The organism is Hansschlegelia sp. (genome assembly GCF_035538955.1).
Classification (GTDB): domain Bacteria; phylum Pseudomonadota; class Alphaproteobacteria; order Rhizobiales; family Methylopilaceae; genus Methylopila.
Genome location: NZ_DATLJK010000002.1, coordinates 56,208 through 106,793 on the forward strand (window position 1 = coordinate 56,208; position 50,586 = coordinate 106,793).

The 50,586-nt window shown below is 68.2% G+C and carries 43 protein-coding genes and 1 tRNA gene (1 of these 44 cut by a window edge); 13 read left to right on the forward strand and 31 right to left on the reverse strand.

Features of this window, described 5'->3' with window-relative positions; genetic code table 11:
* Positions 1-1,037, reverse strand: the 5' portion of a protein-coding gene (locus VM780_RS00690; RefSeq protein ID WP_325444067.1) for a PAS domain-containing sensor histidine kinase. 40 nt of this gene lie to the left of the window's left edge; 1,037 of the gene's 1,077 nt are visible here — the first part of the coding sequence; the start codon lies at positions 1,035-1,037; its stop codon lies off the left edge, out of view.
* Between the two features lie 27 nt (positions 1,038-1,064).
* Positions 1,065-1,460: an oxalurate catabolism protein HpxZ gene (gene hpxZ, locus VM780_RS00695; RefSeq protein ID WP_325444069.1), complete on the reverse strand. Its 396-nt coding sequence runs from the start codon at positions 1,458-1,460 to the stop codon at positions 1,065-1,067.
* Between the two features lie 225 nt (positions 1,461-1,685).
* On the opposite strand from hpxZ, the gene VM780_RS00700 reads away from it, so the two are divergent.
* The gene (locus VM780_RS00700; RefSeq protein WP_325444071.1) at positions 1,686-3,137 is read left to right on the forward strand and encodes an amino acid permease; all 1,452 of its coding nucleotides are present in this window, start codon (positions 1,686-1,688) and stop codon (positions 3,135-3,137) included.
* Between the two features lie 88 nt (positions 3,138-3,225).
* Here the strand turns inward: VM780_RS00700 and VM780_RS00705 are convergent, their stop codons facing one another.
* From VM780_RS00705 to rpmB, 10 genes are all read right to left on the reverse strand, one after another.
* Complete coding sequence (locus VM780_RS00705; RefSeq protein WP_325444073.1) at positions 3,226-4,203, reverse strand: CoA ester lyase; 978 nt, start codon at positions 4,201-4,203, stop codon at positions 3,226-3,228.
* 162 nt (positions 4,204-4,365) lie between these two features.
* On the reverse strand, positions 4,366-7,128 hold the full coding sequence (locus VM780_RS00710) for a phosphoenolpyruvate carboxylase (RefSeq protein WP_325444075.1): 2,763 nt from the start codon (positions 7,126-7,128) through the stop codon (positions 4,366-4,368).
* A 93-nt stretch (positions 7,129-7,221) separates the two neighbouring features.
* Positions 7,222-8,121, reverse strand: coding sequence for a succinate--CoA ligase subunit alpha (gene sucD / locus VM780_RS00715; RefSeq protein WP_325444076.1), 900 nt, complete (start codon positions 8,119-8,121; stop codon positions 7,222-7,224).
* A gap of 17 nt (positions 8,122-8,138) precedes the next feature.
* The gene (locus VM780_RS00720; protein ID WP_325444078.1) at positions 8,139-9,317 is read right to left on the reverse strand and encodes a malate--CoA ligase subunit beta; all 1,179 of its coding nucleotides are present in this window, start codon (positions 9,315-9,317) and stop codon (positions 8,139-8,141) included.
* A gap of 44 nt (positions 9,318-9,361) precedes the next feature.
* Complete coding sequence (gene fchA, locus VM780_RS00725) at positions 9,362-9,988, reverse strand: methenyltetrahydrofolate cyclohydrolase (RefSeq protein ID WP_325444080.1); 627 nt, start codon at positions 9,986-9,988, stop codon at positions 9,362-9,364.
* Positions 9,988-10,854: an NADP-dependent methylenetetrahydromethanopterin/methylenetetrahydrofolate dehydrogenase gene (locus tag VM780_RS00730; protein WP_325444082.1), complete on the reverse strand. Its 867-nt coding sequence runs from the start codon at positions 10,852-10,854 to the stop codon at positions 9,988-9,990. Before VM780_RS00730 ends, fchA begins: the two co-directional genes overlap by 1 nt.
* Before the next feature lie 218 nt (positions 10,855-11,072).
* Positions 11,073-12,014: a D-2-hydroxyacid dehydrogenase gene (locus tag VM780_RS00735; protein ID WP_325444084.1), complete on the reverse strand. Its 942-nt coding sequence runs from the start codon at positions 12,012-12,014 to the stop codon at positions 11,073-11,075.
* A gap of 124 nt (positions 12,015-12,138) precedes the next feature.
* Positions 12,139-13,347 (reverse strand): aminotransferase class V-fold PLP-dependent enzyme, encoded by a 1,209-nt coding sequence (locus VM780_RS00740; RefSeq protein ID WP_325444086.1) that lies wholly within the window; start codon positions 13,345-13,347, stop codon positions 12,139-12,141.
* 395 nt (positions 13,348-13,742) lie between these two features.
* Positions 13,743-14,333, reverse strand: a complete 591-nt coding sequence (locus VM780_RS00745) for a queuosine precursor transporter (protein ID WP_325444088.1) — start codon at positions 14,331-14,333, stop codon at positions 13,743-13,745.
* A 41-nt stretch (positions 14,334-14,374) separates the two neighbouring features.
* Positions 14,375-14,680 carry a 50S ribosomal protein L28 gene (gene rpmB, locus VM780_RS00750; protein WP_325444090.1) on the reverse strand — a complete coding sequence of 102 codons (306 nt, stop codon included), beginning with the start codon at positions 14,678-14,680 and terminating at the stop codon, positions 14,375-14,377.
* Positions 14,681-14,971: 291 nt separating this feature from the next.
* Between rpmB and VM780_RS00755 the strand changes: the two genes are divergently transcribed.
* From VM780_RS00755 to VM780_RS00780, 6 genes are all read left to right on the forward strand, one after another.
* Complete coding sequence (locus VM780_RS00755; RefSeq protein WP_325444092.1) at positions 14,972-15,862, forward strand: DUF3108 domain-containing protein; 891 nt, start codon at positions 14,972-14,974, stop codon at positions 15,860-15,862.
* Between the two features lie 180 nt (positions 15,863-16,042).
* Positions 16,043-19,414: a helicase-related protein gene (locus VM780_RS00760; RefSeq protein WP_325444094.1), complete on the forward strand. Its 3,372-nt coding sequence runs from the start codon at positions 16,043-16,045 to the stop codon at positions 19,412-19,414.
* Between the two features lie 3 nt (positions 19,415-19,417).
* Complete coding sequence (locus tag VM780_RS00765) at positions 19,418-19,771, forward strand: RNA-binding S4 domain-containing protein (protein ID WP_325444096.1); 354 nt, start codon at positions 19,418-19,420, stop codon at positions 19,769-19,771.
* Between the two features lie 89 nt (positions 19,772-19,860).
* Positions 19,861-20,199: a ferredoxin FdxA gene (gene fdxA / locus VM780_RS00770; protein ID WP_325444098.1), complete on the forward strand. Its 339-nt coding sequence runs from the start codon at positions 19,861-19,863 to the stop codon at positions 20,197-20,199.
* A 326-nt stretch (positions 20,200-20,525) separates the two neighbouring features.
* On the forward strand, positions 20,526-21,095 hold the full coding sequence (locus VM780_RS00775) for a CarD family transcriptional regulator (protein WP_325444100.1): 570 nt from the start codon (positions 20,526-20,528) through the stop codon (positions 21,093-21,095).
* Between the two features lie 225 nt (positions 21,096-21,320).
* A complete protein-coding gene (locus VM780_RS00780; RefSeq protein WP_325444102.1) occupies positions 21,321-22,196 on the forward strand; it encodes an RNA polymerase factor sigma-32 in 876 nt (291 codons plus the stop codon).
* Positions 22,197-22,326: 130 nt separating this feature from the next.
* Here the strand turns inward: VM780_RS00780 and VM780_RS00785 are convergent, their stop codons facing one another.
* Together VM780_RS00785 and VM780_RS00790 are read right to left on the reverse strand one after the other, a co-directional pair.
* Entirely contained in the window at positions 22,327-23,754 is a 1,428-nt protein-coding gene (locus VM780_RS00785) for a hypothetical protein (RefSeq protein WP_325444104.1), read from the reverse strand.
* Between the two features lie 67 nt (positions 23,755-23,821).
* The gene (locus VM780_RS00790) at positions 23,822-25,114 is read right to left on the reverse strand and encodes an adenylosuccinate synthase (RefSeq protein WP_325444106.1); all 1,293 of its coding nucleotides are present in this window, start codon (positions 25,112-25,114) and stop codon (positions 23,822-23,824) included.
* 179 nt (positions 25,115-25,293) lie between these two features.
* On the opposite strand from VM780_RS00790, the gene VM780_RS00795 reads away from it, so the two are divergent.
* A complete protein-coding gene (locus VM780_RS00795) occupies positions 25,294-25,833 on the forward strand; it encodes a DUF305 domain-containing protein (protein ID WP_325444108.1) in 540 nt (179 codons plus the stop codon).
* Between the two features lie 61 nt (positions 25,834-25,894).
* Here the strand turns inward: VM780_RS00795 and rpoH are convergent, their stop codons facing one another.
* Together rpoH and VM780_RS00805 are read right to left on the reverse strand one after the other, a co-directional pair.
* A complete protein-coding gene (rpoH, locus tag VM780_RS00800) occupies positions 25,895-26,782 on the reverse strand; it encodes an RNA polymerase sigma factor RpoH (RefSeq protein ID WP_325444110.1) in 888 nt (295 codons plus the stop codon).
* 188 nt (positions 26,783-26,970) lie between these two features.
* On the reverse strand, positions 26,971-27,984 hold the full coding sequence (locus VM780_RS00805) for an RluA family pseudouridine synthase (RefSeq protein ID WP_325444112.1): 1,014 nt from the start codon (positions 27,982-27,984) through the stop codon (positions 26,971-26,973).
* Between VM780_RS00805 and VM780_RS00810 the strand changes: the two genes are divergently transcribed.
* Positions 27,983-28,369: a DUF6476 family protein gene (locus VM780_RS00810; RefSeq protein ID WP_325444114.1), complete on the forward strand. Its 387-nt coding sequence runs from the start codon at positions 27,983-27,985 to the stop codon at positions 28,367-28,369. The two genes, VM780_RS00805 and VM780_RS00810, sit on opposite strands and share 2 nt — an antisense overlap.
* A 70-nt stretch (positions 28,370-28,439) precedes the next feature.
* Positions 28,440-28,515 (forward strand) — tRNA-Glu (locus VM780_RS00815).
* A 46-nt stretch (positions 28,516-28,561) separates the two neighbouring features.
* On the opposite strand, the gene VM780_RS00820 is transcribed toward VM780_RS00815, so the two are convergent.
* The 4 genes from VM780_RS00820 to VM780_RS00835 all read right to left on the reverse strand — a co-directional run bounded on the left by VM780_RS00820 (position 28,562) and on the right by VM780_RS00835 (position 34,582).
* On the reverse strand, positions 28,562-29,536 hold the full coding sequence (locus VM780_RS00820) for a quinoprotein relay system zinc metallohydrolase 2 (protein WP_325444116.1): 975 nt from the start codon (positions 29,534-29,536) through the stop codon (positions 28,562-28,564).
* A 114-nt stretch (positions 29,537-29,650) separates the two neighbouring features.
* The gene (locus tag VM780_RS00825; protein WP_325444118.1) at positions 29,651-30,763 is read right to left on the reverse strand and encodes an ABC transporter permease; all 1,113 of its coding nucleotides are present in this window, start codon (positions 30,761-30,763) and stop codon (positions 29,651-29,653) included.
* Between the two features lie 4 nt (positions 30,764-30,767).
* Complete coding sequence (rbbA, locus tag VM780_RS00830; RefSeq protein WP_325444120.1) at positions 30,768-33,518, reverse strand: ribosome-associated ATPase/putative transporter RbbA; 2,751 nt, start codon at positions 33,516-33,518, stop codon at positions 30,768-30,770.
* A complete protein-coding gene (locus VM780_RS00835; RefSeq protein WP_325444122.1) occupies positions 33,515-34,582 on the reverse strand; it encodes an HlyD family secretion protein in 1,068 nt (355 codons plus the stop codon). The genes rbbA and VM780_RS00835 overlap by 4 nt, the downstream gene beginning before the upstream one ends.
* Positions 34,583-34,762: 180 nt before the next feature.
* Between VM780_RS00835 and VM780_RS00840 the strand changes: the two genes are divergently transcribed.
* Positions 34,763-36,100 carry an FAD-binding oxidoreductase gene (locus VM780_RS00840; protein ID WP_325444124.1) on the forward strand — a complete coding sequence of 446 codons (1,338 nt, stop codon included), beginning with the start codon at positions 34,763-34,765 and terminating at the stop codon, positions 36,098-36,100.
* Between the two features lie 122 nt (positions 36,101-36,222).
* Here the strand turns inward: VM780_RS00840 and VM780_RS00845 are convergent, their stop codons facing one another.
* The 10 genes from VM780_RS00845 to VM780_RS00890 form a co-directional block, all read right to left on the reverse strand.
* On the reverse strand, positions 36,223-37,059 hold the full coding sequence (locus VM780_RS00845) for a TorF family putative porin (protein WP_325444127.1): 837 nt from the start codon (positions 37,057-37,059) through the stop codon (positions 36,223-36,225).
* 597 nt (positions 37,060-37,656) lie between these two features.
* A complete protein-coding gene (gene glnT / locus VM780_RS00850; RefSeq protein WP_325444129.1) occupies positions 37,657-38,958 on the reverse strand; it encodes a type III glutamate--ammonia ligase in 1,302 nt (433 codons plus the stop codon).
* A 125-nt stretch (positions 38,959-39,083) separates the two neighbouring features.
* Positions 39,084-40,430 carry an FMN-binding glutamate synthase family protein gene (locus tag VM780_RS00855; RefSeq protein WP_325444131.1) on the reverse strand — a complete coding sequence of 449 codons (1,347 nt, stop codon included), beginning with the start codon at positions 40,428-40,430 and terminating at the stop codon, positions 39,084-39,086.
* A gap of 7 nt (positions 40,431-40,437) precedes the next feature.
* Positions 40,438-41,145: a protein glxC gene (locus tag VM780_RS00860; protein WP_325444134.1), complete on the reverse strand. Its 708-nt coding sequence runs from the start codon at positions 41,143-41,145 to the stop codon at positions 40,438-40,440.
* A 27-nt stretch (positions 41,146-41,172) separates the two neighbouring features.
* Positions 41,173-42,063: a glutamine amidotransferase family protein gene (locus tag VM780_RS00865; protein WP_325444136.1), complete on the reverse strand. Its 891-nt coding sequence runs from the start codon at positions 42,061-42,063 to the stop codon at positions 41,173-41,175.
* Positions 42,064-42,228: 165 nt separating this feature from the next.
* Positions 42,229-42,924, reverse strand: a complete 696-nt coding sequence (locus tag VM780_RS00870; protein WP_325444138.1) for a helix-turn-helix domain-containing protein — start codon at positions 42,922-42,924, stop codon at positions 42,229-42,231.
* Positions 42,925-43,012: 88 nt separating this feature from the next.
* The gene (locus VM780_RS00875) at positions 43,013-43,591 is read right to left on the reverse strand and encodes a sarcosine oxidase subunit gamma (RefSeq protein ID WP_325444140.1); all 579 of its coding nucleotides are present in this window, start codon (positions 43,589-43,591) and stop codon (positions 43,013-43,015) included.
* Positions 43,584-46,565: a sarcosine oxidase subunit alpha family protein gene (locus tag VM780_RS00880; protein WP_325444142.1), complete on the reverse strand. Its 2,982-nt coding sequence runs from the start codon at positions 46,563-46,565 to the stop codon at positions 43,584-43,586. The genes VM780_RS00875 and VM780_RS00880 overlap by 8 nt, the downstream gene beginning before the upstream one ends.
* The gene (locus VM780_RS00885; RefSeq protein WP_325444144.1) at positions 46,565-46,852 is read right to left on the reverse strand and encodes a sarcosine oxidase subunit delta; all 288 of its coding nucleotides are present in this window, start codon (positions 46,850-46,852) and stop codon (positions 46,565-46,567) included. Before VM780_RS00885 ends, VM780_RS00880 begins: the two co-directional genes overlap by 1 nt.
* Positions 46,853-46,864: 12 nt before the next feature.
* A complete protein-coding gene (locus VM780_RS00890) occupies positions 46,865-48,124 on the reverse strand; it encodes a sarcosine oxidase subunit beta family protein (protein WP_325444146.1) in 1,260 nt (419 codons plus the stop codon).
* A gap of 105 nt (positions 48,125-48,229) precedes the next feature.
* Between VM780_RS00890 and VM780_RS00895 the strand changes: the two genes are divergently transcribed.
* Together VM780_RS00895 and VM780_RS00900 are read left to right on the forward strand one after the other, a co-directional pair.
* Positions 48,230-49,201: a LysR family transcriptional regulator gene (locus VM780_RS00895; RefSeq protein WP_325444148.1), complete on the forward strand. Its 972-nt coding sequence runs from the start codon at positions 48,230-48,232 to the stop codon at positions 49,199-49,201.
* A gap of 58 nt (positions 49,202-49,259) precedes the next feature.
* Positions 49,260-49,442, forward strand: a complete 183-nt coding sequence (locus VM780_RS00900; RefSeq protein WP_325444149.1) for a hypothetical protein — start codon at positions 49,260-49,262, stop codon at positions 49,440-49,442.
* 71 nt (positions 49,443-49,513) lie between these two features.
* On the opposite strand, the gene VM780_RS00905 is transcribed toward VM780_RS00900, so the two are convergent.
* Positions 49,514-50,008, reverse strand: a complete 495-nt coding sequence (locus VM780_RS00905) for a ferritin-like domain-containing protein (RefSeq protein WP_325444151.1) — start codon at positions 50,006-50,008, stop codon at positions 49,514-49,516.
* Positions 50,009-50,586: the final 578 nt, after the last annotated feature.

Sequence of the window (50,586 nt, forward strand, 5' to 3'; positions counted from 1 at the left end):
AGCCGCAACGTCACTGTGGTGCCGCGGCCCGGAGCGCCCAGTATCTCGATCGTCCCTCCAACTGACCGCGCCCTTTCCCGCATGCCGGCGAGACCGAGCCTGCCGCTCGCTGTCGACGACGGGTCGATGCCGCGGCCGTCATCGATCACTTCGACCCAGAACGCGCCGTCGCGCCGGCGGCCGCGGACCTGAACGCGGTTCGCCGCGCCGTGCCGCACGGCGTTGGTCAGCGCCTCCTGCACGATCCGGAAGGCGGCGGTGCTGGCGTCCGGATCGAAAGCCGGCGCGGCGGCCTCGAATTCGAGGGAGATCGGCAGTTGCGCCGCTTCGCCCACTGTCTGTGTCAGCCACTCGAGCGCGGCCCGGAGACCAAGTTCGTCGAGGATGAGCGGCCGGAGCTCCGTTGCGATCCGCCTGAGATCGCTCACCGAGCGGTCGACGATGCCGATTAGCTTGTCGAGCCGCGCCGCCACGGCCTCCGCCGGCTCCGGCTCGCGCGTCTTCATCGAGACGAGCTGCATCTTGATCGCGGTCAGCGTCTGGCCGAGCTCGTCGTGCAGTTCCCGGGCGATCCTGGCGCGCTCGCTTTCGCGCGCCCGCTGCTCCGCTCCCGAGAGCCGCCGCAGCTCCGCGCGCGAGGCGATCAGCTCCGCCTCAGAGGCCTTCCGCCGGGTGATGTCGCGCGAGATGCCGACCGTGCCGATGATGCGTCCGGAGTCGTCTCGCATCGGCGATTTGATGGTCTCGTACCAGCGCAGCTCTCCCGAGGAATCCCGCCGGCTTTCCTCGTAGCGGCGGCGCTTGCCGCTCTTCAGCACGCCGCGATCCGTCCGGAGATAGACCTCCGCGACCTCGGGCGGCCACACCTCGTCGGGCCGCTTGCCGATGACCTCGGTTTCGGTCACGCCGAGCGCCTCCAGATAGGTCGCGCTGACGGCGAGATAGCGGGAGTCGCGATCCTTCAGCCACGCCATGTCCGGGATGTTCTCGAGCAGAGCGCGGCGGAGACGTCGGTCGGCGGCGTCGGTCACGGTCATTTGGCCAATCCGCGAAGCTCCCCGACCTTAGCCGGCCGAGCCTGGATCCTCGATCACGCTGACATGCGCGGCGACGATCTTCCAGCCGTCGTGAAATCGGACCCAGGTCTGGCTCTGGCGGCCGATCTTTCCCGGGGCTGTCTCCCGCCGGAACAAGGTGTTGGCGATGGCGAGGTCGCGCCCGAAAGTGGTGATCGCCGTGCGCTCCAGGCTGCGCGCAAGTCCGGCCGGAGAGCGCGCGCGGCGGAACGCGCGAATCTCGTTCATCCCGTAGAGGTTCTCGCCCGCGCCGTAGCGGATGGTTCGCGAATCGTCGCGAAACAGCGCTTCGAGCGTCGCCACGTCGTTCCCGACGAGGGCGGCCTCATAGGCCGCAAAGGCGGCGCGCACCTCCCCCAGGACGTCCGGCAGATCGACAGTCATGCGGCGCTCCCCCGATCAGCAGCCCCAAACTAACAGGCGGCCGCGGGGCCTGCGAGCGGCGCCGGCCCCGGTCGCGAGGATCTCCTCTTCGCCTGTTGGCGGAGTCGCCGCCGGAGTCCGGCGGCATATCTTGCACTCGCGCGGGCCGAGAGGCGCGCGACTTGCTTTACTGACGCCGGGGCTTCGCGCCCTCTTCCGCCGCGCGGCGGCTTTGGAGAACCGCCGATGGCGACGACGCTGATGCTCCGCAAGAGCCTCGAAAGCCTTGCGGCGACCGACGACGACGGGCCGCACGGGCTGAAAAGGTCGCTCAGCGCGCTCAGCATCATCGCGATGGGCGTCGGGGCGATCATCGGCGCGGGCATCTTCGTCCTGACCGGCACCGCCGCGGCGAGCTACGCCGGCCCTGGGATCGTGCTGTCCTTCGTGCTGGCTGGCGTCGCCTGCGCGTTCGTCGGGCTGTGCTACGCCGAACTCGCGGCGCTGATCCCTGTGTCAGGGTCGAGCTACACCTACACCTACGCCACGCTCGGCGAGTTCTGCGCCTGGGTGATCGGCTGGGACCTGGTGCTGGAATACGCGATGGGCGCCGCGACCGTCTCGGTCGGCTGGTCGGGCTACGCCGTGAGCCTGCTGCGCGACGTCGGAATCTACCTCCCGCCCCAGCTGACGAACGCCACCGGCACGGTCGTAAAGCTCGCCGACGGCGGTGAGGCGACAGGGATCTTCAACCTGCCGGCGGCGCTCATCGTGCTGGCGCTGACCTTCATGCTCGCGCGCGGCACCCGGGAGTCGGCGCGGGTCAACAACATCATGGTGGGCGTCAAGCTCATCGTGGTGATCAGCTTCGTGGCGATCGGCGCCTTCTACGTGGACACCTCGCACTGGCGGCCTTTCGTGCCCGAGAACCGCGGCGCGTTCGGCGAATTCGGCTGGAGCGGCGTGCTGCGCGGCGCGGCGGTGGTGTTCTACGCCTATATCGGGTTCGACGCGGTCTCCACAGCCGCGCAGGAGGCGATCAAGCCGCAGCGCGACATGCCGATCGGCATCCTCGGCTCGCTGGTCGTCTGCACGCTACTCTATGTGGCGGTCTCCGCCGTGCTGACTGGGATCGTTCCGTTCGCCGAACTGAACGTGCCGGACCCGATCGCGAAAGCCGTCGACATGATCGGGCTCGGCTGGTTCGCGAGCCTCATCAAGATCGGGGCGATCGCGGGCCTCACGACCGTGATGCTCGTGCTGCTCTACGGCCAGACCCGCATCTTCTACACCATGGCCAAGGACGGCCTGCTGCCGCCGGTCTTCTCCCGCATCCATCCGAGGTTCGGCACGCCTTTCATCAGCCAGATCCTGATCGGCTCGCTGGTCGCTCTGACGGCCGGCGTACTGCCCGTCAGCATCCTGGGAGAGATGGTCAGCATCGGGACGCTGTTCGCGTTCATCCTGGTGTGCGCGGCGGTGCTCTATCTGAGGCGCTCGGAGGCCAAGGCGCACCGCCCGTTCCGGACGCCGGGCGCGCCGCTCGTGCCCATCCTCGGCATTCTGTTCTGCCTGACCCTGATGGCTGGGCTGCCGCTCGATACCTGGCTCCGGCTGCTGGTCTGGATGGCGATCGGCTTTGCGATCTATTTTGCCTATGGGCGGCGGCACTCGACCGTGCAGCGCGAGGCCGCCTGAGGCGCCCCGAACGCAAGAAGGCGGCGACCCTGGAGCCGCCGCCTTCCGCTGGATCAGAGACAGATCGCGGGAGCGATCCGGAGCAGGCTCAGGCGGCCTGCTTCATCGCGTCGGCCTTGTTGATCAGCGCCTCGGCCATGCGGATGGAGGCGATGTCGATCAGGCGGCCGTCGAGCGAAACCGCCCCCTTGCCGGCCTTGGCGGCCTCTTCCATCGCCTCGAGGATGCGGCGGGCCTTCGTGACTTCCGCCTCGGACGGCGTGAACACGTCGTTCGCGAGGTCGATCTGCGAGGGATGGATCGCCCACTTGCCCTCATAGCCGGCGGCGGCGCAGCGGCGGGCGGCCGAGATGTAGCCGTCGGGATCGGAGAAGTCGCCGAACGGGCCGTCGATCGGACGCAGGCCGTAGGCGCGGCAGGCGACCAGCATGCGCTGCTGGGCGAACAGCCACGGATCCTGCCAGTGCGTCTCGCGGTTGCCGGCCTCGTCCTTGTCGGTCAGGACCGAGTAGTCGGGGTTCACGCCGCCGATGATGGTGGAGCGGGTCCGGCAGGAGGCGGCGTAGTCGGCGACGCCGAAGGACATCGCCTCGAGCCGCTTGGAGGAGGTCGCGATCGCCTCGACGTTGGCCATGCCGAGCGCGGTCTCGATCAGCACTTCGAAGCCGATCTTCTTCTCGCGCTTGATCGACTGCTCAACCTGCGTGGTCAGCATATCGACTGCGTAAACGTCCGCAGGCACACCGACCTTCGGAATCAGGATCATGTCGAGGCGCGGGCATTTCTCGACGATGTCGATGACGTCGCGATACATGTAGTGCGTGTCGAGACCATTGATGCGGATCATCATGGTCTTGGAGCCCCAATCGATGTCGTTCAGGGCTTCGATGATGTTCTTGCGGGCCTGCTCCTTGTCGTCGGGCGCGACGGCGTCCTCAAGGTCGAGGAAGATGACGTCCGCGTTCGACTTAGCCGACTTCTCCATGAAGGTCGGGTTCGAGCCCGGCACGGCGAGTTCGGAGCGGTGCAGCCGCGGGGTCGCCTGCTGGATCAGGGTGAAGCTCATTTGGTCCTCCTCAAGTCTTTGACCGTTCCGTCTCGCCTGCGTCCGGACTTTCTGCGGCGGTCCGGTTGATTTGCCTATTCGTCAACAGAACTAGCCCGGGCGGGAACAGCCCGGCATTTCGTCTACTGCGCGGCTCGGTCGCAGGGCGGACGGCGGCGGCGCTCAGCCCGTCGCGCCGAACCCGACCGCGATGCAGTTGATCGACAGCAGCAGCGCCGACTTGGTCTCGTCGCGCTTGAACTCGTCGGTCTCGGCGCGGAACCGGCGCAGCAGTTCGACCTGCTCGCGGCTGACCTGGTTGATGACCGGCAGACGCTCGTTCAGCCGCTCTCGGAAGGCCGGATAACGGAACGCGATCTCGCCGCCGCCGCTGACGCGCAGCACCATCTCGCAGGTGAGCGCATATTCGGCCTCGATCATCCGGAAGATCTCCTCCCGGATCGCCTCGTTCGGCACCAGCTTGGAGTATTCCCGGGCGATCGACAGGTCGACCATGCGGAGCGTCTTCTCGACCTCGTCGAGGATCAGACGGAACAGCTTGGACCGCTCGAACATGCGGTGCAGCAGCGCCTCGCCGGTCTCGCCGCGGACCTCGATGAAGCTCTTGAGCGCCGAGCCGATGCCGTACCAGCCGGTGATGATGTGCCGGTTCTGCGCCCAGGCGAACACCCAGGGGATCGCGCGGAGATCGGACAGCGTGCGCGCGCCGAACCGGCGGGCGGGACGCGATCCGATGTTGAGCAGCGCGAGCTCGTCGAGCGGGCTCGCATTCTGGAAATACTCCACCAGCCCGGGGTGGTTGATCAGCTGCGTATAGACCGCGCGCGAGGCGCCCGAGAGCGCCTCCATGGCGTCGTCGAACTCGTGCCGCCCGGCGTCGACCTCCTTGGCCGAGTTCAGCACATGGTCCATCACCGACGCGGCGGTGAGCTCCATCTGGAACGCCGCGGTGCCGCGGTTCGAGTATTTGAACGAGACCACCTCGCCCTGGTCCGTGACCCGGTACTGCCGGCGGATGGAGCCGGGCGGCTGCGCCGCGATCGCGCGCGCCGTCGGCGCGCCGCCGCGGGAGACCGAGCCGCCGCGGCCGTGGAAGAAGGCGATCGGCACGCCGGCCTGCTCGCCGACCTCGGTCAGCTTGGCCTGCGCCTTGTAGAGCTCCCAGTTGGAGGCGAAGTAGCCGCCGTCCTTGTTGGAGTCAGAGTAGCCGATCATCACCTCGTGGAAGCCGCCCTGCCAGCGCACCGACCGGCGTACGAGCGGGATCGCGAGCAGTTCCTTCATGATCGCGGGCGCCGCGCGCAGATCCTCGATGGTCTCGAACAGCGGCACGATCGGCAGCTGGCAGATCTCGACCCCTGGGCTGTCGAGATAGATCCGGGCCTCCTTGGCCAGCAGATAGGCGCCGAGGACGTCGTTGACCGACCGCGTCATGGACAGGATGAAGGCGCCGACCGCCTCGCGGTCGAGCTCCGCGCGCATCTCGCCTACGAGCGCGAAGGTCGCGAGCGTCTCGCGCGCCTCCTCCGAGAGCTTGAGCGGGCGCGGCGTGGTGCGCGGCTTCGAAAGCTCAGCGGTCAGCCAGGCCCGCCACTCGCTGGAGTCGACGTCCGGCGCTTCCTCGACGGGCGCGCCCTCGACCGACGACCAGATCTCCTGCAGCGTTTTGGTGGTGCGCGTCGAGTTCTCGCGCAAGTCGAGATGGACGGTCGAGAACCGGAAGATCTCGACCATGCGCCGCACCGGCCGCACCTGGTGGATCGCGAGCGAACGGCAGTCGGCGTCGATCAGCCCCTGCTCGAGGGCCTTGAGGTCGTTGATGAGTTCGTCGGCGTCCTTGTAGGACGGCGCCGGCGCGGCGGTCGGCTCTTCCTTGTTGCGCTCGATTGTGGCGTCGAGCTTGCGCAGCACGCAGCTCAGGAACTGCCGGAAGTGCTCGCCGGGATTGCGCGCCGCGATCGCTTCGCCGTCGCCGCTGGCGTCGAGGCGCTCCTTCAGCTCCTTGCGGAAGGAGATCGGCGTCAGCAGCGCCCGCTCGGTGATCGACAGCCATTTGGCGAGATCGTTCAGCCGCGCGCGGTAGCGCCTCATGCTGGCGCGGGCGTTGCGCTTCAGCGTGGTGCGGGTCTCGGCCGAGGTGACGAACGGGTTGCCGTCGCGGTCGCCGCCGACCCAGGAGCCGAACTGGAAGAAGGGCGGCATCTCGAACTGCTCGTCCGGATAGTACTCGGCGAGCGAGGATTCCAGCGAGTCCAGCAGCTCCGGCAGCGTCTCGAACAGCGACTCGTCGAAGAAGTGGAGGACCCATGAGACCTCACGGACGACGGTCGCCTTCTCGAGCTGGAGTTCGCCGGTCAGCCAGATCAGCTCGATCTGGTCCCGGAGATCCGCCATCAGGGCGTTGCGCTCGCGCTCTGTCCAGCGCGGCAGCTCGAGCTCGCGCAGCAGCAGATAGACCTTGCGCAGCTTCTCCAGCACCGTGACGCGCTTGCTCTCCGTCGGATGCGCCGTGAGCGTCGGCCGGATGCGGAGGTTCTTGAGCATCTCGTGGATCTCGGCCGGCTTCACGCCGGCCGCCGCCGCATGCGCCAGCACGTTCGAGAACGTGCCCTTGATCTCGGCGCGGCCCTGATTGCGCTCGACATGACGGCGCCGGCGCATCGCGGTGTTCTCTTCCACGATCGACAGCAGGCGGAACCATATGCCCTGAAGCTGCAGCGCCCGGCCCATCCGCTCCGGCGTGAGCCGGGAGATGTCCGCCTCTCCTTTCAGCACGGGCTCCAGCTCCGGCTGATGGCGGCGGCAGATCTCGAGAAGCGCGTGGAACAGGATTTCGGTCGCCGCGTCCGGCGAGGTGCCGGTGATCGCAGGCGGGGCGAAGGGCGCGTCGGGCGGGAACGCCGCAAGCTGGGAGATGGGTGCCATCACGATGTCCATTTCGTCATGCGCCTGCGCGCTTCCCTGCCGGAGGCGGATGACCGCCGGACGGCTTAAGCCGTCCGGAAGAATGAGCGAAACTCAGGCGGCCTTCCTGGTCTTCGCCAGGACTTCTGCAACGGTCGTGCCGAACGAGCCGGGATCGGGCGCGACCGTCAGTCCATAGGACTTCATGATCTCCGCCTTCTCGGCCGCGCTGTCCCCGGTCGCCGAGATGATCGCGCCCGCATGGCCCATGCGGCGGCCCTTCGGGGCCGTCAGGCCGGCGACGAAGCCGATCACCGGCTTGGAGAAGTTCTCCTTGATCCAGGCCGAGGCCTCGGCCTCCTGCGGACCGCCGATCTCGCCGATCATCAGCACCGCCTCGGTCTCCGGGTCCTGTTCGAACAGCGCGAGATGATCGAGGAAGGAGGAGCCGTTGATCGGGTCGCCGCCAATGCCGACCGAGGTCGAGATGCCGATGCCGAGCGCCTTCATCTGGCTCGCGGCCTCGTAGCCGAGCGTGCCGGAGCGGGAGATCACCCCGACCTTGCCCTGCAGGTAGATGTGGCCGGGCATGATGCCGAGCATGGCCTTGCCGGGCGAGATGATGCCGGCGCAGTTCGGCCCCACCACCATCGTCCGCTTCTCCTTCGGATAGCGGAACAGGTAGCGCTTCACCCGCATCATGTCCTGCGCCGGGATGCCGTCGGTGATCGAGCAGACCAGCTTCAGGCCCGCGTCGGCCGCCTCCATGATGGCGTCGGCCGCGAACGGCGGCGCCACGAAGGTGATCGAGGTGGTCGCCCCGGTCGCGCGCACGGCGTCCTTGACGGTGTTGAAAACCGGCAGGCCGAGATGCGTCTTGCCGCCCTTGCCCGGCGTGACGCCGCCGACGACGTTGGAGCCGTACTCCAGCATCTCCTTGGCGTGGAACGTGCCCTTATCGCCCGTGATGCCCTGGACGATGATTGGCGTCTTCTCGTCGATCAGGATGCTCATCGTGTCCTCCCTCTCGCTCAGGCCGCGCTCTGGACGCTGTGACAGGCGTCGACGGCCTTCTTCGCCGCCTCCGCAAGCGTGTCGGCGGCGATCAGGTCGAGCCCCGAATCTTCGAGGATCTTCTTGCCGGCCTCGACATTCGTGCCCGCCAGCCTGACGATCAGCGGCACCTCGATCTTCACCTCCTTGGCGGCCTGGATGACGCCCTGCGCGACCCAGTCGCAACGGTTGATGCCGGCGAAGATGTTCACCAGGATCGCCTTCACGTTCTTGTCCGACAGGACCAGCCGGAAGGCGGTGGCGACACGGTCGGGGCTGGCGCCGCCGCCGACGTCGAGAAAGTTCGCAGGCTCCCCGCCGGCGTGCTTGATCATGTCCATCGTGGCCATGGCGAGGCCAGCGCCGTTCACGATGCAGCCGATCTCACCTTCCAGCCCGATGTAGTTCAGGTTGTGCTCGGCCGCCTGCGCCTCGCGGGGGTCGCTCTGCGACGGGTCGTGCATGTCCGCGACGCCGTGGCGGCGGAAGAGCGCGTTGTCGTCGAACGACATCTTGGCGTCGAGCGCGAGCACCCGGTCGTCCGGCGTCACGACCAGGGGGTTGATCTCCAGCATGGTGCCGTCGGTGTCGCGGAACGCCCGGTACGCGTTCATGATCACCTTCACGGCCGCCGACACCTGCCTGATGTTGAGGCCCAGCCGGAAGGCGATCTCGCGCGCCTCGAACTGCTGAAGGCCGACCGCGGGCTCGACCACGACCTGGATCAGCGAGTCCGGGTCCTTCTGCGCGATCTCCTCGACTTCCATGCCGCCATTCGCCGAGGCGATGACGCGCACCCGCTCGGCCTTCCGGTCGAGCACGTAGCCGAGATAGAGCTCGCGCTCGAACGGGTCGGCGACCTCGACATAGACCCGCTGGACCGGCTTGCCCTCGGGGCCGGTCTGGCTCGTCACCATCCGCTTGCCCAGCATCGACTGGGCGGCGTCACGAACTTCGTTATAGGTCCGGCAGAGCTTCACCCCGCCCGCCTTGCCGCGCGCGCCGGCGTGGATCTGCGCCTTCACCGCCCAATGAGAGCCGCCGAGCTCGGTCGCGGCGTAGACGGCCTGGTCGGGGCTGAACGCCACGGCTCCCTTGGGGACCGCAACGCCGAAGCTCGCGAGCAACTCTTTGGCCTGATACTCGTGAACGTCCATGGCAGCCTCCTCATCCGTCGTTGGCGCGGCGGGCTTGTTGTGGTTCAGCCCAGCTTGTTCTTGACGACCTCGTAAGTCTTTTCGGTCATGGCGCGCGCGTCGCGGAGCAGCGCCTCGAGCTCGTTCAGCCGGCCTTCCGCGAATTCGCGGTCCTTGATGGAGCGCGCATTGACGCGGACGTTGAGCGCCGCGCTGGTGAGGCCCGCATAAGCGGCCTGGACGGCGACGCCGGCGTCGCTGACGACGTTGACGTTACCCTTCTCGGCCGCGATCTCGGCGAGCCGGATCACCTGATCGCACAGGCGCACGCATTCGAGCGGCACGTCCGTGGCGGCTTTCAGAGCCGCCTGGATCTTCTCGCTGCGCGCCGCCTTCTCCTCGTCCGTCGCGCGCGGCAGCCCATAAGCCGCCATCACGGAGTCGAACGCCACCACGTCATCAGCGACCGCGTCGGTGAGCTTGGCGCGCAGCGCTTCGGACTCGGCCAGGACGCGCTTCAGCTCGCCCTCGACCTCGGCGTATTTCGGCTTGCCGATGGTCAGGTTGCAGACCATCGACACCAGCGCCGCGCCCATCGCGCCGGAGAGGCCGGCGGCGCCGCCGCCGCCGGGGGTGGGCTGCTCGCTCGCCAGCTCGTCGAGGAAGGCGCCGAGCGCCTGCTCCTTCGCCATCACGCCATTTCCTTGGCGAGGGCGTAGATTTCCTCCGCATCGAAGGACTGGTCGGCCGCCTCGAAAAGCTTGCCGATCAGCGTGCGGTGCAGCTTGAGCTTCAGGCCGCCAAGGCCGAGCGCTCCCAGCGCGAGCTTGCCGTGCCGCTCCTTCGCCTTGTCCATCGCATCGATGCCGCCGATGCCGAGCGGCGGCTGGGCGTTGTAGTCCACCACGATCTCGATCGAGCTCTCGGACTTCCACACGTCCTCGGCGAGCAGCTCGAGGCCGATCGCGCCGGCGGAAAACACCATGTTCGCGCCGGCGACCGCCTTGGCGCGGTCGCCGGCCGTCTTGGCCTCTACGGCCTCAACCTTGACGCCAAAGCGCTTCTCGATGTTGTCGGCCGCCTTCTGGGCCTTGTCGAGCGCGCGCCCGACGATCGCGACCGTCGCGCCCTCCTTGCCGAGCATGGCGGCGGAGCGCATCCCCACCGGACCGGTGCCGGCGAGGATCACCGCCCTCTTGCCTTTCACGTCGCCGCCGAGCGCCTTCACCGCAAGCGCCACCCCGGCCGCAGCCGTCGTGTTCGAGCCGTTGGAGTCGAGCATGGTCGAGACGCGGAACGGGCCGAAGAAGCGCTTCTGCACGGCGTCGTAGACCGCCTCGCCGGCCGCCATGTCGCCGCCGCCGACAAAGATTGCGGTCGACTTCTTCTCGGAGCCGCCGCGCGTGTAGATCGTGCCGTCGACATAGGCGCCGACGTTCTCGACCGTCACGCCGCCATAGCCCGCGATGTGGTCCGCGCCGCCGTCATAGCCGACGACCGTATCGAAGACGCTCGGCGCAGGGTCGGTGTCGAATTGGAAAAGCAGCTTCTTTGTCATGTTTTTCCCTGTCGCCCGCGCTCGGGCTGTTTTCTTGACCGCCCTCGAGGAGGGCGCGGTCCGATGCCGCCTGGTCCTGGGCCGCCCGCATCGGCGGCCGCCCGGAGCGGAAGCGTCGGCGATCGCCGTCCGGTCGGAATTTGACGTCGGAGAGCCCGGCCGTTCGGGCCGAGGCTCTCCTTGCGCTCAGTATTCGGGACGCCGCCCCGCCTTCCGCCTCACTCCACGACGTTGGACGGCTTGCCGGCGACGAAGTTCTCGACATTGTCGATGAGCTGATCGGCGAGGATCTGCATCGCCTCCTTGGAGGCCCATGCGACATGCGGGGTGACGATCAGGTTCGGCAGGTCCGCCTCGCACAGGATGTTGCCGTTCTTCGGCGGCTCCTGAGCCACGACGTCGAACCCCGCGCCGCCGATCTCGCCCGACTTCAGCGCCTCGAGCAGCGCCGCCTCGTCGACCAGCCCGCCGCGCGCCGTGTTGATGAGAAGCGCGTGCTTCTTCATCTTCTTGAACTGCTCGGCGCCGAACATGTTCTTCGTGTCCGGGGTCAGCGGCACGTGGATCGTGATGGCGTCGGATTGCGTCAGAACGGTCTCGAAATCCACCAGGCCTTCCTGCGGGAAGACGTCGTAGGGCAGGACCTTCATGCCGAGCGCCTCGGCGCGCTTGCCGATCGACTTGCCGAGCGCGCCATAGCCGATGATGCCGAGCGTCGAACCGGCGATGTCGTAGATCGGGTAGTCGAAGTAGCAGAACTGGCTCGACTTGTTCCAATCGCCGCGCTTCACCGACTGCGCGTAGGGCACGATCGAGCGCCGCAGCGCGAACAGCAGCGCGATGACATGCTCGGGGACGGTGTTGAACGCGTAGCCGCGGATGTTGGAGATCGTGATCCCCTGCGCCTTGGCCTGCGCCTTGTCGATGACGTCCGTGCCGGTCGCCGCGACCGCGATCAGCTTCAGGTTGGGAAGCTGCTTCAGGACGTCGGCGCGCATCGGCACCTTGTTGATGATCGCGATGTCGGCGTCTTTCAGCCGCTCGACGATCTCATCCGGCGTCCAGGTCGACTCGTATTCCTTGTAGTCGTGCGGGAAGTTCGGCGCGCGAACGTTGGCGTCGAGACTTTCGCGGTCGAGAAAGACGATCTTGTGCGTCATGGAGACCCCCATTTCGCGGCTTGGCGGAGGGCGTCGTCCGCTGGCCGCTTGAGAAAGACGGCATATCGCGCGCGGCCCGGACGGGACAGGCCTTTCGGCCCGGCCCGCCGGATCGCGATCCGGATTACGCCGCCTTGGGGGTGGCTTCCTGCTTCTCGATCGGGTTCTGGCGGAGATACTGCTGCGCAGCCGCGACGCCCGAGCCGGCTTCGATCTTCACGCCGTTGTCGAGCATGGACATCTCCGCGCCCGCGATCGCGCCGAGCAGCATGAGCTCGTTGAGATCGCCGATATGGCCGATACGGAACACCTTGCCGGCGACCTTGGAAAGGCCGGCGCCGAGCGCGAGGTTGTAGCGGTTGTAAGCGTGCGAGATGATTTTCGCCGCGTCGACGCCCTCAGGCGCCAGGATCGCGCTGACGGTGTCCGAGTACCAGCGCGGGCTCTTGGCGCAGAGCTTGAGGCCCCACGCGTCAACCGCCTTGCGGGTCGCCTCGCCGAGCACGTGATGGCGATGGAAGACGTTGTCGAGACCTTCCTCGAACAGGCAGGCGAGCGCCTCCTTGAGGCCGTAGAGCAGCGGCAGGGCCGGCGTGTACGGGAAATAGCCCGCCGGGTTCTGCTTCATGTGGTCGTCGAAGTCGAAATAGACCTTGTTGAGCTTGGCGTTCTTGCGGACGTTCAGCGCCTTCTGGCTGACGCACACGAAGCCGAGGCCGGCCGGCAGCATCAGGCCCTTCTGGGAGCCGGAGACGGCGCAGTCGACGCCCCACTCGTCGAAGCGGAAGTCGATCGAGCCGAGGCCCGAGACCGAGTCGACCAGCAGCAGCGCCGGATGGCCGGCGGCGTCCATCGCCTTGCGGATGGCGCCGATGTTCGAGGTCACGCCGGTGGCGGTCTCGTTATGGACCACCATCACGGCCTTGATCTCGTGCGCCTTGTCGGCGCGCAGGGCCTCCTCGATCTTCTCCTCGTGGGCGCCCGTGCCCCACTCCTCCTCCTGGACCTCGACGTCGAGGCCGAGGCGCTGGGCCATGTCGATCCAGAGGTGGGAGAACTGGCCGAAGCGCGCGGTCAGCACCTTGTCGCCGGGAGCAAGGGTGTTGGTGAGCGCCGCTTCCCAGCCGCCCGTGCCGGAAGACGGGAAGATGAAGACCTGGCCGTCCTTGGTCTTGAAGACCTTCTTCATGCCCTCGAACAGCGGCAGCGTCAGCTCGGGAAACGCCGGCGAGCGGTGGTCCTCCATCGACACGACCATCGAACGCAGGACGCGGTCGGGCAGGTTGGTCGGGCCGGGGACGAACAGGAAGTTACGACCAGGGCGTCTCGCCATTGTTTCCTCCAAAGCGCTTCTTGGCGGCGGAAAATACACGGGGGGTTGCATTTGACTATGCGACAGCCAGTCACGTTCGCATAGCATTACGTCGAACAGGACAACAGTTCTTCAGCTTCAGAGAAACTACTATCCCTCGTTCAGAAGAAGTTTGGTCGCCCTAGTGGATCGGACGATAGGCCGCTTCGATCAGCTCCCGGCGCAAATCTTCGGCGGCGGACGCTGGACTGCATCCTTACCGTGAAAGAGCGACGGATGTGAGATGAACGGGCACTATGCCCCGGCCGTCGCGCGGTTTCGAGGTCGACCTTAGGAGAACCGCCCGGCGCAATGTCGGCCGGCACGCCTTGGCGCGCTCCGGAGCCGACAGCCCGAGAGGGCGCAGGAATCGCCCATCACCGCGCCGCCGGCGCCGGTTCGAAGGGACGGATCGCGTTCATCAGCGCGCCGTAGGGCGCGAGCAACGCGGCTGCGGCCGCGACCTTCACGAGGAAATCGAAGGCGGCGAGATTGACCCAGAGCGGCGCGGCCACGGCGCCGCCGAGCAGCGCCGTCGGCGCCGACATGTCGGCGACCCCCGCAAAAGCGAGCGTGAAGAACAGGACGGTGTCGAGGCCCGAACCTGCGAGGCTCGCAAGCAGCGGCGCCCGCCACCATGTCTGGCGGCGCAGCCGGGCGAACACGCTGACGTCCAGCAACTGCCCGACCAGGAAGGCCGTCGCGGAGGCGACGGCGATCCGCGGCGTCGCGAGCCAGATCGACAGCGCGGCCGCGATCGCGAACCCGCAATAGACCACGCGGCGCGCGCCGGCCGGCCCAAAGCGACGGTTGGTGAGATCAGTGACCAGGAAGGCGACCGGATAGGCGAAGGCGCCCCAGGTCAGCTTGTCCGCCAGGCCGAACGCCGTCACCGGATGCTGAACGAGGATGTTCGAAGCGACGACGACGAGCGTCATCGCCGCGACCGCAGGCGCCAGGTCCCGCATGATCGTTCCGGCCGGGGCGAAAGCCCGGCCGCGCCGCGGCGTCAGGAAGCCGCCTGCTCGACCGGCTGCTCGCCGGCCTTGGCGATCTTGCGCTTCAGCTCGCGCGCGCCCTGGCTGAGCTGGATGTCCGCCGCCTTGGCGAGGAAAGCGTCGAGGCCGCCGCGGTGCTCGACCGAACGCAGCGCATGGGCCGACACCTTGAGCCGGACGGAGCGACCGAGCGCTTCCGACAGCAGCGAGACCTGCAGCAGGTTCGGCCGGAAGGTGCGCTTGGTCTTGTGGTTCGAGTGGCTGACCTTGTGGCCCGACAGCACGGCCTTGCCAGTGAGTTCGCAACGCCGCGACATGGGCTATGCTCCTGCAACGATCAAAGGCCCGCGCGAAGGCTTCGGACGCGAGGTCCGGGCTGCGCCGCGAGCCTGGAAAAGGAGGCGCTGCTATAGACGCGGCCGCCCGAGGCGTCAAGGATCGGAAAGCGAGCGGACGAATCACGCGCGACCGATATGGCTGCTGACCCAATTTGGCGCCGGGCCTCACAAATATCGGAATTCTGCTTAAGTTCGGCAGCGGACAGACGTTCTCCAGGATGGGCGCGTCGCCGATGGGCCTCGCGCGCCGGCGCACTGAGATTCTCTTTCATGAAAACCACCTTCGTGGCCGCAAGGCGGCCCCTATCGAGCGTCGCCCTTGGTCTCGCGCTTTCCGCGCTGACCGCGGCCGGCCCTCTTCTGGCGGAGACCTCGGCGGCCGCGGCCGAGACGCGGATCCGCGCGCGCTACGCTATGACGCTCGCGGGGTTCGACATCGGAACCGCCACCATGCAGGCGGGGGTGGACCGCTCCTCCTATGACATGAACCTCAGCGTGCGCATGACCGGCCTGGTGAAGTTCTTCACCGGTGGCAGGGGCGCTGCGACCTCCCGAGGCGGCGTCGAAGACAGCCGCGTCACGCCGAGCGCCTATGCGCTGAACACGCGCAGCAACAACAAGGGCCAGATCATCCGCTTCGCGCTGGCCGGCGGCGCAGTGCGCCAGATGTCGGTCGATCCGCCCCCGAAGACCAAGGATACGGTGCCGGTGACGGACGCCGACAAGCACGGGATCGTGGATCCGCTGAGCGCGCTCGTGATGCCTGTCGCGGGATCGGGCGATCTGCTGGCGCCCAGCTCATGCGACCGCACGCTGCCTGTGTTCGACGGCAGGCAACGTTTCGACGTGGCGTTGCGTTACGACCGCACCGAAACCGCCGCAGCCGACCCCGACGTCAAGGGTTCGTATGACGGCAAGCTGATCGTCTGCAAGGCTAGCTACAAGGCGATCTCCGGCCACAAGCCCGGCCGTTCGCAGGTCGCGTTCATGGAGAACAACAAGGACATGGAGGTGTGGCTCGCGCCGGTCGCCGGCACCCGCACCCTGCTGCCATGGAAGATCTCCGTGCGGACCCAACTCGGCACCGCCGTGATCACCGCGACCTCCTTCGTCGTCGACGGGCAGACCCGAGCCGCAGGCGCGAAGGGGACCAACCTCTGATCCGCCCGGCTGGAGCGTTCCCGCCGCGCGGCGCTGTGAGGAACGCGTCTCAAGACCTTGGAACGAATCGGGAATCGGCGTCGGAGGGCCGATTCGACCGTGCTTCGTTCCGGTCACGTTCTTGTTTCGCCGGCGTTTCGCGGCCTCGGCTGCTCCGGACGACCGGTTAAAGGGTTCTGAATGACCGATCCTGCGACGCTCGCTCCCGCGCCGGCGTCAGAAATCCTTGCGCCGGCGCGAGGCCGCGGCGTCACCGCGGTTCTCGGACCGACGAACACGGGCAAGACCCACCTCGCGATCGAGCGGATGGCGGCGCACGGTTCCGGCCTGATCGGCCTGCCGCTGCGGCTGCTGGCGCGCGAGGTCTACGGCCGGCTCGCCGAGAAGGTCGGGCCCGACAAGGTGGCGCTCGTCACCGGCGAGGAGAAGATCAAGCCGCTCGGCGCGCGGTTCTGGGTCTCGACGGTCGAGGCGATGCCGCGCGACCTCGACGTCGACTTCGTGGCCCTGGACGAGATCCAGCTCTGCGCGGACTTCGACCGCGGACACGTCTTCACCGACCGGCTGCTCAATCTGCGCGGCCGCTACGAGACCCTCCTGCTGGGCGCCGCCACGATGCGTCCGCTGGTCGAGAAGCTGCTGCCGGGCGCCAACGTCATCGGCCGGCCGCGGCTGTCGCAGCTCACCTTCGCGGGCGAGCGCAAGCTCACGCGCCTGCCGCCGCGCAGCGCCATCGTGGCGTTCTCGGCCGAGGAGGTCTACGCGATCGCGGAGCTGATCCGGCGGCAGCGCGGCGGCGCAGCGGTCGTGCTGGGCTCTCTGTCGCCGCGCACCCGCAACGCTCAGGTGGCGATGTACCAGGCCGGCGACGTCGATTACCTCGTCGCCACAGACGCGATCGGGATGGGGCTCAATCTCGACGTCGATCACGTCGCCTTCGCGGGCGACCGCAAGTTCGACGGCCACCAATTCCGCCGGCTGAACCCCGCCGAGATGGCCCAGATCGCAGGGCGCGCGGGGCGCCATCTACGGGATGGCAGTTTCGGAACGACCGGCCGCTGCCCGGGCTTCGAGCCCGAACTCGCCGAGAAACTTGAGAGCCACAGCTTCGAGAGCGTCAAGGTTCTGCAGTGGCGCAACGCCCGGCTGGACCTGCGCAGCGTCGACGACCTGATCGACAGCCTCTCGCGCCCGCCGGCGGAGCCCGGCCTGACACGCGCGCCGGACGCCGACGACCTGCGCGCGCTCATGAGCCTTGCGCGCGATCCCGAGACCCGCAGGGCTGCGCGCGGCGAGGCGCAGGTCCGGCTGCTCTGGGACGTCTGCCAGGTGCCGGACTACCGCAAGATCGCGCCGGCGCAGCACACGGAACTTCTCGCGGACCTCTATGGTTTTCTGGCCCGGCCGGGTAAGGTCCCGACCGACTGGTTCGCGCGGCATGTCTCACAGACCGATCGCGCAGACGGGGACATCGACACTCTTTCGGCACGGATCGCCCATGTCCGCACATGGACCTTCGTCGCCAATCGCGCGGATTGGCTGGACGATCCGGACCATTGGCAGGGCGTGACCCGCGCCGTCGAGGACAGGCTCTCCGACGCTCTTCACGAACGGCTTGCTCAACGTTTCGTCGACCGACGCACCAGCGTTCTCATGCGCCGCCTGAGGGAAAAGGACATGCTCGAGGCCGAGATCAACAAGGACGGCGACGTGCTGGTCGAAGGCCACCATGTGGGGCGCCTCGCCGGGTTTCAGTTCGCTCCCGACAGCTCCGCCGAGGGCGTGGAGGGCAAGGCGCTGCGTGCGGCGGCCTCCAAGGCGCTCGCAGGCGAGATCGAAGCGCGCGCCGCGCGGTTCGCGAACGCCGCCGACGGCGACATCGTGCTCGCGGCCGACGGCGCGGTGCGCTGGCTCGGCGAACTGGTCGGCCGCCTCGTCAAGGGCGAGAAGACCCTGCAGCCGCGCATCCGCACCCTCGCCGACGAGCAGCTCACCGGCGCCGCCCGCGAGCAGGTCGATAAGCGTCTCGACCTGTGGATCCGCAGCCACGTGCAGAAGCTGCTGGGGCCGCTCACTGCGATCGAGTCCGCGGAAGACGTCACGGGCGTCGCGCGCGGCGTGGCCTATCAGCTGGTGGAGGAGCTCGGCGTCCTGGACCGGGCCCGCGTTTCGGAAGACCTCAAGAGCCTCGACCAGACGGCGCGCGCCGCGCTGCGCCGGCATGGCGTCAGGTTCGGCGCGCACCACGTCTATATGCCGGCGCTGATGAAGCCCGCGCCGCGGGCGCTCGCGGCTCAGCTCTGGAGCCTCTCGCACAGCGCCGCGACCGACGCGCGGGTCGATGACGTCGCGCATCTCGCCTCCGCGGGCCGCACCACGATCCCGGTCGATCCCGCGATCGAGAAGGGGCTCTACCGCGCGCTCGGCTACCGGGTCTGCGGCCAGCGCGCCATCCGGGTCGACATTCTCGAACGGCTCGCCGACCTGATCCGCCCAGCGATAGCCTGGAAGCCGGGCCAGCCCGGGACCCCGCCTGCGGGCGCCGCGGACGGCAACGGCTTCACGGTGACGGTCGCGATGACCTCGCTCGCCGGATGCTCCGGCGAGGATTTCGCCGAGATTCTCCGCTCGCTCGGCTACCGCATGGAGCGCAAGCCGAAACCGCAGACGCCGCCCTCGCCCGCCGTGACGGCCCAGGCCGATGCGCAGGAGCCGGATGAGGCAGGGACCACGGTCGACGTCGCCGAGACGGTCGAGACCTCGGCGCCGGACGTCGGCGAGCCGGATCTTTCGATCGAGGGCGCGGCTGGCGAGGCGAGCCTGGATGCGGAAGCGGAAGACGCGGCGGACACCGAGGCGGCCGAGCCCGCCCAGGAGGCGGCGGCCGAGGACCAGCCCGTGTTCGACGCCGCAGAGGACGCGCCTTCGATCGTGGACGCCGCGGAATCCGACGAAATCGCGCCTGAGGCCGAGGACGCCTTCGACGACGATCAGGCTGTCCTCGTCCCGCTCGACGCAGAGAGCGCCCAGGCTTCCGCCGAGGACGCCGCCGAAACGGCGGCCGATCTTGCGCCGGAGCCGGTCGCCGAGGACGCGGTCGCAGCCGAGCCGGAGATGATCGAGGTCTGGCGGCCGGCCGGCCACGGGCGGCGCGAGCGGCCGGCCCGGGGTCGGGAGCCGCGGGCGCAGGGTCGGGCCGAGCCCGGCGAGCGCGCGCCGCATCGCGGCCGCGAGGCCCAGCCGCGCCGCGATGAGCGCGCCGGATCAGGCGGTCCCGAGCGGCAGCGCTTCGGGGGCAACCGGGACAAGGCCGGCAAGGGCGATCCCGCGCGCCAGCGCCGGGACGGCGGTCGTCCGGATCGCCCGCGGTCGGAGCGGCACGACGATCGCGGACGGCGCAGCGGCGGCGGAGCGGTCGCGACCGCGGCGCCGGCCCGCCGGCCCGAACGCGCTCCGGATCCGGACTCGCCCTTCGCCAAACTGGCTGCGCTCAAGGCTCAGCTCGAGCGTGGGCCGCGCGGCAAGGATCGCGACGGCGACAAGGACGCCTGACGCTTGGCGGCGGAGCCGGAAGCCGCCGCGCGCACGCGCATCGACGTCTGGCTGTGGCGGGCCAGGCTGACCAAGACGCGGGCGCTCGCGGCGCGCCTCGCCCAATCCGGTCACGTGCGGATCAACGGCCAGCGCGTCGTCTCCGCGGGGCGGTCCGTGAAATCGGGCGACGTGCTCACCGTGGCGCTCGAACGGACCGTGCGCGTACTCCGGGTCGCCGAGCTCGGCGAGCGCCGTGGACCCGCGGCGGAAGCGCGCACCCTGTATGACGACCTGTCCCCGGAGCCGCCTCCGCGGGCGGGATTCGGCGGTGAACCCTCGGATCCGGCGGGCTCCGCCGAGGACGACGACGGCTAGCTTCACATCGGGGCCAAGCGGCTCCGCGTGCCCAACTCTTGCGCAGCTTCCGCGGCTTCGCTACGTCGTCTGCGAGCAAGGAGACGCCGATGACCTACGTGGTCACCGATAACTGCATTCGCTGCAAGTACATGGATTGCGTGGAGGTCTGTCCGGTGGACTGCTTCTACGAGGGCGAGAACATGCTCGTCATCCATCCGGACGAGTGCATCGATTGCGGCGTCTGCGAACCCGAATGCCCGGCCGAGGCGATCAAGCCTGACACCGAGCCCGGACTGGAATCGTGGGTCAAGCTTAACGGCGACTATGCGCGAAGCTGGCCGAACGTGACCATCAAGCGCGACCCGCCCGCCGACGCGAAGGAATTCGACGGCGTCGGGGGCAAGCTCGAGAAGTACTTCTCGCCGGAGCCCGGCCAAGGCGACTGAGACGCGCTCATGAGCGCGAGGCGCGGGGCCGCACTGTTGCCCGCGTGCGTCTACTTCATTGATTTTAGCGCTCGTTCGTGTTACATTGCGGACCAGTCAAACGAGCGCGCCACGTCGCCAGCCAAGGCGAACTTTCCGGCAATCAGAAGACTTAGGCTGACCAGGCGTTCGTAACGTCTGTGGCCGCGCGAGGTCGTTTTTCTGACAGAGGCGGAGCGTCGCCGGCCTGGCCGCGGACGGTCGCTTTCGAACGCGTTGGCGGGCGCTCGCCCGACCAAGTGAGGCGCTGGCGCGGCGCGTCGGCACGTGACGGAGTGCGAAGCAGCATGACCACCAAGAAGACGTCGCAGAGTCGGCATGGCTTCAAGCCGTTGGAGCATGTGGTGTACCCGTCCCACGGCGTCGGCCAGATCGTAGCGATCGAGGAACAGGTCATTGCTGGTCACACGCTCGAGCTGTTCGTCATCAGCTTCGAGAAGGACAAGATGACTCTGCGCGTTCCTGTGGCGAAGGTCGCCTCTGCGGGCATGCGCAAGCTTTCCGACGACCATCTCGTCGCCAAGGCTCTCGAGACGCTGACCGGCCGCGCTCGCGTCAAGAAGACGATGTGGAGCCGTCGCGCTCAGGAATACGAGGCGAAGATCAACTCCGGCGACCTGATCGCCATCGCCGAGGTCGTGCGCGACCTGTTCCGCGCCGACACCCAGCCCGAGCAGTCCTACAGCGAGCGCCAACTTTACGAGTCCGCGCTCGACCGGATGATGCGCGAGGTCGCGGCGGTTCAGAAGCTGGCCGACGTCGAGGCTCAGAAGCTGATCGAGTCGCAACTCGCCAAGGGGCCGCGCCGTTCACGCGCCGACGAGGCGGAGGCCGAAGCTCAGGACGAGGCGGCCTGACCGTTCCCAGCAATTCAATCTCAAAAGGCCCGGCTCGCGCCGGGCCTTTTTCGTTAGAGCTCTTGACTTTTTCGCTGGCGGCCCGGCCGCGGCGGACAAGGGGCACCGGGGGAAATTCACGAAACCGTGAACGCCTAATCCCAAACCGGGCTCGTCCATTTCTCCAGGTGAGGCGTTTCAGCTCCGGAAGCCGTCGCTAACGACGGTCGCATGGGGAGTGTCGGGATGTCCCAAATGGCCGGTGTTCGTCGCCGTTTCGTCCGAGCCGCCATGGAGGCGCCGTTTCTGGAGCGTGGTGAAGAGCACGATCTCGCCGTCCTCTGGAAGGATGAAGGCGACGAGCAGGCGCTGCACCGCCTGGCGGCCGCCCATATGCGGCTCGTGATAGCGATCGCGGCCCGCTTCCGGCATTACGGACTTCCGATGCCCGATCTCATCCAGGAGGGCCATGTCGGCCTTCTCGAAGCCGCCGCCCGCTTCGAGCCGGAGCGTGAGGTGCGGTTCTCGACCTACGCGACGTGGTGGATCCGCGCGGCCATTCAGGATCACATCCTGCGCAACTGGTCGATCGTGCGCGGCGGCACCAGCTCGGCGCAGAAGGCGCTGTTCTTCAACCTGCGTCGGTTGCGCGCCCGTCTCGGCAAGAACGGCGAGACGATGGTTCCGGGAGCGCTCCACAGCAAGATCGCCGAGGCAGTTGGCGTTTCCGCCCAGGATGTCGCGCTGATGGACTCGCGGCTGTCCGGCCCCGACATGTCGCTCAACGCGCCGATGATCGACAGCGACCCGAACTCGTCCTCCGAGCGGATGGACTTCCTGGTCGACACGGCGCCGCTGCCGGACGAGACCGTCGGCGAGAGCATCGACACCGAGCGCCGGGTGACCTGGCTGAGAGGCGCGCTCGACGTCCTCAACGAGCGCGAGCTCAAGATCGTGCGCGCCCGCCGGCTCGCCGAAAACGCCGTCACGCTTGAGGCGCTCGGCGAGAGGCTGGGCATTTCGAAAGAACGCGTCCGGCAGATCGAGAACCGCGCGCTTGAAAAGCTGCGCCGCGCGCTGGTCGAGCGCCACCCGATGGGCGCGGCCGAGGTTCGCGTCTGAAGGGCCAAAACTTCACGGACGAAAAAGGGCGGAGCAGTGCTCCGCCCTTTTTCGTGGTCGCTCCGCAATGAGCGGCAGCCTTGGAAGGATGAGCGGCCGCCGTCCTTCAGACGGTCGGCGGGCCGCCGCCTTATTGGTCGGCGGGCTTGGCCGACGCCGCGGCGGCGCTGCTCCAGGCCGCGAAGGCGTCGTTGAACGCCTGAGTTCCGGGCGTTCCCTTCTCGAGCGTCAGCACCGCGCGGCGGCCGTTGTCGTAGAGAATGGGAATGTCCAGCCAGCCCCGGTCGCGAAGCAGCTGCTCATTGACCGAGCGCTCGGTCTCGAGATTCGAAAGGCCGATGAGGAAGAAGCCGTTGGTGACGCGGACCGAAAGGCCGGACACCGCGGCGCCCCGGGCCGACTCGTCCGCCTTCATCAGCACGCCCGGAACGTTGGTGATGCCGGCATTCGGGAAGTCGTCAGGCAGCTTGAACTGCAGCTCGATGGTATGGCTCGCCGGAAGGGTCGCATCCATGTTGCGCCGGATGATGATGGTCGCCCGCACCTTGCGGCCGGGAATGTCGACGTCGCCCCGGATGGCGGTCTCGAGCGGCTGGTTCTGACCGCCGCTGACCGACTCGGTGCGCCAAACGACCGTGCCCGGCACGGCTTCGCCCGACTGCTGGTTGGGCCCTTCCTCATAGAGGGTGGCGCGCTGCGCCACGAGCGGTCCGGCCGGAGCGGCTTCGGACGGCGCCGCCGCGGGAGCCGACTCCTGAGCCGCGGGAGCGGCCGGGGCAGCGGCCTCGGGCTGCTGGGCCGGCGGCGGCTCCTGCGCCGCCTGCCGCTCGGGCTCGGCGGGCGCGGCCGCATCTTCCTGCGGCAGCCGATCGTCCGCCTTCTGCTGCGCCTCGGCCGTCTTGTTTTCAGGCTCGGACTTCGGAGCGGCGGCCTCGGTGGCCGGCTGCGATCCGCCGCCGAACAGCGCCGCAATCTGCGACCGGCCAGCGAAAAGGCCTCCGATCACGATGATCGCGGCGAGCGCGAGCGCGCCCGCCACGACGCGCGACCGCCCGCCGCGGTCGCTCCGGGCGGTCTCGCCAGCGACGCGGACGATCGGACGCCCGTCGGCGCGCTTTGCGGGACGCGAGGGCGCAGGAGCGGGCCGCGGCGATTGCCCCGCCGCCGTGCCGGACGGAGCCATCTGTTCGTTCGCGGCAGCCGGAGCGGACTTGGCCGGAGCGGGCTTGGCCGGGGCGGGCTTGGCGGGAGCAGCCTGCGGGGTGCTGGGCTTGCCGGCAGCGGGTGCTGGCCGCGGCTCCGAAGTCTGCCGGGGCGCCGCTGACTGCGTGGGTTGTGCTGACGCGGCGCCGGCGGCGCCGGCCTCGACCTTCCGGATCGCCTCTTCGAGCTGCATGCGCTCGCGCGCGATGTCTTCCTCGGAGAGCGGCGGGTCGATGGCCCGCAACTGCCGCACGATCGCGCCGCGCGCGCGCTCATAGACAGCGCGGCGCGCCTCGCCGGTGTTGTTCTCGAGCCCCGCGACGGCGCGGGACAGAACTGGAAAATAGTCGGCCATAGCCTCGACATACGTCAGCGGCCGGCCCGCGTCGATGGCGCGAAAGACACGCCGGCCTAAGGTTTTCTCAGTCTTCGAACGGGTCGGCGACCAGTATCGTGTCGGCTCTTTCGGGCGAGGTGGAGACCAGCGCGATCGGGCAGCCGATCAGCTCCTCCACGCGCCGTACATATTTGATCGCCTGCGCCGGAAGCTGCGCCCAGGAACGCGCGCCTGCCGTCGTGCCCTGCCAGCCCTCGATGGTCTCGTAGATCGGTTCAATGCGCGCCTGGGCGCCCTGGCTCGCCGGCAGACGGTGGATCTCCGCCCCATCGAGCCGATAGCCGACGCAGACCTTGATCTCGTCGAGCCCGTCCAGAACGTCGAGCTTGGTCAGCGCGATGCCGGAAATCCCCGAGATCCGGGCGGTCTGCCTGAGCGCCACGGCGTCGAGCCAGCCGCAGCGGCGCGGCCGGCCGGTCACGGTTCCGAATTCATGCCCGCGCTCGCCCAGCCTGCGGCCGATCTCGTCGGTCAGCTCCGTCGGGAACGGCCCCTCGCCCACCCTGGTCGTGTAGGCCTTGGCGATGCCCAGCACATAACCGATCGCCCCAGGCCCGACGCCGGCGCCGGTGGCCGCCTGGCCGGCTACGGTGTTCGAAGAGGTGACGAACGGATAGGTGCCGTGGTCGACGTCGAGTAGCGCGCCCTGCGCGCCCTCGAACAGGATGCGGTCGCCGGCGCGTCGGCGCTCGTCGAGGATCTCCCAGGTGGCGTCCACATAGGGCAGCACCTTGGGGGCCGCGGAGGCGAGCTCCTCATAGATCGCCTCGACGGTGAACTCGGGCAGGCCGAAGCCGCGCCTAAGCGCGTTGTGATGGGCGAGCAGGCGCTCGATCTTGGGCCTCAGCGTCGGCAGGTTGGCGAGGTCCCGCAGCCGGATGGCGCGCCGGCCGACCTTGTCCTCATAGGCCGGCCCGATGCCCCGCTTGGTGGTGCCGATGCGGGTGCCTTCGTTCGCACCCTCGCGCAGCGCGTCGAGCTCGCGATGCAGCGACAGGATCAGCGTGGCGTTGTCGGCGACCTTCAGGTTCTCCGGCGTGAGCCTCACGCCCTGCTCGCGCAGGCGTTCGATTTCGGTCGCGAGCGCATGCGGGTCGACCACCACGCCATTGCCGATCACCGAGAGCTTCCCGGGCCGCACCACGCCCGAGGGCAGCAGGCTGAGCTTATAGGTGACGCCGTCGATGACGAGGGTGTGGCCGGCGTTGTGCCCCCCTTGGAAACGCACGACGACTTCCGCCTTTTCGGACAGCCAGTCGACGATCTTGCCCTTGCCTTCGTCGCCCCACTGGGCGCCGACCACGACGACGTTCGCCATTACGAGAAGTCCTTCCGCGTCCAGTCCCGGACGAAAAAAGACCCTGGCTCGGGAGAGCCAGGGTCCTCCCGCGGTTTGCTAGAGGATCGCGGCCTCAGAGGCAAGGCGCGCGGGCGCCCGAACATCCGCCGCCCGCGATCCGTTGTTCCCCCCAGAGCCAGAAACGCGAGGGAGATCCGATGAGCTACGGCCGCTTCGCAGCGATGATCGCCACATCCACCGTCGTGATGTTCGGGCTGATGTACCTGAACACTTATGCACTCGACCACGTCTTCTTCAGCCAGACCCGCGCCTGGATGGCGCTGCTCATGGGCGGAGCGATGGCGATCGTCATGCTCGGCTTCATGTGGTCGATGTACCCGAATGCGCGGGCGAACGCGGCCATTCTGGCCGCCGCCGCCGTGGCCTTCGGCGCCGGGCTCTGGCTGGTCCGAAGCCAGGAGACGGTCGGCGACGTGGCCTACATGAAGGCGATGATCCCGCACCACTCGATCGCGATCATGACCAGCGAGCGCGCGCACATCCGGGATCCCCGCGTCCGCCTCTTGGCCGACCGGATCATCGAGGCCCAGCTGCGGGAGATCGGCGAGATGAAGGGCCTCGTCGCCGATCTCGAGCGCACGCCGCCGCCCGATAGCGCTCGGGACCTCCCGTCCTACCGCGACCGCGGCGCCGCTCCGCCGCCGCCGGAGCAGAGCGGCGGCAAGCCGAACGGCTGAAGCCCAACAAAAAAGCCGCGCGGCTCGCGCCGCGCGGCTTCATCGTTTCAGTCGACGCCGATCAGGCGTGCATGCCGGCTTCGATCGCCGCGACGTTCTTGCGGACCGCAGCCTGGACCTTCTCGAAGGCCCGGACCTCGATTTGCCGCACGCGCTCGCGGCTGACGCCGAACTCGCCCGAGAGCTCCTCGAGCGTCAGCGGATCGTCGGCGAGGCGACGCGCCTCGAAGATCCGCCGCTCGCGGTCGTTCAGCACCTTGAGCGCGCCCGACAGCGCCGTTCGGCGATTGTCGAGCTCCTGGCTCTCGGCGAGCCTCGCCTCCTGGCTGTCACTGTCGTCGACGAGCCAGTCCTGCCACTCGGACGAACCCTCGTCCTCGCGCAGAGGCGCGTTCAGCGAAGCGTCGCCGCCGAGGCGGCGGTTCATGTCGACCACGTCGGTCTCGGTCACGCCGAGCTTGGTGGCGATCTGCTTCACCTGCTCCGGCCTGAGGTCGCCCTCGTCGAGCGCGGAGATCTGGCTCTTGGCCTTGCGCAGGTTAAAGAACAGCTTCTTCTGGTTCGCCGTGGTGCCCATCTTCACAAGCGACCAGGAGCGCAGGATGTACTCTTGGATCGACGCCCGGATCCACCACATCGCATAGGTGGCCAGCCGGAAACCCTTTTCGGGCTCGAAGCGCTTGACCGCCTGCATCAGGCCGACATTGCCCTCGGACACGACCTCGCCGATCGGCAAGCCGTAGCCGCGATAGCCCATGGCGATCTTGGCGACGAGCCGCAGATGACTGGTCACGAGCTGATGGGCCGCGTCACGGTCGCCATGCTCGCGCCACCGCTTGGCGAGCATGTACTCCTGCTGCGGCTCGAGCATCGGAAACTTGCGGATCTCGTCGAGATAGCGGCTGAGGCCGCCGTCGCTGACGAGTATTGGGAGTGCTGCTGAAGCCATATGCGCCTCCTGGATCAAGGCCCCCGCTCCTGCGGCGAGCCCGGCTCGCGACCGCTTCCTAGCCGGTCGCGCAGTTCTTATAACGCATTTCGCACGCGCAATGCGCTTCGTTACACATCACGCTGCCGTGCAGAATTGCATGCCTCGCTCGCGCAGGGCGGCGAGGCGCGTGCACGGCTAGAAGTCGATCAAGCCGCTTGTGTTCCGAGCTTTTTCGCCAAGTCCTGGAAATCCGGAGGCGGCGGGCTCAAGAACTCCAACGTCTCCCGCGTTGCGGGATGGACGAAGCCGAGTTCGGCGGCGTGCAGCGCCTGCCGGCCCAATCTGAGAAGCGCAGCCCTCGCGGGCTCGCTCAAACGTGAAGACTTGGAGCGGTGTCCGGCCCCGTAGACGTCGTCCCCCAGCAGCGGGTGACCGACGGACGCCATGTGCACGCGAATCTGATGGGTGCGACCGGTCTCCAGGCGGCACTCGAGGAGCGCGGCGTCGGCCGCCGGGAAGCGCTCAAGCGTCTGCCAGTGCGTGATCGCCTCGCGGCCGTCCGACCGCACCGCGATCTTTTCCCGGTTCCTCGCGCTGCGTCCGAGCGGAGCGTCGACCGTGCCGCGCGGCCGCGTCGGAACTCCCCACACAAGCGCCAGATAGGCGCGTCGCAGCGGGCCGGTGCGGCCGTGGTCGGCGAACTGGGCGCTGAGAAACCGATGCGCGACGTCGTTCTTGGCGACCACAAGCAGGCCGCTGGTGTCCTTGTCGAGCCGGTGCACGATGCCCGGTCGCGCGACGCCGCCGACGCCCGAGAGGCTCGCGCCGCAATGCGCGATCAGCGCGTTCACCAGCGTGCCGTCGGCGTGACCGGCCGCCGGATGGACGACGAGGCCGGCGGGCTTGTCGATGACGATCAGATGCTCGTCCTCGTAGACCACCGACAGCGGGATGTCCTGGCCGACGGGCTCGGCTGGCTCGGGCGGCGGAAGCGTGACCACGATCTCGCCCGCGTTGACCCGTCCAGCCGGGTCCTCTAGCGTCCGGCCGCCCGAGCGCACCGCGCCCTGGCGCATGAGGGCCTGCAGCCGCGCACGGGAAAATTCCGGCAGTCGCGCTGCCAGAAATCGGTCGAGCCGCTCCCCGACGTCCCCGCTCTCCGCCACGACCACGCGGAGACGATCAGGATCGGCGGCGGCTTCGGAGGACGGTACGGACATGACGGCGCAGATCGGCTCCCAAGGGCCGTCGCTCAACGAGATAGCGGACGACGACGATCCGCGGATTCAGCGCGTCTACCGCCGCCTGCGGATGCTGACGCTGATCGGCGCCCTCACCATGGGCGTCGGTTTCCTGTCGGTCATGTCGGTGATCGCCTATCGGCTCGTCAAGTCCAGCGCGCACGCGGCGGGACCCGTGGCCCGCACCCTCTCCATCCCTGCGGGCGCGAAAGTGGTCTCGACCGCCGTCGACGGCGGACGGATCGTGGTCACGACCGAAGCCGAAGGCCGCACCACGATCCATGTTCTGGATCCCGGCTCCCTGACCGAAACCGGCCGGCTGGAGATCGCCCCCGGAGGCCCCTCCTCGCCTCCGATCCGCTAGGCCGCGGAATTTTGGCCGGCGTCGCTTGATGCGACCCGAAAGGGCCGTTATAGGATGCGCCTCCTGCGAAGCTCCCATCGTCTAGCGGTCTAGGACGTCGCCCTCTCACGGCGAAAACAGGGGTTCGAGTCCCCTTGGGAGCGCCAAGCGCTTGTCGACCAACTTGTCCAAGCGGCCCTGCGCGCGGTCAGGCTATTCCCACTCCAGCTCCTTGTAGGCCTGGGTGGCGTTTCGGCTGTTGTAGTCCGAAAACAGCGCCCAATTGTCCTTCTCCGACGCGCCGACCGTTTGGATCGCCTCGTCGATCGACTTGCCGTCCTTGATCGCCTTGCGCGTCTGATCGCGCAGAACGGTGAGGTAGCGGCGCAGATCTCCGAACGCTTTCTGGTCCACCGTCACGGGTCCATGACCCGGCACGATCGTCTTCGCGCCCAGGGCCTCGAGCCCGTCGAGCTCCTTCAGCCAGCCGAGCAGGCTGCCGTCGAGCGAGGGCACGCGCTTCACGAACAGCAAATCGGCCGGAAACAGCAGGCCGGACGACAGATCCATCATCGAGAGGTCGCAGTCGGTGTGCGCCGTCCTATGCGCCTGGAAGGCGAACTTGCGGTCGCCAAGGTCGACCTCTCCGCCCTCCGGGCCGATCTCGCGCGTCGGCATGACGACCGGGCCGACATTGCCGGCCCCGAGAACCTCCGAAAGCTTGTCCTTGTAGAAGGCGCCGCGCGCCTCGAGCGCCGGCTTCAGCCTAGCGTGGCCGATGAAATCCGGCCTGTCGTCCACGAACGCGCAGGCGCCGAAGCTGTGGTCGGGATGCACGTGGCTCAGCACCACGTGGCGGATCGGCCGGTCGGTCTTCTGCCGGATCTGGTCGCGCAGCCATTTTCCGTCGGCAAGGCTGCCGCCGGAGTCGGTGACCAGAACCGCATCCTTTCCGATGACGAAGCCGATATTGGCGATCGCGTCCGCGTTTCCGGGCGCGGCGTCGACGTCGAGCCCCCGCCTGACGAACACGCCGGGCTGGATCTCCTGGACGCCGGCCGCCTCGGCTGCAAAGCCCGCTCGCGGCAGGCAGCAGAGGCAAAGGCCGCCGAGCAGAAGGTCGCGGCGGCTCGTCCGGAGTCCTGATCCGCGCTCCATCCCGACCTCCCTGATGCGCCGAACCTGCATCGAGCCCAGCCTGTGATTGGCTCTACGGACTAGTAGAGCCCCGCAAGCTGATCAACCCATCGCCCAGCGGGCGCGCTGGCCAAGGCCACCGGCTTCGCCAACAAAGCGCGGCCCTCAGGCAAGGAACCGGCGGAAGCGCCAGAGCGCCAGCAGGAAGAGCAGAGCCCCTATGGCGAACAGCGCCGCAAACTGCGGCCAGACGACGTCGAGGCCGGCGCCCCGGAACAGGATCGCCTGGGCCAGCACGACGAAATGCGTGTTCGGCGCCGGCAGCATCAGCAGCTGGATCGCCTCCGGCATGCTCTCGCGCGGCGTGACCGCGCCCGACAGCATCTGAAGCGGCAGCAGCACCAGCACCAGCAGCAGGCCGAACTGGGGCATCGCGCCCGCCAGGGTCGCCAGGAAGATCCCCATGCAGGTCGTCGCGAACAGATGCAGCGCGGTGGCCGCGAGGAACAGCGCCATGGACCCCTGGATCGGCACGTGCAGCAGCCCCTGCACCACGACGATGAGCGCAACCGCCGAGGCCGCCAGAACCACGAGGCCCATCGACCAGATCTTGCCGAGCATGATCTCGACGGGCGTGACCGGCATCACCAGCAGATGCTCGATCGTGCCGTGCTCGCGCTCCCGGATCAGCGCCGCGCCGGTCAGGATGATCGACAGCATCGTGATCGACGAAATCGCGTTGGTGACGGCGCCGAACCAGCTCTTGTTGAGCTGCGGATTGAAGCGCGCGCGAAGCGCGAGATCGACCGGCGGCGTCTGCGCGCCGCGGTGGCGCTCCAGGAAAGCCGAGACCTCGCCTGAGGCGATCGACTGCACATAGCCGCCGCCGGTGAAGGCCTGGGACATCCGCGTCGCGTCGATGTTGAGCTGCAACGTGGGCGAACGACCGGCGAGCAGGTCGCGCTGGAAGTCGGGCGGGATGTCCAATGCGAAAGTGTCGAGCCCGGCGTCCATCCGCGCGTCCATCTCGGCCAGCGAGATGAGCTGCGGCGGCATGAAATAGGGCGGGTAGAACGCAGTGACGATGCGGGAGGAGACCGGCGACTGGTCCTCGTCGACGATCGCGATCGCGGCGCGGTTCAACGTCTCCGGAACCGCACGCGACGCCGTGTAGATCGAGACCGTGAAGGCGTAGGCCACGAGCGCGAGCAGCATCGGGTCGCGGATCAGCCCGCGCAGTTCCTTGACGCCGAGCTCGATGACGTGCGCGAGGCGCATCCCCTCACCTCGCCTGCTTCTTCAGGAGAAACGCGGTGAACAAGAGCAGCGTCGGTATCGCGATCAGCAACGGCAGGTAGGCGCTGGCCAGGTCCGAAAAACCAAGCGCCTTCGAGAACGCGCCGCGGGTGATCGTCACGAAATAGGTCGTAGGATAGATCCGCCCGATGACGGCTCCCGCGCCCTGAAGCGACGACACGGGATCGATCATCCCGGAGAACTGGGTCGCCGGGATGATGGTGATCAGCGTCGTGCCGAAGATGGCCGCGATCTGGCTGTTCATGAAGGTGGAGGTCAGCAGGCCAATGCCGGTCGTCGCGGTGACGTAGAGCGCCGCCGCCGCCGCGAAGGCGAGGAAGCTGCCGGTGAACGGCACGCCGAAGCCATAGATCGCAAACGCGGTCAGCAGCAGGAAGTTGAGAAAGCCGAGCACGACGTATGGGAGCTGCTTGCCGACCAGGAATTCCAGACGGCTCACGGGCGTCACATAGAAATTGATGATCGAGCCGAGCTCCTTCTCCCGCACGATGCTGAGGGCCGCGAGCATCGCGGGGATCAGCATCAGCAACAGCGGGATCACCGCCGGCGCCATGGCGACGATGCTGCGGACATCGGGGTTGTAGCGATAGCGGAGCGCGAGCTGGAAATCCCCGAGGCTCGCTGCGCGGCCATAGAGCTCGCGCGCCTTCTGCTCCAGCCAGCCTGAGTGCATCCCCTGCACGTAACCGCGGATGGTCTCGGCCCGCGCCGGCATCGCGCCGTCGATCCACGCGCCGATCTCGACGGTTCGTCCGTGTTCGACGTCTTGGGCGAAGTTCGGCGGGACCTCGATTGCGAGGCTCAGTTCGCCCGCCCGCATCCGGCGGTCGAGATCGGCGTAGCCGCCGAGAGGCGGCCGCTCCTCAAAGTAGCGCGAGCCGGCGATCTGCTGGACATATTGCCGGCTGACGGTGGTGTCGTCCCGGTCGAGAACCGCGAAGGACAGGTTCTCGACATCCATGTTGATGCCGTAGCCCATGACGAACATCAGGATGACGCTGCCGAAGATCGCGAGCGCCGCCCGGATGGGGTCGCGCGCGAGTTCCACCGCCTCGCGACGGGCGCAGGCGAAGACCCGTCGGGGGGCGAAGCTTCGCCTCGCCTGACGAGGCGGCGCGACAGCCGGCAGGAGATCCGCGGCGGGCGGCGGCGCGAGCGCCGCGGGCGCCCCGATGGCCTCCTCGAGATAAGCGATGAACGCCTGTTCCAGGTCGGCCGCGCCACGCGCCGCGACGATCGCCGCGGGACGATCGCTGACCAGCACCTTGCCGGCGTGCATCAGCGAGATGCGGTCGCACAGCGCCGCCTCGTTCATGAAATGGGTGGAGACGAAAATCGTCACGCCGTCGCGACGCGACAGCTCGGCGAGTATTCGCCAGAAGGCGTCGCGCGCGACCGGATCGACGCCCGATGTCGGCTCGTCGAGGATCAGGATTTCCGGCGAGTGCGCCATCGCGACCGCCAGAGACAGCCGCTGGCGTATGCCCAGCGGCAGCGCGCCGGGAAGCGCGTCCGCGAGACCCGCAAGGTCGAACCGGCGGATCATCTCGTCGACCCGCGCAGGGATCGCCGCGGGGTCCATGTCGAACAGCTTGGCGTGCAGTTCGAGATTCTGCCGGACGGTGAGTTCGCCGTAGAGCGAAAAGGCCTGCGACATGTAGCCGACGCGGCGGCGCGCATTCATGTCCTTAGGATCGAGCTCGCGACCGAACAGTCGCGCCGCGCCCTCGGTCGCCGGCAGCAGGCCGGTCAGCATCTTCATCGTCGTGGTCTTGCCGCAGCCGTTCGACCCCAGGAAGCCGAAGATTTCGCCGCGTTCGATGCGGAAACTCACCCGGTCGACGGCGACGAAGTCGCCGAAGCGCATCGTCAGGCCCTCGGCCTCGATCGCGACGGCGGCATCGGCGCGCTGCGGCCTCGGCGGGATCACGACCGCGGCGTGTCCTGCGCGCCTTTCCTCAGGCAGCAGCGCGATGAAGGCGGCGTCAAGCGTGGCGGCGCCTGTCCGCTCCAGCAGGTCGCCTGGCGTTCCGGCCGCGAGGACGCGCCCGGCGTCCATCGCGACCAGCCAGTCGAAGCGCGCGGCCTCCTCCATATAGGCGGTGGCGATCACCACGCTCATGCCCGGGCGCTGGGTCCGGATCCTGTCGATCAGCTCCCAGAACTGGCGGCGCGACAGCGGATCCACGCCGGTGGTAGGCTCGTCGAGGATCAGCAGGTCCGGGTCATGGATCAGAGCGCAGCAGAGGCCGAGCTTCTGCTTCATGCCGCCCGAGAGCTTGCCCGCCGGACGGTCGGCGAAGGGCTCGAGACCCGTGCTTTTCAGCAGTTCCGCGATCCGCCGCTGCCGTTCGCCCCGGTCGTGGCCGAACAGTCGGCCGAAATAGTCGATGTTCTCGAACACCGACAGGGTGGCGTAGAGGTTCCGGCCGAGGCCTTGAGGCATGTAAGCCAGACGGGAGCATGTCCGTCGCCGGTGGGCGGCGCTCGCCATGTCGCCGCCGAGCGCCTCGACCGTCCCGCCCTGGATCCGTCGCGCGCCGGCGACGAGCGACAGCAAGGTCGATTTCCCGACCCCGTCCGGGCCGATCAGCCCCACCATCTCCCCGGAGGGAAGATCGAGCGTCACCGCATCGAGGGCGCGCCGGCGGCCATAGCTGAGCGAGACGTCGCGCAGCCGCGCGGCCGGCGCGGCGCGCGGGGCGGCGACGCTCATTCGACGAGCGGTCCGCCGACCGCCGCCGGCCATGAGGCGTCGCGGTCGATCAGCACATAGGCGACGCCGGGCAGCCCCGTCTTCACCTGCTGGATATGCCTGCGAAGCAGCTCTGGCGGGATCTGCGCCTTGACCCGGAACATGAGCTTCTCGCGCTCCTCCTGCGTCTCGACGGTTTTTGGCGTGAACTGCGCGACATCGGAGACGAAGGTCGCCCGCGCCGGGATGACGTATTGCGGCGCGGCGTCGAGCACGAGCCGGACTTCGGCTCCGAGCGCCACGCGTCCGGCCTGTGCGGTCGGCAGGAAGAAGGTCATGTAGACATCGCCGAGATCGACGAGGTTCAGCACGCGGCCGCCGGCGGACAGGACCTCGCCCGGCTGCGCCACCCGGTACTGCACGCGTCCATCGCGCGGCGAGACCAGCGTGCTGTCCTCAATGTCGGCCGCGATGCTTTCGATCGCTGCCTTCGCGGCGTCGACGGCGGCTCCCGCGTCGACCACCTGCGCCTTGGCGGCGCTGATCGCGGCCTCGGCGGCTGCGAGCTGCGCTTCGGCCGCGCTCATCGCAGCCTTAGCGCCGCGCGCCGTCGCCCGGTCATCGTCCAGCACCTGGAGCGAAACGTTGTCGGTCTTGGCGAGTTGCTCGGAACGCGCCTGCCTGCGGCTGGCGGCGTCGAGCTGCGCCGCGCGCTGCGCGACCACCGCGACCGCCGCCTCACGCTCCGCCTGGCGCTGCGTGACGAGGCTTTTCGCCGTGTCCACGCTGATTGTCGCCCGCTGCAGCTGCGCATCCGCCTGACGGCGCTGCGCCTCCAGCTGCTTGGTGTCCATGCGCGCGAGCGGCTGACCGGCCGAGACGAAGTCGCCCTCGTCGACCAGGATTTCCTGGATGCGGCCCGGCGTCTTGGTCGACACGTCGATCTCGACCGCCTCGACGCGGCCATTGCCGCTCGCCACTCCGGGCGGCAGGCCGTGATCCGCCAGCTTCGTCCACGCGAAATAGCCGCCGGCCGCCGCCGCCGCCACAAGGCCGGCGGCCAGAATGCGCTTTGCTGGAATCATCCGCCCGCTCCCGCGATCGGTCTCTCTTGGACCCGAGCGCGCGAACGGCCCTTGAGCTGAGTCAATCGACGCCGCAAAGGCTCGGCCGAGGTCCGGCGATGATGGGGCGCCGGTGGCGTCGGCCTTCGGGCGCGGCTATGCAGCCGTTAGGCAATCCGCCAGGACGGCGCGAGCGTGACCATGTCCTCTGGACCCCAGATTTCCCTGTGCGATCTCGCGGCCGGAAAAGCGGCGAGCTTCGCTCCGGCGCCCTTTTGGTGGGACGCCGCGCCGCCCCAGACGGGTTCTTGGCCGGAGTTGCCGGAGCGGACCGACGTCCTGGTGGTCGGCGCCGGCTTCACCGGCCTCTCCGCGGCGCTCGTGCTGGCGCGCGCCGGCCGGCGGACCCTCGTGGTGGACGCGGGCGTCCCGGGCTTCGGCGCCAGCACCCGCAACGGCGGGCAGGTCGGCAGCGGCAACCAGAAATTCCGCGTCCGCGACCTGATCGCGATGAAGGGGGAGCGGAAGGCGGTCGAGCTGCTGCGTGAAGGCGTGGCGATGCTCGACGGGATCGAAACCCTGATCGCTCAGGAGAAAATCGACTGCGGCTTTACGCGCTGCGGCCGCTTCCGGGGCGCCGTTCGTCCCGCGCATTACGACGCCATGGCGCGCGACATGGAGGACCTTGCGCGCCATGCCGGCGTCGACTTCGAAATGGTTCCGCGCGGGGCGCAACGCCGTGAAATCGGAACCGACGTTTTTTACGGAGGCGCGCTGCTGCCGATGGACGCGAGTCTGCATCCGGGCCGCTACCATGCCGGCCTGATGCGTCGCGTGACGGAGGCCGGCGCGGTTTTGAGGGGCGAGGCTGCGGTGCGCGGCGTGTCAGCCGAGACCGATCATTTCCGCGTTCGCTTCGACGGCGCCGAAGTCCGGGCTCGGAACGTACTGATCGCGACCAACGGTTACACGCATGGCGTCGGGGCGCATTTCGACAGGCGGATCGTACCGGTCGTCTCGGCGCAGATCGCCACGGGGCCGATCCCGCAGGACCTCTTCGATCAGGTGACGCCGACCCGGCGGGTCTACGGCAACTCCAACCGCGTGTTCTATTACTTCCGGCCCGCGCCGGGCGAGAACCGGCTGATCTGGGGCGGACGGGCGAGCCATCTGGCGCGCGAAAACTCGGCGGCCGCCTACCGTCACCTCGCGCGCGACCTGCTGCGCGTCTTCCCCGACCTTAAGGACGTGCTGGCCACGCATGGCTGGACCGGCCGGATCGGCTACACCTTCGACGAGTTTCCGCATCTCGGCCGCGCGCCTGATGGCGTGCATTACGCGATGGGCTATTGCGGCACCGGCGTTTCGCGCGCCACCCATTTCGGCCGCAAGATCGCCCTCCAGATGCTGGGCCGCCCGGAGGGCCGCAGCGCCTTCGACGACATGGCGTTCCCGAGCCACCCGCTGCACATGTTCGCCCGGGCCGCCGTCCCCATGGTGGAGCTCTGGCGCCGCGCCCGGGACGCCACGGGATTCTGACGGGTCGGCCGCTCTGCGGGATCGGCCGCGCCCTCGGCCGGCGGCGGCGCAAACGAAAACGCCGCGCTCTTGCGAGCGCGGCGTTTCTTCATTCGGCTGGGTCCGCTAGAGGCGGACGCCGCTCACTTCAGCTTGTTGAACGAGGTGTCGAAGGACAGCTTGGCGATGAAGATGTCGCCGCACCAGTTCTTCAGACCGAAGCCCGCCGGGGTGCACTCGGCCTTCTTCAGGTCGGCGCCGCTGTAGCGGAGGTCGAGGGTCGCAGCCTTGTAGGTCACGCCGCCGCCCGCGTTCCAGGTCAGGTAGTCGATGCCGGCGTTGTAGCGCGTGCGCTCAACCCACTGCTTGCCGAACTCGCCCGACACGTAGAAGCCGAGGTCCGGCATCGAGTCGACCGCGAAGGCGTACTTGGCGACGCCCGAGAGGTAGGTGGCGTTGGCCTTGGTGTTGATGAAGTCGCTCGACCAGTAGATGGTCGGGCCGACCGTCAGGCCGCCAAAGGTGACCGCCGGCTTGGCGAAGATTTCCCAGTAGTCGGTCTCGCGAGCCGGACCCTTCTCGCCCGGGTACCAGTAGTACAGACCGCCGACGTCGAGCGAGAACCAGTCCCAGCTGTGACGCAGGCCGCCATACAGATCGACTTCCGCCGACGGATCCGAGAGGCCGTACTTGCTGGAGAAGTCGACGCTGGACATCCACACGCCGCCATAGACCCAGTCGAACGCCTGGAGTTCGGCGTAGCCCTGGACCGCCGGGTTGTTCTTGCTGTTCGTGATGCCGCGGAACACATAGTTCGTCACGGCGGCGACGCCGAACGCCACGTCCCAGTTCGGGGTGACGGAGGCTTCCACCACCGGCTCCGGCATGGCGAGGTCAGCGGCGGAGGCCGAGCTCACGATCATCGATCCGGCCGCGACGCCCATCAGCGCCTTGATTGCAAGCCCGGCGAATTTGTTCATTTGAGTTCCCCGATTCATAAGTACGCTCAGTCGGTTGACTGTAAAAATCCGGCCCCGGGCTCCGAAAGTCTAGCCTGATTTTTAGGCGCGACCTTGCTTGTCAAGCATAGATGCCTTTTTGCCACAGCCGGGATAAGCCAAAGTTTTTGCTGAGGAAACGCCATATTTGATCGCCGTTGAAGCTCTTAACTTCAAATTACGACGGCCTAGCCGGACCGCAAACAGAGCGCCGGAACCTCGCCGTATACCGGGGCCTTTCGCGGCATGACCATCCCAGCAGCCCCGATCGCAAGAGCGCGCTTGATCGTTTGAGAATTATTGGCCTGCCTTCGCGAACAGACGGAGTTGAAACGTATCGATAGCGGCGCAGACGCCGCGCGCGCCCCGGCCGTCTCGCTGGACGATCGAGACGCGCCGGCGTGAAAACGCGCGCGGCGCCTATTTCGGGAGCCCCGATGATCTGGTTTTAGGCAGCCGCGCCGCAGCAATTTCTGACGCAGGCGCAGCGAAACCTCAGTCCCGGACAAAAAAGGCCGCGCCAAGCAGGGCTTGGCGCGGCGCGGGAGCCGAGGGAGGGCTCAGGGGAAAAGCGGTGGTTCAGCAGTCGAGCGTGTTGTCGCGCTCCCACTGCGTCAGATGACGCGCGTAGGCGTTCCATTCCTGCGTCTTGAGCTTCACGTAGGCGGTGATGAACTCCTCGCCGAGCGCGCCCTTCAGGACGTCCGACGCCTGCAGCTCGCGAAGCGCGTCCATCAGGTTGAGCGGCAGCGCCTTGCCGTTCGTGCAGAGGTGGCCCTCTGTGTACATGTTGACGTCGCTGCGCTCGCCGGGATCGCGCTTGTTCTCGATGCCGTCGATGCCGGCGGCCAGAAGCGCAGCCTGCAGCAGGTACGGGTTGGCCGCGCCGTCGGGGAGCCGGAACTCGAACCGGCCTGGATCCGGAATCCGGATCATGTGGGTGCGGTTGTTGCCCGTGTAGCTGACCGTGTTGGGCGCCCAGGTCGCGCCCGAAACCGTACGGGGCGCGTTGATGCGCTTGTAGGAGTTCACGGTCGGATTGGTGATCGCGCAGATCGCGGCGGCGTTGTGCATAAGGCCGCCGATGAAGTTGTAGCCGAGCGGCGAGACGCCGAGTTCGCCGCCATCGTCCTCGAACATCGCCTTGCCGTCGTTCCACAGCGAGACATGCGCGTGGCAGCCGCTGCCCGTCAGATTGACGAACGGCTTCGGCATGAAGGTCGCCCGCAGCCCGTGCTTCTCGGCGATCGACTTCGCCATGTATTTGAAGAACGAGTGCTTGTCGGCGGTGGCGAGGGCGTCATCGAAGGCCCAGTTCATCTCGAACTGGCCGTTCGCGTCCTCATGGTCGTTCTGGTACGGCTTCCAGCCGAGCGCCAGCATGGCGTCGCAGATCTCGGTGATGACGTCATAGCGACGCATCAGAGCGAGCTGGTCGTAGCAGGGCTTGTCGTGCGTGTCGGCGGCGTCGCTGATCGCCGAGCCGTCGGCGTTGGTCAGGAAGAACTCGCACTCCACGCCGGACTTCATCTGGAAGCCCATTTCACGGCCGCGCGCCATCAGGCGCTTCAGCGTGTTGCGCGGAGCGTGCTCGACCTCCTTGCCGTTCATCCAGAGGTCCGCCGCCAGCCAGCCGACCTCCGGCTTCCAGGGGAGCTGGATCAGGCTGGCCGGATCAGGCTTGGCGAACAGATCCGCGTCCGCCGGCGTCATGTCCAGCCAGGTCGCAAAGCCCGCGAAACCGGCGCCGCTTCGCTGCATGGAGCCGATCGCCGCGGTCGGCACCAGCTTGGCGCGCTGCGCGCCGAACAGGTCCGTGTACGAGATCAAAAAGTATTTGATTCCGCGGTCGCGCGCGGCCTCCGCAAGATCAGCAGCCACCTCAGTTCCCCCGATTGTCCCGACATGTGCGTTCAAGACCGACTCCTCTCGTTCCCTGCGGGAGGTCACCGTCCGCCGGAGGGGAGGCCCCCTGAACTGGCGGCGGGCCTCCTTCTATTATGCGTTCAGAAACGCCCGTCCTGGCCGGGCACCCAGTTCGTTCCCGCGAGCGGGACCTGCGCCATCGCGGCGGATTCGAGGGTCAGCGCCACGAGATCCTCGGGCTCGAGGTTGTGCACGTGGCTCTTGCCGCAGGCGCGCGCGATGGTCTGCGCCTCGAGCGTCATCACCGCCAGGTAGTTCGCGAGCCGGCGACCGGCCATCACCGGATCCAGACGCTTCATGAGCTCGGCGTCCTGCGTGGTGATGCCGGCCGGATCGCGCCCCTCGTGCCAGTCGTCATAGGCGCCGGCGCGGGTGCCGAGAGCCTCGTACTCGCTCTCCCACTTCGGATCGTTGTCGCCGAGCGCGACCAGCGCGGCGGTGCCGATCGCGACCGCGTCGGCGCCGAGCGCCAGCGCCTTCGCGACGTCAGCCCCGTTGCGGATGCCGCCCGAGACGATGAGCTGCACCTTGCGATGCATGCCGAGGTCCTGAAGTGCCCTCACCGCATTGCGGATGCAGGCGAGCGTCGGGATGCCGACATTCTCGATGAACACTTCCTGCGTGGCGGCGGTGCCGCCCTGCATGCCGTCGACCACCACGACGTCGGCGCCGGCCTTCACCGCAAGCGCGGTGTCGTAATAGGGCCGCGAGGCGCCGACCTTCACATAGATCGGCTTCTCCCAGTCGGTGATCTCGCGCAGTTCCTCGATCTTGATCTCGAGGTCGTCCGGTCCGGTCCAGTCCGGGTGCCGGCAGGCGGAGCGCTGGTCGATGCCTTCCGGCAGCGTGCGCATCTTGGCGACGCGCGGCGAAATCTTCTGACCGAGCAGCATGCCGCCGCCGCCGGGCTTCGCGCCCTGGCCGATCACGACCTCGATCGCGTCCGCCTTGCGGATGTCGTCCGGGTTCATGCCGTAGCGCGACGGCAGGTATTGATACACGAGCGTCTTGGAATGCCCGCGCTCCTCCTGCGTCATGCCGCCGTCGCCGGTGGTGGTGGAGGTGCCCATCTGGGACGCGCCGCGGCCGAGCGCTTCCTTGGCCGGGCCCGACAGCGAGCCGAAGCTCATGCCGGCGATCGTGATCGGAATCTTGAGCTCGATCGGCTTCTTGGCGAAGCGCGTGCCGAGCACGACTTCGGTGCCGCAGCGCTCACGGTAGCCCTCGAGCGGATAGCGCGAGATCGAGGCGCCGAGGAACAGCAGGTCGTCGAAATGCGGGACCTTGCGCTTCGCGCCGGCGCCGCGGATGTCGTAGATGCCGGTCGCGGCGGCGCGACGGATCTCCGACAGGGTGTAGGCGTCGAAGGTTGCGGATTCACGCGGCAGCGTGCGCGGCGCGACGGGGGCTTTGACGTGCTCGTTCATGTCGCCCTCAGTAGTTCGACGCGTTGTCGACGTGGAAATGGTAGAGGTTTCGCGCCGAGCCGTAGCGCTTGAACTCAGACGGATCGATCTCGCCGTCGACGCCCGCGAGCTTGAAGCGTTCGAAGAGCTGCTGCTTGTGCTCGTCCCGCATCTCCTTCTCGATGCAGTCCGCGCCGAGGCTCTTCACCGAGCCGCGCACATAAAGCCGCGCCTCGTAGATGGAGTCGCCGAGCGCCTCGCCGGCGTCGCCGAACACGGTGAGCGTGCCGGCCTGGGCCATGAAGGCCGACATGTGGCCGACGGAGCCCTTCACGACGATGTCGATGCCCTTCATCGAGATGCCGCAGCGCGCGGCGGCGTTGCCGTCGATGATCAGCGAGCCGCCATGCGCAGTCGCTCCCGCCGCCTGGCTGGCGTCGCCTTCGACATGCACAAGACCCGACATCATGTTCTCGGCGACGCCCACGCCGGCCGAACCCTTCACCAGGATCGTGGCCTGCTTGTTCATGCCGCCGCAGTAATAGCCGACAGGACCGTCGACCTCGATCGTCACCGGCGCGTCGACGCCGGCGGCGATGGCGTGAAGTCCCCCCGGATGCGTGATGCGCCAGAACAGGGCGTTAGAGCCCTGCTTCAGCCCATGCAGCGCAGTGTTCAGTTCGCGCACCGTGGAGCGCGACAAGTCAAAGGCGTTGCTCTGCGCGCCTGCGTTCATGAAACGGCCTCCCCTCTCTGGCTGCTCTCAGGCGGCCGCACGTTCCCAGAAATAAACCTTGGCGGGCTCGGGCTCCCAAACCTTGGCGTTCTCGATGCCCGGCAGATTGGCGAGCGCGCGATACTCCGAACCGAAAGCGACATATTTGTCGGTCTCGGCCATCACCGCGGGCTTGCAGGCGATCGGGTCGCGCAGCACGCCGAAACCGGTCTCGGTGCCGACCACGAAGGTGTAGAAGCCGTCGAGATCGTTCAGCGAGTCCTCGAGCGCCTCGCCGAGGCTGCGGCCCTGCGCCATGCGCGCGGTCAGGTAGCCGGCGGCGACTTCGCTGTCGTTGTCGGTCTGGATCTTGACGCCTTCGCGCTCGAGATTGCGGCGCACGCCGCGATGGTTCGAGAGCGAGCCGTTGTGCACGAGGCACTGATCGGCGCCGGTCGAAAACGGATGCGCGCCGTTGGTGGTGACGGCGCTCTCGGTCGCCATGCGGGTGTGGCCGATGCCGTGCGTGCCGGACATCTCCGCAAGCTTGAAGCGGTTCGCGACGTCGGTCGGCAGCCCGACTTCCTTGTAGAGCTCCATCCGGGCGCCGGCGCCCACGACGGTGACCTCGGGGGCGAGCTTCACGAGCGACGCGCGGATGTCGGGCTCCCAGGCTTCCGGGATCGACAGAACGGCGTGCGTGGCGCGCTCCGTGAGATGCACGTCGGAGCCGAGCTTCTCCGCCAGCGCGGCGAAGTCATAGCCCTCAGGCCCGCGCAGGGTGAGCTTCACCCGCCCCGCCTCGCCGGCGCCGTAGACGGCGAAGCCCGCCGAATCCGGCCCGCGATCGCACATCACGTCGAGCATCGAGCTCAACATCTCGCCGAGCTTCGGCTCGAGCGACTTGTCCTTCAGGAAAATTCCGACGATCCCGCACATGGGCGTGGGGCTCCGATCTCAAGGAAAACGGCCCGCGAGGGCGTGGATCGGAAGCTACCGAGCGCCGCTGATGCCGTCAACGGTCTGGAAAAAAAAATTCTTCAGAAGAAACTTTTGAGGGCGCCGGAGCCGCATCGCTCGTCGGTTGAGCGCCTCCGCCCTGCTTCAGTCCTTCTCGTACATGATGATGGACAGATAGGTCATCGGCTTCGCCACCAGCCGCTCCGGCCCGTGCGGCGCGCCGGAATCGAACAGCAGCGAATCGCCGGGCTTCAGGTGATAGCTGTTGCCGGCATGGGCGTAGATCACCTCGCCGCTCAGCATGTAGATCAGCTCGGTGCCCTCGTGCTGGAAGGCCGTGTAGGGCGCGGCGTCTTCGGTCAGCGTGATCAGATATGGCTCGACCGCCACCTGGCCGCCAAGCATATGACCCAGCAGCTCGTATTTATGGCCGACCTTGGTGCCGCGGCGCTGGATGACGACGCCCTGCCCGGCCGGCACGTAGGAACAGTCCCGGCGTTCCTCGAATTCCGAGAACAGCAGGCTGATCGGCATGTTGAGCGCGGTCGCAAGCGTCTGCAGCGTCGTCAGGGACGGCGAGATCTGACCGTTCTCGATCTTCGACAGCATGCCGGTCGAGACGCTGGCGGCCGCCGCAAGCTCGGCGACCGTCAGGCCCATCTGCTTGCGGTGATGCCTGATCTGCAGCCCGATCGCCTGTTCGAGCGTGCGCCGATCCGCAGGAGCGGGCGCGCCTGAGCCGGTGACGTAGGGCTCGTCCTCCGAGACGACGCTAAACGGCGGCTCGGCGGCAGGCGAGCGTTTGGCGGCGGCCTGCGCGTCAGCGGTCCTGTCAGCCATGGCGACCTTTCCTCACAGGAAACTGGTCGCCACGCTAGCGAAACTGTCCGCAAACCCCAAGCCCGGCGACGCCGGGGGTGCGGGGCCTTCAGCCGCCGAGGCGGGCGTCGATGCCGCGAGAGCGCCCGGCTTCCACCAGCCAGCGCCACAGTGTGGCCGCGTAGGTGCGGAACATCACGATCTCGTAGGTCGGCTCGTCGCCGACCTGCCAGAGCGTGACCGCGATGGAGGCGGCGTGCGTGACCGCGGCGTCGCCGCGCTGGAAGGCGCGGGGATGCAGATCGATCTGCACCAGCGTCGCCAGCGTTTCGCGCGCCTTGGGCCCCGAGAGCCTGAAGACGGCCCGGCCATCAGACTGGTCGGCGACAGCGGCCGGCAGACCAGAAAAGTCTGTGCCCACCGTCGAGGCGGCCAGCCATTTGCCCGGCCCGACCCCCACGAAGGAGACGGCGCCGGAGCTCACCCGCTTCGGCCCGTCGGGCAGGTCGACCCCATAGGCGGAGCTCACCGCCTGCGTGAGTTCGGCCTCGCGGCCCTTGAGGGCTGCGACGGAGGCGAGCGTGAGGTCAGGGATTTCGCGGAGCACGACGCCGGGCTCGCCGGCCGGCGAGGCGGGCGGCGCGACATGCGCGCGGAGCGGCGAGCGGGCGACCAGGGGCTCAGGCACGGAGACGCGCTCCTTCGGGATCGACGAACACGGGAGAAACCACCTCGACCTCGATGTCGCCGCCGCGCACCGGGTCGTAGGCGCGGACGATCTCGCCCATCCGCTCCGGGCCGCGGGCCAGGAAGCCGAGGCCGATCCAGTGGCCGTTGCTGGGCGAATAGGCCGTCGAGGTCATGTAGCCCTGATCATTGGCGGCGCTCGGCGTCTCGCCCCGCGGCACGAAATGAGCGCCGGAGCGCAGCCGGGCGGAGCGATCCACCGGGCGGAAGCCGACCAGCGACGGGCGCTCGGGATCCTGGAAGGCCTCACGGCCCGACAGCGTGCGGCCGATGAAGTCCTTCTTCTTGGACAGCATCTTGCCCATTCCGAGATCGGCGGCGGTGGTGTTGCCGTTGAGCTCGGGACCGGCGGCGTGGCCCTTCTCGATGCGCATGATGGCGAGCGCCTCGGCCCCGTAGGGGCAGATGCCGAACGGCTCGCCGGCCTTGATGATGGCGCGGATCATGGCGTCGCCGTAACGCGCCGGAACCGCCAGCTCATAGGCGAGCTCGCCCGAGAAGGAGAGCCGGAACAGCCGCGCCTTCACGCCGCCGCAGACCGTGAGCTCCTTGGCGCCCATATAGGGCAGAGCTTCATTGGAGACGTCGAAGCCCTCGTCCACCAGCGCGGCGACCACGTCGCGCGACCGCGGGCCCGCGATGGCGTATTGCGCCCACTGATCGGTCACCGAGGAGAAGTGGACGTCCAGCTCCGGCCACAGCCATTGCTTGCACAGCTCGAGGTGACGCATGACGCCGCCGGCGTTCGCCGTCGTGGTCGTCATATAATAATGCGTCTCGCCGAGCCGCGTGGTGGTGCCGTCGTCCATCGCGACGCCATCCTCGCGCAGCATCAGCCCGTAGCGCGCTTTGCCGACGGCGAGCGAGGAGAACGCGTTGATGTAGACGCGGTCGAGGAAGACACCGGCGTCCGCGCCCTGGATGTCGATCTTGCCGAGCGTCGAGGCGTCGTAAACCCCGACCGCGGTCCGCACCGTATTCACTTCGCGCACGGCCGTCTCGAACCAGTCCTTCTCGCCCGGGCGGGGGAAGTAGGCCGCGCGCATCCACTGGCCGGTCTCGGTGAACGCCGCGCCCTGCTCCTCGGCCCAGAAGTGCGAGGGCGGCAGCCGGGTCGGGCGGAACTCCTTGTGGCGATGAGCGCCGCCGAGCGCGCCGATCGCGACCGGCGTGAACGGCGCCCGCGCCGCGGTGATGCCGGTTTCGGGGATCGAGCGGCCGGTGATCTCGGCCATCAGCGCGAGGCCGAGCACGTTGGAGGTGCGGCCCTGGTCGGTCGCCATGCCGAGCGTGGTGTAGCGCTTGAGGTGTTCGACCGACTTGAAGCCTTCGCGCGCCGCGAGCTCGACGTCGGAGACCGTGACGTCGTTCTGGAAATCGACGAAGGCCTTGCCGCGCTTGACCGGCGAGCGCCAGGGACCGCGACCGTGCGTGTCGCCCGGCTCAGGATCCGTGGCGGGTATGTCGACTGCGCCGGCGGCGAACCCGCAGGCCTCGGCTGCCTCCGCGCCAGCCTTGGCGCCGGCGGCGAGAGCCTCGCCGAGCCCATAGGCGCCGCCGGCGGCCCCGGCGACCTCCATGCCGACGGGGCGAGCGCCGGGCAGGAAGGCCGCAAGACGATCGTCCCAGACCGGCCTTGCGCTGAGGTGCGTGGTGAGCTGGATCGACGGGTTCCAGCCGGCCGAGACGGCGATCAGGTCGCACTCGACCTTGAAGCCGCGGCCGCGGCCGTCGACGATCTCGCAGCCCTTCAGGGAGCGGCCGCCATAGGCGCGGGCGATCGCGCCGCCGAAGATCAGCGAGGCGCCCGCGGCGCGCGCCGCGGCGTGCAGCGCAGGCGCGTCGCCGCGCGCGTCGATCACAGCCGCGATCTCGCAGCCGGCGGCGGCGAGGTCAGCGATGGTGGCGGCGGCGTCGTCATTGTTGGCGTAGACCACGGCGCGCTTGCCGGGCGCGACACCGAAGCGGTTGAGATAGGTCCGCACCGCGCTCGCCAGCATGACGCCGGGCGTGTCGTTGCCGCCGAACGGGATCGGCCGCTCAAGCGCGCCGGCGGCGAGCACAGTGCGTTTCGCCACGATGCGCCACAGCCGCTGGCGCGGCTGGTGCGCCGCCGGCTCGCGCATGTGGTCAGACACACGCTCCAGCGCGGCGTAGACGCCGTCGTCATAGACGCCGACCACCGGCGTCCGGCGCAGAACCGTCACCTCCGGCAGGCTCTCGAGCTCGGCCGCGGCATCCGCCGCCCAGGCCGATGAGGCCTTGTCGCCGATCGTGCGGCGATCGGAGTTGAGCCTCCCGCCGAGCGCGAAGTCCTCCTCGGCGAGGATCACGCGCGCGCCCGAGCGGCCGGCGGCGAGCGCCGCCGCGAGGCCGGCCGGGCCGCTGCCGATCACCAGCACGTCGCAATGCGCCGTGATCTTCTCGTAGGAGTCCGGGTCGGCCTCGCCGGAGAGCCGGCCGAGGCCGGCGGCGCGCCGGATCATCGGCTCGTAGAGCTTCTCCCAGAACTTCGCCGGCCACATGAAGGTCTTGTAGTAGAAGCCGGCGACGAAGATCGGCGCGGCGAGCTGGTTCACCGCCATCACGTCGAAGGCGAGCGAAGGCCAGCGATTCTGGCTGGTCGCCTCGAGCCCGTCATAGAGCTCCGCGACCGTCGCCTTGGCGTTCGGTTCGCGGCGCGCGCCGGAGCGCAGCTCGACCAGCGCATTTGGCTCCTCGGAGCCGGCGGTGAGCACGCCGCGCGGCCGGTGGTATTTGAACGACCGGCCGACGAGCTTGACGCCATTGGCGAGCAGCGCCGAAGCGAGCGTGTCGCCGGAATGGCCCGCGTAGCGCCGGCCGTCGAAGGTGAAGCCAATGGTGGAGGCGCGGTCGATCAGGCCGCCGGCGGCGAGACGGTTCGACTGGGACATCACTCGGCCTCCGACAGCCGCGCGGCCGCGACGTCGCGCGCCGCCTCGACCTGATCGATCACATGCGTGCGCACGTTGCGGGTCACGACCAGCCAGGACTGGCAGCCGAGCGCGTGCTGCCAGAGCTCCCGGTGCAGGCCGGCCGGATTGTCGCGCAGATAGACATATTCGACGAAGGCCGGCAGCGCGTCCGGCGCGTCGGCGTTCGGCCGCTTGACGGTGGCGTCGCCCAGATAGGCGAATTCGTCGACGCCGCGCGGTCCGCAAAAGGGGCAGGCGATGCGCATGGCGATGGGCTCTCAGTGAAGGTTCGGCTGCGCGCCCATGCCCTTCTCGTCGATCGTCCGCCCGGTGGCGAAACGGTCGAGTCGATAGGCGGCGGCGACCGGGTGCGGTTCGTCGCGGGCGATCAGATGGGCGAGGCAGTGGCCGGCGGCCGGCACGGCCTTGAAGCCGCCATAGCACCAGCCAGCGTTGAGGTAGAGGCCCTCGACGGGCGTTCGATCGATGATCGGCGAGCCATCCATCGACATGTCCATGATGCCGCCCCAGGAGCGCAGCAGCCGCACCCTGCCGATCGCCGGCATCAGCGCCATGCCGCCCTCGCAGACGTCCTCGACGGTCGGCAGGTTGCCGCGCTGGGCGTAGGAATTGTAGCCGTCGATGTCGCCGCCGAACACCAGGCCGCCCTTGTCGGACTGGCTGATGTAGAAGTGCCCCGCGCCGAAGGTGCAGACCGTGTCGATGAACGGCTTGATGCCCTCGGTCACGAAGGCCTGCAGCACGTGGCTCTCGATCGGCAGGCGCATGCCGGCCATCGCGGCGACCCGCGAGGAGTTGCCCGCGCAGGCGAGCGCGACCTTCTTGGCGCCGATGAAGCCGCGGCTGGTCTCCAGCCCCTGAATGCGGCCGCCCTCGATGCGGAAGCCGGTCACTTCGCAGTTCTGGATGATGTCGACCCCGCGGCCATCGGCAGAGCGCGCGTAGCCCCAGGCGACCGCGTCGTGCCGCACCGTGCCGCCGCGCTTCTGGCGCAGCGCGCCCTTCACGGGGAAGCGGGCGTTGTCGTAGTCGAGCATCGGCAGGATGCGCTTGAGCTCCGCGACGTCCATCAGATCGGAGTCGACGCCGTGCAGCCGCATGGCGTTGCCGCGCCGGGCATAGACGTCGCGCTGGCCGTCCGAATGGAACAGGTTGATGACGCTGCGCTGGCTGATCATCGCGTTGTAGTTCAGGTCCTGCTCCAGACCCTCCCACAATTTCATCGAGTGTTCGTAGAAAGGAATATTGCCCGGCAGCAGGTAGTTCGAGCGGATGATGGTGGTGTTGCGGCCGACATTGCCGCCGCCGATCCAGCCCTTCTCGACCACCGCGACATTGGTGATCCCGAATTCCTTCGCCAGATAGTGCGCCGCCGCGAGGCCATGGCCGCCGCCGCCCACGATGACGACGTCATAGGCGGCCTTGGGCGCGGCGTCGCGCCAGGCCGGCTTCCATCCGGTGTGGCCGCGCAACGCCTCGCGCAGCACCGAGAAGATCGAATAATGGTCCGTCGACATGAAGAGCGTCCGCTGCCGTTACGCAGCCACGCTCCCGCGGGGAGCTTGCGCGCTCAACATAAATCGAACTTATAGGCGCTTCGCTGAGGCCCCCGGACGCGCAGCATGGCGACCCGCTCCGACGACCTGCCCTTTGATCTCCGCTCGCTCTCGATCTTTCTCGCGGTCTGCGACGCAGGCGCGATGGCGGTCGCGGCGCGGCGGCTCGGGCTCACCCAGCCCGCCGTCTCGATCGCGATCGCCGAACTCGAGAGTCGGATCGGGGCCGCGCTGTTCGACCGCGCAGTGCGCCCGCTCGCGCTCACGCCGGCCGGCGCCCTGCTGCGGCAGCGCGCGAGCGCCCTGCTGTCGGAGGCCCGCCAGATCGCCCCGATGCTCCGCGAGGTCGGCCGCGGCCGGCTGCCTCTGGTGCGCGTCGGGCTGGTGGACTCGCTGTCCCGGGCCGTCGCCGCGCCGCTCGCGCGCTTCCTGTCGGGCCGCGCCGACGAGGTTTCGATCTTCTCGGGCTTGACCGCGGCGCACGCCAGCGCGCTGGTGACGCGCAATCTCGACGTGATGATCGGCGTCGACGACCTCGGCGACATCAGCGGCCTGGAGCGCTGGCCGATCGTGGCGGAGACTTACGTCCTGGTCCTGCCGAAGGATGAGCCGCCGGTTCGGACGCTCGCGGAGCTGGAAACGGTTACCAGCCGGCTAAAGTTCGTCCGCTTCAGCGCGCGCTCGAGCACCGGCGGCGACATCGACCGCCATCTCCGCCGGCTCGGGCTCGAACTGCCACGGGGGCTGGAGTTCGACACGCCGGCTGGCGTCACCGCCATGGTCGCCCAGGGCGGGCACTTCGCGATCACCACGCCGCTCTGCGTGCTGGAGGCGAAGGACGACATCTGCAACCTCGCCTTCGCGCCGACGCCGGGTCCGCAGCTCCGCCGCCAGCTCACTCTGGTCGCCTATCGCCACCAGCTCGGGCGGCTTCCGCTGGAGATCGCCGAGCTGGTGCGCGGGCGCCTCGCGGCCGAGGCCCTGCCGGCGATCGAGGCCGCGGCGCCTGGGCTTGCGGCTGCAGTCACGGTCCTCTAGCGGAACATTCGCCGCGCCAAGCGCTTGAACCGTCGTTCAATTTCCGACGAGGTTCGACATGACAGACATTCCGCCGCGCCGCGGCGCCGGCCCGCAGGAACCTGCGCTGCCCCGCAGCGAGCAAAGGACGAACCGGGGCGCCCTGAAGATCCTGATCGCGCTGCTGGTTCTCGCCGTCGTCGCGGCCATCGTCTACTACGGCTACGTCCAGCCAGACGCGACGCAAGGCAAACTGCTCTGATCCAAGGATAGACACGAAAAAGCGCGGCGGATCTGATCCGCCGCGCTTCTCGGTCAAAGCAGAGAACCCGCTTACGCGGCCTTCTTGTTCACCTTGGCCTGCGCTGCGCGGTTCAGAAGCTGGTCGGCGTTCTTCTCTTCCTTCAGCGTCTCCTCGAACAGCTTGACGGCGTCAGGCATGCCGAGCTGACCAGCCCAGCTCGCGAGCGTGCCGTAGCGCGCCATCTCGTAATGCTCGACGGCCTGCGCGGACGAGATGAGGCCGGCGTCGAGGGCGGGACTGCCCTTGAACTCGTCCATGATCTCCTTGCCCTCTTCGACCAGCCCCTGCATCGCCTCGCACGGCTTGCCCTGCGGCCGCTTGCCGAGCATTTCGAAGACCTGCTCGAGGCGCTGGATCTGGCCGTCCGTCTCTTCGCGGTGCTGCTCGAAAAGCTGGCGCAGCTCGTCGGATTCCGCCGCCTTGCTCATCTTGCCGAGCGCCCGGAGGATCTGCTTCTCGGCGTGGTAGATGTCCTTGAGCGTGTCGAGGAAGAGGTCTTCCAGAGTCTTCTCTTTGGTCGCCATTTTTGTTTCCCGGCCCTTTTTAACGAAGCGCGCCTGACGCCCCAGAGCGCCGCGCGGCGGCCCATCGCCGCTGTGCCGATACAAAGCGGAAGGCCGGCGGATCGTTCCGCGCGCCGATCGCTCCCGGGGGAGCGCGACATCTCCAGCGCAGCTGCGACGGAAAGGTATCCGGTTGAGGAACATTCCATCGAGCGCGCGCTTTCGACGGAGGAAGTTGGACGCCTGCGGGCGCGCTGCGATCCTTACGAGGCGAGGAGTCATCGATGTTCGGTCACCGCAAGGTGCTGCTCGCGCCGTTCGTTCCGCGCGCCCACGGCGCGCCGCCCACGCCGGTTCCGGCGAAGGCGGCGGACTAGTCCCTTTTCCGTTTCCTCCCCCACCTCGCGGGCGCTTGGGCGCCCGCCTTTTTTTTCGGAGCGCTCTCATGGCCAGTTTCGATCAGGACGTCGTCCGTTCCACCTTCGTCGTCGGGCTGCGTGACGCGCACGCCGTCGAGAACCAGGCGCTGTCGCTCATCGACCGCCAGCTTGACCGGCTGAGGAACTATGATGAGGTCGCCGAGCAGCTGCGTCGTCACC

Bases quoted from the DNA above. Each gene is read 5' to 3' on its own strand.
- hpxZ (WP_325444069.1), bottom strand. From the start codon at position 1,460: ATGACTGTCGATCTGCCGGACGTCCTGGGGGAGGTGCGCGCCGCCTTT.
- VM780_RS00700 (WP_325444071.1), top strand. From the start codon at position 1,686: ATGGCGACGACGCTGATGCTCCGCAAGAGCCTCGAAAGCCTTGCGGCG.
- VM780_RS00705 (WP_325444073.1), bottom strand. From the start codon at position 4,203: ATGAGCTTCACCCTGATCCAGCAGGCGACCCCGCGGCTGCACCGCTCC.
- VM780_RS00710 (WP_325444075.1), bottom strand. From the start codon at position 7,128: ATGGCACCCATCTCCCAGCTTGCGGCGTTCCCGCCCGACGCGCCCTTC.
- sucD (WP_325444076.1), bottom strand. From the start codon at position 8,121: ATGAGCATCCTGATCGACGAGAAGACGCCAATCATCGTCCAGGGCATC.
- VM780_RS00720 (WP_325444078.1), bottom strand. From the start codon at position 9,317: ATGGACGTTCACGAGTATCAGGCCAAAGAGTTGCTCGCGAGCTTCGGC.
- fchA (WP_325444080.1), bottom strand. From the start codon at position 9,988: ATGGCGAAGGAGCAGGCGCTCGGCGCCTTCCTCGACGAGCTGGCGAGC.
- VM780_RS00730 (WP_325444082.1), bottom strand. From the start codon at position 10,854: ATGACAAAGAAGCTGCTTTTCCAATTCGACACCGACCCTGCGCCGAGC.
- VM780_RS00735 (WP_325444084.1), bottom strand. From the start codon at position 12,014: ATGACGCACAAGATCGTCTTTCTCGACCGCGAAAGTCTCGACGCCAAC.
- VM780_RS00740 (WP_325444086.1), bottom strand. From the start codon at position 13,347: ATGGCGAGACGCCCTGGTCGTAACTTCCTGTTCGTCCCCGGCCCGACC.
- VM780_RS00745 (WP_325444088.1), bottom strand. From the start codon at position 14,333: ATGCGGGACCTGGCGCCTGCGGTCGCGGCGATGACGCTCGTCGTCGTC.
- rpmB (WP_325444090.1), bottom strand. From the start codon at position 14,680: ATGTCGCGGCGTTGCGAACTCACTGGCAAGGCCGTGCTGTCGGGCCAC.
- VM780_RS00755 (WP_325444092.1), top strand. From the start codon at position 14,972: ATGAAAACCACCTTCGTGGCCGCAAGGCGGCCCCTATCGAGCGTCGCC.
- VM780_RS00760 (WP_325444094.1), top strand. From the start codon at position 16,043: ATGACCGATCCTGCGACGCTCGCTCCCGCGCCGGCGTCAGAAATCCTT.
- fdxA (WP_325444098.1), top strand. From the start codon at position 19,861: ATGACCTACGTGGTCACCGATAACTGCATTCGCTGCAAGTACATGGAT.
- VM780_RS00775 (WP_325444100.1), top strand. From the start codon at position 20,526: ATGACCACCAAGAAGACGTCGCAGAGTCGGCATGGCTTCAAGCCGTTG.
- VM780_RS00780 (WP_325444102.1), top strand. From the start codon at position 21,321: ATGTCCCAAATGGCCGGTGTTCGTCGCCGTTTCGTCCGAGCCGCCATG.
- VM780_RS00785 (WP_325444104.1), bottom strand. From the start codon at position 23,754: ATGGCCGACTATTTTCCAGTTCTGTCCCGCGCCGTCGCGGGGCTCGAG.
- VM780_RS00790 (WP_325444106.1), bottom strand. From the start codon at position 25,114: ATGGCGAACGTCGTCGTGGTCGGCGCCCAGTGGGGCGACGAAGGCAAG.
- VM780_RS00795 (WP_325444108.1), top strand. From the start codon at position 25,294: ATGAGCTACGGCCGCTTCGCAGCGATGATCGCCACATCCACCGTCGTG.
- rpoH (WP_325444110.1), bottom strand. From the start codon at position 26,782: ATGGCTTCAGCAGCACTCCCAATACTCGTCAGCGACGGCGGCCTCAGC.
- VM780_RS00810 (WP_325444114.1), top strand. From the start codon at position 27,983: ATGACGGCGCAGATCGGCTCCCAAGGGCCGTCGCTCAACGAGATAGCG.
- VM780_RS00805 (WP_325444112.1), bottom strand. From the start codon at position 27,984: ATGTCCGTACCGTCCTCCGAAGCCGCCGCCGATCCTGATCGTCTCCGC.
- VM780_RS00820 (WP_325444116.1), bottom strand. From the start codon at position 29,536: ATGCAGGTTCGGCGCATCAGGGAGGTCGGGATGGAGCGCGGATCAGGA.
- VM780_RS00825 (WP_325444118.1), bottom strand. From the start codon at position 30,763: ATGCGCCTCGCGCACGTCATCGAGCTCGGCGTCAAGGAACTGCGCGGG.
- rbbA (WP_325444120.1), bottom strand. From the start codon at position 33,518: ATGAGCGTCGCCGCCCCGCGCGCCGCGCCGGCCGCGCGGCTGCGCGAC.
- VM780_RS00835 (WP_325444122.1), bottom strand. From the start codon at position 34,582: ATGATTCCAGCAAAGCGCATTCTGGCCGCCGGCCTTGTGGCGGCGGCG.
- VM780_RS00840 (WP_325444124.1), top strand. From the start codon at position 34,763: ATGTCCTCTGGACCCCAGATTTCCCTGTGCGATCTCGCGGCCGGAAAA.
- VM780_RS00845 (WP_325444127.1), bottom strand. From the start codon at position 37,059: ATGAACAAATTCGCCGGGCTTGCAATCAAGGCGCTGATGGGCGTCGCG.
- VM780_RS00855 (WP_325444131.1), bottom strand. From the start codon at position 40,430: ATGAACGAGCACGTCAAAGCCCCCGTCGCGCCGCGCACGCTGCCGCGT.
- VM780_RS00860 (WP_325444134.1), bottom strand. From the start codon at position 41,145: ATGAACGCAGGCGCGCAGAGCAACGCCTTTGACTTGTCGCGCTCCACG.
- VM780_RS00865 (WP_325444136.1), bottom strand. From the start codon at position 42,063: ATGTGCGGGATCGTCGGAATTTTCCTGAAGGACAAGTCGCTCGAGCCG.
- VM780_RS00870 (WP_325444138.1), bottom strand. From the start codon at position 42,924: ATGGCTGACAGGACCGCTGACGCGCAGGCCGCCGCCAAACGCTCGCCT.
- VM780_RS00880 (WP_325444142.1), bottom strand. From the start codon at position 46,565: ATGTCCCAGTCGAACCGTCTCGCCGCCGGCGGCCTGATCGACCGCGCC.
- VM780_RS00885 (WP_325444144.1), bottom strand. From the start codon at position 46,852: ATGCGCATCGCCTGCCCCTTTTGCGGACCGCGCGGCGTCGACGAATTC.
- VM780_RS00890 (WP_325444146.1), bottom strand. From the start codon at position 48,124: ATGTCGACGGACCATTATTCGATCTTCTCGGTGCTGCGCGAGGCGTTG.
- VM780_RS00895 (WP_325444148.1), top strand. From the start codon at position 48,230: ATGGCGACCCGCTCCGACGACCTGCCCTTTGATCTCCGCTCGCTCTCG.
- VM780_RS00900 (WP_325444149.1), top strand. From the start codon at position 49,260: ATGACAGACATTCCGCCGCGCCGCGGCGCCGGCCCGCAGGAACCTGCG.
- VM780_RS00905 (WP_325444151.1), bottom strand. From the start codon at position 50,008: ATGGCGACCAAAGAGAAGACTCTGGAAGACCTCTTCCTCGACACGCTC.